The sequence below is a fragment of the Micrococcus sp. Alg238-R198 genome (assembly GCF_900537135.1).
GTDB lineage: Bacteria > Actinomycetota > Actinomycetes > Actinomycetales > Micrococcaceae > Micrococcus > Micrococcus luteus.
The window spans coordinates 341,756-397,620 of sequence record NZ_UNRH01000001.1; the positions used below are offsets into that span (position 1 = coordinate 341,756).

Consider the following 55,865-nt stretch of genomic DNA (forward strand, 5'->3'; position numbering starts at 1 on the left):
GTGCACGACGACGTCGATGCACGTGGCGACCGTCGGGACGACGAAGTCCCGGGAGATGTTCTCCCCGGCCAGCAGCGGCAGCGTGCAGAGCTTCGTGAGCGCGTCCGCGGCCGAGTTCGCGTGGATCGTGCACATGCCGGCCAGGCCGGAGTTCAGCGCGACGAGCATGTCCAGTGCCTCGGCCTCGCGCACCTCGCCGACGATCAGGCGGTCCGGGCGCATCCGCAGCGCCTCCTTGACGAGGCGGCGCAGCGGGATCTCGCCGTGGCCCTCCAGGTTCGGCTGGCGGCACTGCAGCCCGACGACGTCGCGCACCGGGATCTGCAGCTCGAAGATCTCCTCCACGGTGATCACCCGCTCCCGCGGGCCGATGGCCGAGGCCAGGCAGTTGAGCAGGGTGGTCTTGCCCGCCTGGGTGGCCCCGCTGACGAGGATGTTCATGCCCACGTCCACGGCCGCGTCCAGGAAGCGGGCCGCCGTCGGAGTGAGGGAACCGCCCCGGACGAGGTCGTCCAGCCGGCGCGCCCGGGCGATGAACTTCCGGATGTTCACGGCCCAGTGCCGCCGCGTGATGTCGGGGATGGCCACGTGCAGGCGCGAACCGTCCGGCAGGGCCGCGTCGACGAACGGCATCGACAGGTCCAGCCGCCGGCCCGAGGACTTCAACATGACTTCGACGAGGTCCTGCACCTCCTCCTCGGTCAGGACGATGCCCGTCAGCTCGGAGCGGCCGGACCGCGCGCAGTAGACGGCGTCCGGCGCGTTCAGCCAGATCTCCTCCACGGACGGATCGTCCATGAGCCGCTGGAGTGGCCCGAGGCCCGCGATGCGGTCGAACAGGTCCTGCCGCGCCGCCACGGGATCCTCCAGGTCCGGCAGCGAGCTGACCATCGCGCGGGACTCGTAGTCCGCCGCCGCGTCCTGGATGAGCGTCAGGACCCGGGCGTGCTCACGCTGCGGGTCAATGCCCTGCCGCCGGACGATCTCCCGGATCTCGTCCTCGAGAATGCGCACCGCATCCATGTGTCCCTCCTGTGCCCGATTCGGCGCCATCCCCAGCGCCGCACACGTCTCGATCAGGAAGATACCCCGTTCCGTCGACGCGTGTGGTCCAGGACACCATGACTGTGGACAACGTGGCGGCGGTCCCGTTCGACGGGGAGTTGTCCACAGGCCGCCCGAACCGCCATCAGGCCGTGGCAGGGTCGTCCCCAGGCGGCCGGACGGGCCGGTCGCCGGTCTCAGGAGGGAGGGGCGGGGATGGCCTGGAGCGTGCGGATCCTGGGCGGGGCCGCTCCCGAGACATGGCGGGTGGAGCACTTCCCCGCCGACGCGGACGAGCAGGACCGGGCGGTGCGGGAACGTTTTCCCGCCCGGTCGCTGCACCGGTGCGCTGCCGGGCCGCGCAGCGTGACGTACGCGGAACGGGTCGGGAGTGCACCGGCCCGGGGGCCGGAGCTCGCGGTGGTCACCGAGCACGGACCCGACGCCGGCCGCCTCGTCCCTCTGGGGGAGGGCGGGTTGAGCACGGGACGCGGTGGGGCGCGGTTGCTGCTGGACGACCCCTCTGCCCCGTCGCGGCCGATGCGTCTGCGGCTCGCGCCCACCGGGCTGCACGTCCACGACGGTCCTCGGGACACCGGACGCCTGTGGGACGGCCGCAGCCCGCTCCCTGTGGGCCGGACCGCCCTGGGCCTGGTCCGCGGGCCCGGGGCCGCCCTGCCGCGGCCGATCACGCCGGAGCCGCCCGCCGTCGACCTCGGATCCCCACCGGCCCGGCAGTCCGTCGTGATCCCGCTGGTGGCGGCCCTGGGCCCGCTGGTGCTCGGGGTCGCCCTGGTCCTGATGATGGGCAACCCGATGTTCCTGCTGTTCGGTGTGCTGTCCGTGACGGTGGCGCTGGTCATGCTGGCGATGCAGCGCCGTACCCGGCTGCGGCATGCGCGGCTGCTCGCCGCCCGCGCGGACGCGGTCGTGCGCCGGCGGGCTCAGGCGGCACTGAGCCCCGGTGCGGTGGCCCGCGCCGTCCGCTCCGGCGCGACGGACCGCTTCGGGCTGACGTCGGGGGCCGACGAGGCCGTGGCGGTCTCGTGGGGTTCCGGCGTCGGGGCGCTGTCCCTGTCGCGGGACGACCCGGACGAGGCATGGGTGGAGGCCGTCACGTCGCGGCGCACCGTGATGACGACGTCACCGCCGGAGTCGCGCGTCGTCGTGGTCGGGCCGCCGCGCGATGTGGCCGGGGCCTGCCGGTGGGCGGTGTTCCAGCTCCTGCGGCACGCGGTGGCCGCCGACGGCGCGTTCGTGGTGGAGGCCGGTGGAGTCCGCCGCACCTGGTGGTCGGGCGGGTCCGGCCCGCGGCTGCTGGTGTCGGCTCCTGAGGACGCGGCACTGGATCCGGCGTGGCGAGCGTGGCGGGCCGCCATCGGCGACGACGCGGGGACGACGCCCACGGCCCAGACGGATCTGCCCTGGACGCAGTACGACTTCACCGGGCCGCCGCCTGCGCCGGGGGACGCCGTCGTCGACCTGCGCGGGCGCACCGTCGTGGTCCCGGCCGAACAGCAGCGCTTCGAGGACGTGGCCGCCGACGGCCTCGCCGACGGCACCCTGACCGCCTGGCTGACCGAGCTGGCCGACGACGTCGTGGACCTCGGCCTGCTGCCCACCGACGACGGGGACGGCACGCTCACACCCCCGGGGCAGGTGGGCGCCCGCGATGCCGTCGACGGGCTCACCGTGACCCTCGCCCGGGGCGGCGACGAGACGGGCGTCGTCGAGATGGACCTGGCCGCCGACGGTCCGCACCTGCTCATCGCGGGCACCACGGGATCCGGGAAGTCGGATCTCCTGCTGTCCCTTCTGCTGGGAGCCGCGGCGCACCACCCGCCGGCCGAGGTCGCGTTCCTGCTGCTGGACTTCAAGGGCGGCGCGTCGTTCGGCCCGCTGGGCGCGCTCCCCCACACGATGAGCCTGGAGACCAACCACGTGGGAACGGCCTCGTTGCGGGCGCTGAGCGCCATCCGGGCGGAGCTGCATCGCCGCGAGGCCCTCTTCGCGGAGGCCGGGGTCAGCGACTATCCCGGTTTCCGTCGCCGCCATCCGGACGCGGCGCTGCCTCGGCTCGTCGTGGCGATCGACGAACTGCGCGTGCTCGTGGACGACCACCCGGACGCGGCCGCCGTCCTGCAGCGTCTGGCCGCCACGGGCCGCTCCCTCGGCTTCCACCTCATCCTGGCCACGCAGCGGGCCACGGGTGCGGTGGGCTCGGACCTGCGCTCGAACCTGGGCAGCACGATCGCCCTGCGCACCGCGACGGAGCAGGAGTCGTGGGACCTGGTGGGCACGGCCGCCGCGGCCCGGCTCGACCCGCGTCGCCCCGGCTCCGCGATCCTCTCGACGGCGGGGCGCCCGACGGTCTCGTTCCGCGCATCCCAGTGGACGGTCGACGGCGGCACGCCCGTGTGGCGACGGCTGGGCGAGGCCGCGGCCGCCCCGGGCGTCGCCCCCTGGGAGGCCGTCGTCTCGGTCCTGGTGGAGAAGTACGCGGCGGGTGACTGGCCCACACCCCCGCCCGTGGTCACCCCCGCCCTGCCGGAGCGCTGGGTGCCGGACCGCGGTCGCCGGGCCGAGGCCACGGCCCTGGCCCTGCTCGACGACGCGGCCCACGGCCGGCACCGTCCCTGGCGGTGGCCGACCGGCGCGGAGGGACGCACCGCATGGATCGTCGAGGCCGCGGGCGGTCGCGCGGAGACGCTGGCCGCCGTCGTCGAGGTGGCGATGCGCAGCGGCCGGCCGGTGGCCGTGCTGGACGGCACCGGGGAGGCCGCGGCGGCCGCACGGTCCGGGTGGCCGGTGCTGACCCCGGACTCCGAGGGTGCCGGGGAGGCCGTCCTGGCCCGCCTGCGCGAGCTCGCGGCCGCCGGCGGCACGGCAGTGATCACGGGCTGGAACGCGTGGTCCGGCCTGCGCGTCGGGGACACCTACCGCACGGTCGAGGAGGACGTGCACGACTGGCTCGGCCGTCCGGCGGCCGCCGGGCTGCGGTTGGCGGTGTTCGGCGGCCGCGAGCTGGCGACGGGCCGGCTGCTGCTGCACCTGCCCCATCGATTCTTCGTGCCGGCCGGGACGAACGCCGAGCACCGGCTCGTCTGGCCCCGGCTGACCGAGGTCGAGCCCCTGCCGGGGCGGGCCGTGCACATCAGTCCCGCCGTCCCCGAACCCGGCATGCCCTGCCAGCTCGCGTCTCCCGCCCCGGCGTGACCGCACTGACGGCGATGCCGCGTGGACGTCACGGGCGAGCGCACCGGGAGCAGCCAGACATGGCGCCCCTTCGTCGCCGTACGTCCTAAGGGGACGGCGACCTATCGGCCGCGGCGTCGTCCGGCGATGACGTCCTGGAGGTCGCAGGACGGATGGAGCGACGAGGCCGCTGCCCGCTCATGCCTCGAGCGGCCCCGTCCCCACCCAGCAGAGCACGCGCCGGGAGGCCTGCTCCAGCGAGAACCCAGGGCACCGAAGCCGGCGCCTGCGTCACGAGGGACCCCGCCAGGGCCGCCGCCGAGAAGACCAGGGCGACCATCCCAACCGGCACCGATCGGGCAAGAACTGCGCTCGCGATGCACGCGATGAGCGCCGCTGCGACCAGCAGAGTCGACACAGCACTCCCCCAGGGTCCACGCCCTGAAGGGTCCGGCCAGTTGATCCAACAGGCCAGCAGAGCAAAACCCACCAGGGCCAGCGGGACCCAGCGTCTCAGCTGCATGGCTCTCTCCGATCCGCCGCGATGAGCGCCACCCTACGTGTGGCGAGACACGCGAGCCACCTCTCTTCTTCGCCCCCGATCACCCACCCGCCCTCTGGGGCAGCCGCTCACCGCGGTCTACGCTCTGACCCATGGCGCAGATCATCCTCTTCCACCACGCCCTCGGTCTCACGGACGGCGTGCGCGCGCTCGCCGAACAGATCGCCAGCGGCGGTCACACCGTCCACACCCCTGACCTCTACGACGGCCGCACGTTCGCCACCGTGGACGAGGGTGTCGCCCACGCCCAGCACCTCGGCTTCGAGGAGATCGGCCGACGCGGCATGCGGGCGTGTGCCGAGCACCAGGAGGCCTCCGTCGTCGCGGGCATCAGCATGGGCGTGATGCCCGCCTGGCGTGCCGCCCAGGTGGTCCCCGGCTTCCGCGCGTGCATCGCCATGGCCGGCGTCCTGGCCCTCGACGCCTACGCCCCGCTCTGGCAGCCCCACACCGCCCTGCAGATCCACCTCGGCACCCGCGACCCCTGGGCCCTCGAGGGCGACCTCGAGACCGCCCGCTCCTATGCGGCCACCGCCGAGCACCCGGACCGCCCCGCCGACCTCTTCGAGTACGACACGGACCGGCACCTGTTCATGGACTCCTCCACCGCGGACTTCGACGCGGACCTCACCGCCATGCTGATCCGACGCATCCACGAGCTCCTGGCCTGAGCCGCGGAGCGGGCCCGACTCAGGCGGAGCGCCGCCCGCGCGCCACCGTCGCCAGGGCGGCCAGCAGCACGAGCACGAAGCCCGCGGCCGCCGCGAACACGTAGCCCGCGGACGGGGCGATGCTGTCGATGAACACGCCGGCCAGCGGGGCGCCCATCGCGGCGCCCGCGGTCATGGCCGAGCCGTAGAAGCCCATCGCCTCGCCACGCCGCTCCTCCTCCACGAGATGCGACAGCCGCGACGAGGCCGAGGCCAGGGTCGGCGCCGTCAGCAGGCCGGAGGGGATCGAGGCCAGCGCGAGCGCCCACACGCCGTCCACGAGCGCGAGCGGCACCGTCGCCACGGCGAACAGCGCCATCAGCAGGTACGGGTGCACCTGGCGGCCCCACGCCCCGTAGAACAGCCCGCCCACGGCGGAGGCGCCGCACCAGAACGCATACACCAGACCCACCGACGCCGCGGCGCCCTGCGACTCCAGCTCGGCCACCATCGAGACCTCGGTGCCGACCATGACGATCCCGGCCGCCATCGACACCACGAGCACGCCGAGCACCTCCGACCCGACCCAGGAGAAGTGGCTCCGCCGCCACTGCCGCAGCCGCTCGGCCCGGGCCCGGCGCGGCGCCGTCGTCGGCCCGGAGCCGTCCGCGGCGATCACCGGCAGCGCCCCGCTGACGATCGGGATGGCCTCCGTGATGGCCGGCAGTGCGCCAGTGGCCAGGCTGGGGGCGGCCATCTCCACGTGCATGGGCGCGGCGGTCACCGCCTGGGCGATCGCCTCCTGACGGTCCTGCTCCTCGGTGTACGGGTCCTCGGTCGCCGGTCCGACGACGGCCAGCTGACTCGACCGTGTCGGCGGGTTGAACCACATCAGCAGGATGCCGCCCAGCGCGCTGGACAGGCCCACGATGGTCAGGCCGAGGGCGCTCGACCACGTGGCCGCGACGACGGCGCCCAGCGCCGGGCCCATCATGAAGATCGTCTCCGTGACGATGGAGTCCAGGGCGAAGGCCGTCTGCCGGTCCTTGCCGCGGGTGAGCACGCCGAGTCCCTGACGGACGACGGAGAAGATCGGCAGCGAGAACACGCCGCCCAGGAACACGGCCAGGAGCATCGGCCAGAACGGCAGCCACGGGACGATCGGCCAGATCACCGCCTCCGCGATCACGGAGGGCAGCAGTGCGCGGCGCAGCCCCTTCGCGTCCACCACGCGGCCCCGCCACGGCGAACCCACCGCGATGCCCAGCGTCATCGCCGCCGCGGCCAGGCCGGCCTGGCCGTAGCCCAGCCCCAGCGTGAGCGCCACGTGGAGGGTGAGGATCACCCCGGCCGCGGTGTGCGGGAAGCGGGCGATGAACCCCACCGCCAGCAGATGGCGGATCCGAGGGTCCTGCAACAGCCGTCCGTACGCTCCGAAGTCCACCGTCGAATCCTATGGGAGGCGTCAAGGCACGCCCCGGAGGCGCCGCCGAGACGGCCGCACGTCCAGCGGACTCAGCTGGTGCTGCGCCGGTCCTTGGCCCGGATCAGGTCGAGGGCGATGGCCGTGCCGAGCACGGCGCAGCGCACCACGGGCGGCATGCCGGGCTCCAGGCGCATCTCGTACCGCGAGCGCCCGGCCAGGGCGTTCATGACACCTCCGAACCGCGCGGTCACGCGGGCGATCGGCTGCTGGCCCACGGTCATGGCGTAGTCGTGGTCCCACAGGTCGCCGATCACCGCGAAGCACGTGCCGTCCACGACCTCGACGCTCACGGACGTCCGCAGGAACGCGAACTGGCGGGCGAGGTGGGCCAGGGGCAGCCCGTCGGCGTCCAGGATCGCGAAGCGGTCGCGGCCGAACGTGGCCGGGTCGGCGAGGCGGAAGAGCACGCGGCCGTCGTCACCGTCGACCACGTCGAAGCTGCGGTTCCCCATCAGCATTCGGCCCAGGCCCCCGCCCGTAGTGACCACCGAGACGACGGTGCGCCCGTCCGGGTCCGTCACCTGGATGTCGTTGGACAGGAAGCTCGTCACCTGCTGCAGGATGAGGACGTCCGTGTGGGCGAGGCGACCGGCGTCGAAGGCGGGGCTCATGGGACCAGTCTGCCGTGTCGGGCCCTGCGGAATATTCAGGACGGGGCGGCTCGTTGTGCGGTATAGTTCATTTTTGAAGGACACGGCGACGGCGCGGCCGGCACCGTGAGACCCTCCCCCGGGCACACTGAGGAGCACACCATGCAGTTCGGCGTCTTCACGATCGGTGACATCACCGCCGATCCGACGAACGGGACCGCCCCCACCGAGCATCAGCGGATCAAGGACACCGTCAAGATCGCCCGCCACGCCGAGCAGGCGGGCTTCGAGGTGTTCGCGACCGGTCAGCACCACAACCCGCCCTTCGTGGCCCCGGGCAACCCGCCCACGCTGCTGGCCTACCTGGCCGCGCAGACCGAGACCCTCCAGCTCTCCACGGCGACGACCCTGATCACCACCATGGACCCGGTGCGTCTGGCCGAGGACTACGCGTACCTGCAGCACCTCGCCGACGGTCGCGTGGACCTGACGATGGGCCGCGGCAACACCGGCCCCGTGTACCCGTGGTTCGGCAAGGACATCCGCCAGGGCATCCAGCTCGCCGTGGAGAACTACAACCTCCTCTATCGCCTGTGGCACGAGGAGACCGTGGACTGGAGCGGCAATCACCGCACCCCGCTGCAGGACTTCACCCTCACCCCGCAGCCCCTGGACGGCGTCGCCCCCTTCGTGTGGCACGGCTCCATCCGCTCCTCCGAGATCGCCGAGCAGGCCGCCTACTACGGCGACGGCTACTTCCACAACAACATCTTCTGGAACAAGGAGCACGTCATCCAGATGGTGCGCCTGTACCGCCAGCGCTACGAGTACTACGGCCACGGCAAGGCCCATCAGGCGTACGTGGCCCTGGGCGGCCAGGCCTACATGGCGAAGAAGTCGCAGGACGCCGTGGCGGAGTTCCGCCCCTACTTCGACAACGCGCCGGTCTACGGCCACGGCCCCTCCCTCGAGGACTTCTCGAGGATGACGCCCCTGACGGTCGGCTCGCCGCAGCAGGTCATCGAGCGCACGCTCACGTTCCGCGACTGGGTGGGCGACTACCAGCGCCAGATGTTCCTCATCGACCACGCCGGCCTGCCCACGGACACCGTCCTCCGGCAGATCGACCTCTTCGGCGAGGAGGTCCTGCCCGTGCTCCGCAAGGAGTTCGACGCTCTGAAGCCGGACGACGTCCCGGCGGCCCCGACCCACGAGTTCCTCGTGGCGCGCGCCCGCCGCGGCGAGGCCCCCGTGCCCGGCGGCAAGGAGGGATCGCCGGCCCAGCTCGACCGCGCTGCGGCCGCCGAGCAGCGCGCCGCCGCCGATGCCGCGAAGGGCGGTGCCGCGAAGTGACCACCCCCGGCGCCGTCGATGCCTCCGCCCCGTTCACGCCGCAGGCCCGGCACCTCGCCGTGGTCTCCGGCGGGTCCGGGGACCCGTCCCAGACCCGCATGCTCGCCGAACGCATGGCGGAATCCGCCTCGGCCGCGCTCTCCGAGCACGGCGTGGTCCCGCAGATCCACCTGATCACGCTGCGGGAGCTCGCCGTGGACATCGCGCAGGCCCTGGTGACCTTCGCCATCTCCCCGGCCCTGCGCGCCGCCCTGGACGAGGTCGCCCAGGCCGACGCCGTCATCGCGGTCTCGCCCACGTACAAGGCCTCCTACTCGGGCCTGTTCAAGTCCTTCTGGGACCTCGCGGAGCCCACGTCCGTCGTCGGGGTGCCCGTGCTCCTCGGCGCCACCGGCGGCACCGCCCGCCACTCGCTCATGATCGACACCGCCATGCGGCCGCTGTTCGCCTACCTCAAGGCCCGCATCGTGCCGACCGCGGTCTTCGCGGCCTCGGACGACTGGGGCGAGGCGGCCGGCGTGCAGGCCTCGATGCGGACCGACCCGCTGCAGTCCCGCATCCGGGCCGCCGGACGCGACCTGGCCGAGATCACCCTGAACCGCCCCCCGCGGGCACGCGCCGCCGCGCCCGCGGACCTCGACCTGGAGGTGACCCCCTTTGAGCAGCTCCTCAACCCCGGCCCCTGAGCCCGCCACGCAGGACGCGGCGCCGGCGGAGCCCGACGGCGGCTGGTTCGGCTCCGCCTCGGAGGCGCACCGCCCGGTGGACCCGCCCAAGCGCGCCTGGCGCGCGTACTTCGAGGCCACCCAGATGCTCACGGAGGTCCTGGAGCGCCGCCTGAAACAGGACTGCGGCATGTCGCTGGCCGACTACAACCTGCTGCTGCTCCTCTACGAGTCCCCCGAGGGCCGGCTCCGGCTGGGAGAGCTGGCGTCCCGGATGGTCTTCTCCCCGTCGCGCATCACCTACCAGGTGAAGACGCTCGTGGCCCGCGGCCTGATCGACCGCCGCCCGGTGGCCTGTGACCGGCGGGGCTTCGAGGCCGTCCTCACCGACGAGGGCCGGTCCGCCTTCCGGCGCGCCGCGATCGAGCACGCCCGGCAGGTGGACGAGCTCTTCCTCGGCGACCTGGCGCCGGGCGAGGCGGAGTCCCTCACCCGGATCTTCTCCCGCCTGGGACGGCGGCTCGAGGGGCTGTGCTGACCGCGTCCCCACCTGGCCGGGGCCGCCCCGGGACGTGACGAGGCCCGGTGATCCGTGCGGGATCACCGGGCCTCGTCGTGTCGTTCGGGGCGGAATCGATCAGCCGACCAGCTGACCGCCCAGGGTCACGGTGGCGTCCGTGGCGGCGCCGGCGGCGTCGACCACGGTGACCACCACGGAGCCGCCCGCGGGCACCTCGGCCGGCACGGGCAGCCAGGCGCGGTACTCGCCGGTGAGGTCCAGGCCGTCCTGGCCGAGGACCGTGCCGTCGGCGTCGTAGGCCGTGACGGTGACGGAGGCGAAGCCGCCCTGATCCGTCTGCGCGACCACCTGGGTGCCGTAGGCGACACCCTCGGCGGGCGCGGCCACGACGTCGGTCACGCCCGGCGCAGCGGCCTCGGCGACCGGGGCCTCAGCAGCGGGGGCCGCCTCGGCGGCCTCCTCCTCCGCGGCGGCCTCGGCGCGGGCCTTGAGCTCGGCCGCGATGGCCTCCTCCTCAGCCGGCGTGAACTCGGTCAGCTCGGACTCGTCCACGGCGGGCTCGCCGCCGGTGGGCAGGTCCTCGTCGGCCACGGGGCCCGCGACGTCGGCGATCGCCGGGGCGGTCTCGGCGGCCGGAGCGGTCTCCGCGGCCGCGGCGGTCTCGGCGGCGGGCGCCGCGGAGGCGTCCAGCGCGTCGAGGGACTCGACCGGGACCATGATCGAGGACATCGCCTGGGCGTCGCAGCCCACCACGTTGCCCTCGGCGTCGAAGGTCACCGGGGCGATGCCCGAGATGACCCCGACCACCCGCTGCTGGGCGTCATAGACGGCCCCGCCCGAGTCGCCGGCGTAGGTCGAGGCGGTGTCGAGGGCAACCTGATCCGCGTACGCGTCGTCGCAGACCGTGGCGGCCTCGAAGGTCTGCGTGTGGGACACGGTGTTCGGCGCGCCCAGCGGCACGGACGAGCCGTGGGTGTAGACGGTCTCGCCCACACCGATGGACGAGGCCGGCCGCGTGGACCAGTCGCCCACGACGTCGACGTCGTCGGCCAGGGCCACGCGGACCGCGTCCACGCCCGAATCGCCGGGCAGTGCCGAGACGGTGCCGATCGCGGTGCCGTCGACGTCGCGGACGGTCGAGCCGATCTGCCACTGGCCCGCACCACAGTGGGCCGCGGTGTAGGCGGTGGCGTCGTCGACGATGGTCAGGCTGCACGCCCCGGCCGGCGCGGTGATCGCCGAGCCCTGGGTGAGCGTGGTCTGCGCGAGGGCGGGGCCGGCACCGGCCACCACCACCGCGCCCAGCGCCGCGGTGGCGACGCCGGTCAAGGTTCTGGTTCTCATGGGTACTCCTCGGAGGATGGGAGGCATGGGGCCGGCGCGCGGCGCACGGCCTCCAGGATGGGGTGGGGCCACCACGGGCCCTCCCCTCCCCCTCAACGGTACCGGACAGGCCGGGCGACCGATCAGGGTCGGCGGACCGTGATCTCCACGGAGTCGGCCCGCTCGGCCAGCAGCGGCAGGTCTGCCAGGAGGGTCTTGAGCGTGGCCGTCATCAGGCGCACCCCGGCCGCGTCGGCGTCCCGGGTGGGCATCGCGACGATCTGCAGCTCGGGCCCGGCCCCGCCTCCGTTCATCACCGCGCCGGAACCCGTGTGTGTGGCCACCCCCGACCCGGGTGCGAGGCCCAGGTTCAACAGGTTCGGGACCAGGTCGGCGATCTCGGCGATCTCGTCCGCGATCTCCTGGTCCCGATAGGCGGGGGTCCACTCCCTCTGCTGGGCGAGCGACCACACGGCCGGGCGTCGCACCACGTACGTGTGCTCGGCGCCGGCGTCGATGACGACGAGCTCACAGCCCTCGTCCACGGCGGACAGGCAGGCACGCGGCAGCCACACGGCCACGGGTCGGGCGACCGGGTTCCACGCCGTCAGCGCGGGCACGTTCGTGAACACCGGCAGCGCCTGCCGGCCGTCCGGCGCGCGCATGGTCACGAGGGCCACGTCCGCGGCCTTGTCCCCGTGCGCCGCGACGTCGTGCTCGTGGCCGGTGTGGTCGGCGTGGTCGTGGACGTCGTCCTCGTCCCCGGCGAGGGTGGGCACGACGGCGGCGAACACGCGGATGCGCGCGAGCACCTCCGTCACCTCCCGCTCACCGGCGGAGCCGTCCGTCAGGGCCGCCATGACGGCGGTCCACTCGGCCGGGCTGGTGCCGTCGTCCTCGTCGAACACGTGCAACGGGTTCGCGGAGCCGTCCACGCCGGGGCCGGAGAGGTCGCGGCCCTGCCACGGGATGCCCGCGGTGTCCGCGGTGTTCTCGCCCGCGGTCTTCTCCCGCATGCGGTCGAGTGCGGCCCGGATGTGCCCCGGCAGCTCCCGGGCCGCCGGATGCGGCACCGCGACCGTCTCGTCGATCGGACCGAGCCCGTCGCCGCGGGCCAGGCCGCCGTCGTCGTGCGAGCCCGTCACGGGGCGACCGGGCCGGGCTGCTCGGAGCGCGCCTGCTCCACCGTGGCGCCGCCGGCGACGGCCAGCGCCTGCTCCAGGCTGAAGCGGCCGGCGTACAGCGCCTTGCCCATGATCGCGCCCTCGACGCCCTGGCCGGTCATGGCCGCGAGCGCGGCAACGTCCTCGAGGGAGGAGATGCCGCCCGAGGCGACGACCGGCTTCGCGGTCTTCGCGCAGACCTGGGCGAGCAGCTCCGTGTTCGGCCCCTTGAGCGTGCCGTCCTTCGTGACGTCGGTGACCACGTAGCGGGCGCAGCCGGCATCCTCGAGGCGGGCGAGCACCTCCCAGAGGTCGCCGCCCTCCTTGGTCCAGCCGCGGGCGGCGAGCGTGGTGCCGCGCACGTCGAGGCCCACGGCCACCCGGTCGCCGAAGCGCTCGATGACGCGCGCGGTCCAGTCCGGGTCCTCGAGGGCGGCGGTGCCCAGGTTCACGCGCGCCGCACCCATTTCGAGGGCGTTCTCGAGCGAGGCGTCGTCGCGGATGCCGCCGGACAGCTCGATCTTCACGCCGATCTCCTCCACCACACGGCGCATGACCTCGCGGTTGTCACCGCGACCGAAGGCCGCGTCCAGGTCCACGAGGTGGATCCACTCCGCGCCGGCGCGCTGCCAGTCCAGGGCGGCGGTGACCGGGTCGCCGTACGAGGTGGCGCTGCCGGCCTCGCCCTGGACGAGGCGGACGGCCTGGCCGTCCTGGACGTCGACGGCGGGCAGCAGCTCGAGGGCGGGGGCGTTCGGGGTCATGGGGTTCCTCTCGGGTGGGGCGGCCGGCGCGGTCAGGCGCCGACGGTCAGGAAGGAGGCGGCGATGGCCATGCCGGCCAGCACGAGGACGATCACGATGGCCCACAGCGGCGCCTTCTGCGTGCGCATGGACCAGGCGGCGCCGAGCAGCAGCCCGCCGAGGGCGAGGTAGAGGACGGACCAGTAGGGCATCAGAGGGTCTCCAGCCAGTTGCGCAGCAGCTGCAGCCCGGCGTCCCCGGACTTCTCGGGGTGGAACTGCGTGGCCGACAGGGGGCCGTTCTCCACGGCGGCGATGAAGTCCGCGCCGTGGTGCGCCCAGGTGACCTGGGGCGGACGCATGGCGGAGATCGTCTGGTCGAACTCCCATTCGAGCACGCCGTAGGAGTGGACGAAGTAGAACCGCTCGTCCTCGATGCCCGCGAAGAGGGCGCTGCCCTCGGGCGGCCGGACGGTGTTCCAGCCCATGTGGGGCAGGACCTCGGCGGGCAGCTCGGCGACGACACCCGGCCACTCCCCCATGCCTGCGGTGCGCTCGCCGTGCTCGACGCCGGCGTCGAAGAGGATCTGGTGGCCCACGCAGATGCCGAGGACGGGTCGGCCCCCGGCCACGCGGCGGCCGATCCAGCGGGTGCCGCCGACCTCGGTCAGTGCCCGCATCACGGACGCGTACGCCCCGACGCCGGGCACGAGCAGCCCGTCGGCCTCCTGCACGGCCTGCGGATCGCGCGTGAGCTCGACCTCCGCGCCGGCCCGCTCCACGGCACGCAGCGCCGAGTGCACGTTGCCCGAGCCGTAGTCCAGGACGGCGACGCGCGGCCGCACGCCGGGGACGGTGGTGGGGCGGGCCATCAGAGGGCGCCCTTGGTGGAGGGCACGCCGGTCATGCGGGGGTCGTCCTCGACGGCGGCGCGCAGGGCGCGGGCGAAGGCCTTGAACTGCGCCTCGACGATGTGGTGCGGATCCCGGCCTCGCACGACGTCCATGTGGAGGCAGATCGCCGCGTGGTACGTGATCGACTCGAACACATGGCGGGTCATGGAACCGGTGAAGTGCCCGCCGATGAGGTGGTACTGCTGGCCCTCGGGCTCGCCCTCGTGCACGAGGTACGGCCGGCCGGAGACGTCGACGACGGCGCGCGCCAGCGCCTCGTCCAGCGGCACGGACGCCTCGCCGAAGCGGCGGATGCCGGACTTGTCCCCGAGCGCGGTCTTGAGCACCTCGCCCAGGGTGATGGCGACGTCCTCGACCGTGTGGTGCACGTCGATGTGCGTGTCCCCGGTGGCACGGACCGTCAGGTCGATCTGGGAGTGCCGGGACAGCGCGGTGAGCATGTGGTCGTAGAACGGCACGGTGGTGGAGATCTCAGCGCGGCCGGTGCCGTCCAGATCCATCTCGACGTACACGTCCGACTCGCTCGTGGTGCGCGTCATGCGCGCACGGCGTCCGGAGATCAACTCGGCTGCCACGGGTCCTCCTCGGGCTGGGTCCGCACCGGTCCGGGACGGGTGCGGGGGGATGCGGGTGCGCGCGGCCGGTGCCGGCGGGCCGGGGCGCCGCGCGCGCTGTCCCTATCCTAGGGAGCCGGGCGGACGCCGAGACTCCGGTGACGCCTCAGGACCGGTCCCCGGTCTCGCCGAGGACCTCCGCGAGAGCGGTGAGGAACGCCGTCGTCTCCGCCTCGGTGCCGGCGGTGACGCGCAGGTGGTGCGGGATGCCGACGTCCCGCACGAGGACGCCGCGGTCGAGCAGGCGGCGCCACACGTCGGACGCGTCCTCGAGGTGACCGAAGAAGACGAAGTTCGAGTCGGACACCGAGGGCCTCAGTCCCAGGCCGCGCAGGGTGGAGACGATGCGGTCGCGCTGGGCCTTGATGTCCTCCACGGTGCGCAGCAGCGCGTCCACGTGATCGAGGGCGGCCTCCGCCGTGGCCTGCGTGACCGCGGAGAGGTGGTACGGCAGGCGCACCAGGCGCAGGGCGTCGGCGACGGCGGGGTCCGCGGCCAGGTAGCCCAGGCGCGCGCCGGCCAGGGCGAACGCCTTGGACATGGTGCGCGTGACGATCAGCCGCTCACGGCCGGGCAGGAGGGTGAGGGCGGAGCGGGTGCCGGCGAGGGCGAACTCCGCGTAGGCCTCGTCCACGACGACCATGGCGCCGGGCCCGCCGGCGGCCTCGTTCTGCGCCTGCGCGGCGTACACGGCCTCGATGGTCGCCAGGTCCAGGGCGGTGCCCGTCGGGTTGTTGGGCGAGGCCAGGAAGACGACGTGCGGACGGTGCTCCCGCACCATGGCCGCCGCGTGCTCGGCGCTGAGGGTGTGGTCTTCGGCACGGCCGCCGTCCACGAACACGGTGTCCGTGCCGCCGGCCAGCAGCGGGTACATGGAGTACGAGGGCAGGAAGCTCAGCAGTGTCCGCCCGGGGCCGCCGAAGGCCTGGAGGATCTGCTGCAGGATCTCGTTGGAGCCGTTGCCGGCCCACACGTGGTCCGCCGTGAGGCCGTGGCCGAGGTAGCCGGCGAGCGCACGTCGCAGCCCCGTGAACTCGCGGTCCGGGTAGCGGTTCAGCCCCCCGGCGACGGCCGCGACCCGCTCGGCGATGGCGGCGGCGACCTCCTCCGGCACCGGATGCGTGTTCTCGTTGGTGTTGAGCATGTACGGCACGTCCAGCTGGGGGGCGCCGTAGGGGCTCAGGCCGCGGAGGTTCTCACGCAGGGGCAGAGAGCTGAGGTCGGTCATGGCCGCCAGTCTAGGAAGCGTGGAGGGCGAGGCCCGCCGTGCGTCACCGCGTGGCCGGGACGAACAGCTCCTCGCCCGGCGCGGGGGCCCGGCCCTCGAGCCCGTTGAGCTCGTCGATCGTGGCGATCACCTCGTAGACGTCCGCCTCCGGAGCCACCGTGGTGGCGATGGTCCACAGGCTGTCCCCGGGCATGACCGTGACGGACTGGGTGGCGGGCCCCGCGGTGTCCGCGGACACCGCGGCGGGCGACAGCAGCACACCCAGGAAGAAGGCGGCCGCCAGCGTGGCGGCCACGGCCGCGGCGATCACGGGGATCCCCCGCAGCACGAGGCGGCCGCGGCGGGTCAGACGGATGGTGGCCGGACGCGGCCGCGCCGTCGCGGGCGAGCCGGCGAACTGGGCGGTGGTGAGCGTCATGGTGTCCTCCTCCGGGGCGGATGCCCTCCAGGTGATCGAACATGTGTTCGAATCCGTTCGAATGCCTTTCTAGCACAGGTGTTCGAGACATGCCACGACGAGATCGAACATATCTTTGAAGGAGAGGCGGCTCTCCTCTAGGCTCGAGGCCATGCACGGACGCCCCGGAACGCCCCGGGACCGCCAAGACACAGGCAACCAGCGGGGGCGGACACGGTAAGCGTCCGGACGGCAGCCGGACGCCGGAACACGAGTCCGGCCACCATCACCCCGGGAGAACGGACGGCAGCCATGAGCACCACCGACGATCAGCCGGCGGCGCGCGCGCCGCTCACCGACCGCCAGCGGCGGATCGTGCAGACCATCCGGGACGCGATCGCCGACCACGGCTACCCGCCCTCCATGCGCGAGATCGGCGACGCCGCGGGCCTGGCCTCGCTCTCCTCCGTCACGCACCAGCTGGGCCGTCTCGAGCGGCACGGCTACATCCGGCGCGACCCCGGACGCCCGCGTGCCCTCGAGGTGCTGCTCGACGTGGACGGCACCCCGCTGGGCGAGGCCGCCTCCCCCACCGCTGCGCCGTCGTCGCGGGTCTCCGCGATCCCCGCGTGGCACACCGGCGCAGACGAGGCGGACAGCGTGCCGGTCCCCTGGGTCGGCCGCATCGCGGCGGGCGGCCCGGTCCTGGCTGAGCAGCAGGTCGAGGACGTCATGGCGATCCCGCGACGCCTCACGGGCGAGGGCGAGCTGTTCATGCTGCGCGTCACGGGCGACTCGATGGTGGACGCCGCGATCTGCGACGGCGACTGGGTGGTGGTGCGCCGGCAGGACACGGCGGAGAATGGCGACATCGTCGCGGCCCTCCTCGACGACGAGGCCACCGTGAAGACCTTCCGCCGCCGCGACGGGCACACCTGGCTCCTCCCCCAGAACACGGCCTACGAGCCCATCCTCGGCGATCACGCCACCGTGATGGGGCGGGTCGTCACGGTCCTGCGTTCGCTCTGACCCGCTCCCTCCGGCCGGGCCGACGGCCCGAGGCCGAGCGAGGTCAATCGCCCGAGGCGAGCCGTGCCAGCACCCCGCGGACGACGTCGCGGTCCGTGGTGCGCCAGAAGTCCGGCAGGGCGCTCGTGATGTAGCCGCCGTACCGCTCGGTGGCCAGGCGGGGGTCCAGCACGGCCACCACGCCGCGGTCCGTCACGGAGCGCACGAGGCGCCCGGCGCCCTGGGCCATGCGCACGGCCGCATGCGTGGCGGAGATCCGCATGAACCCGTTGCCGCCGTGCCGGGCGACGTCCCGGGTGCGGGCCTGGGAGAGCGGGTCGTCCGGCCGCGGGAACGGGATGCGGTCGATCACCACGAGCCGCAGCGAGTTCCCCGGCACGTCCACGCCCTGCCACAGGCTCATGGTCCCGAACAGGGACGTGTCCGGCTCCTCGGAGAACTGGCGCACGAGGGCGGAGAGGGTCGCGTCCCCCTGGCACAGGATCGTGGTCTTCGGCCCGAGCCGACGGCGCATCTCGGCGGCGGCGTCCTCGGCCGCCCGGCGCGAGGAGAACAGGCCGAGGGCCCCGCCCCGCGACGCCCTCAGGAGCGCCTCGAGCTCATCCAGGGACTCGGGCGAGGCCGTCCGGCCGGGCCGGGGCAGGTGCCGGGCCACGTAGAGCACCCCCTGACGCGGGTAGTCGAAGGGGCTGCCGACGTCGAGGGCCTCGAACTTCGGGGCGTCCGGGCCGGCCAGGCCCACGTCGCCGGCCACCGAGTCGAACCGGCGCTCCCCCGAGCCCACGGTGAGCGTGGCGGAGGTGAGCACCGTCGTCGCCTTGCCGAACAGGCCCTCCCGCAGCTTGCCGGCCACCGAGAGCGGGGCCACGTAGAGCTGGGGCGGGTCGGTCTCGTCCCCCGGCTGCCAGCCCACGCCGGGCTCGAAGTGGCCGGGGCGGGTGGCCCACAGCACCTCGGGGAAGTCGGCCTCGGGCCGGGCCGCGAGCATGCGCTCCACCACCTCGAGGACCTCGAGGATCCGCGAGCGCGCCATCTGCCGTCCGCCGTCGGCGTCGGCCTCCTTGTCCTTGTCCTGGCCGAGGTCGGACAGGCACTGACGCGCGGCGGTGAGGACGCCGGTGAGGGCCTGCTCCTGCACCTCGTCCGGGCCCGCGGCGATCAGGCCGGACGGGGTGTCCGTGAACGCGCGGTCCAGGGCCGCCCCGGCCTCGATCAGGTCCTCCACGGCCACCGTGGTGTGGCGGCGCAGCGAGGTGGCCGCGCCGTGCACGATCGACCCGGACAGCTGCCCGGTGACCGCACCGGTCACCCGGTCCTGCAGCTCGTGGGCCTCGTCCACGACGACGGCCGAGTACGCCGGCAGCACCGCGAGCCCCTCGAAGGCGCTGATGGCGAGCATCGCGTGGTTGGTGACCACGACGTCCGCGTCCGCCGCGTCCGCGCGGGCACGCTCGGAGAAGCACTCCTCGGCCTGGGGGCAGCGGGACGCGCCGAGGCAGTCGACCGCGGTGACGGAGACCTGCCGCCACGCGCGGTCGGTGACGGGGACCTCGAGGTCGTCGCGGTCCCCGGTCTCGGTCTGGTCCGCCCACGCCCGCAGGTACATGACCTCCTTGCCCAACAGGGAGGAGGGCCCGGCGGCGCCGTCCGTGGCGGAGCCGATCACCCCGCCGTCGTCGGCGACCGTGAAGAGGGCCTCCTCGCCCTCATCCCCGGGGTAGCCGCCGTCCACCTTGTGGCGACAGAGGTAGTTGGAGCGGCCCTTGACCAGGGCGACGACGGGCTCGCGAGGCAGCTCGTCCTTGAGCGCCTCGACCAGCCGGGGGGCGTCCCGCTTCATGATCTGGGCCTGCAGGGCGAGCGTGGCCGTGGCGACGACGACGGGGTCCTCCTGCGTCATCGCGTGCTGGAGCGCGGGGATGAGGTAGGCGAGGGACTTGCCGGTGCCGGTGCCGGCCTGCACGAGCAGGTGGCGGCGCGACTCGAGGGCGCGCGCCACCTGCAGCACCATCTCCCGCTGGCCCGCGCGGTGCTGGCCGCCGGTGGCCTGCACCGCGGCGTCCAGCAGGCGCAGTGCCTCGCGCTCGTGCTCCGTGCGGGGCTGCGCGCCGCCTGCCCCGACTTCCTCCGCCCCGCCGCTCACAACGCGTCCGCCTCCACGACGAACTCGGCGAAGTCCGGCGCGATGTCCTCACGGACCAGCACGGACAGGCGGGTGCCGCCCTCCTCGTACCCCTCGGCCAGGATCTCCGCGTCCGCCGAGTGGAGGCGGGAGACCAGCTCACCCCGGGTGAACGGGATCAGCAGTTCGAGCCGCACGTCCGGCCGCGGGATGGTGGCCGCGATGGCGCGCTCGAGCTCGTCGATGCCCTCGCCGGTGCGCGCCGAGACCACCACGGCGTGGGGCTCCTTGGCCCGGATCCGGGCGATGACGGCCGGGTCCGCGGCGTCCGCCTTGTTCAGCACGATGATCTCGGGGATCCGGTGCGCGTGCACCTCCGCGAACACGGAGCGCACCGCGGCGATCTGGCCCTCGGGGTCCGGGTGCGAGCCGTCCACGACGTGCAGGATGACGTCCGCGTCCGCGACCTCCTCGAGGGTGGAGCGGAACGCCTCGACCAGCTGCGTGGGCAGGTTCCGCACGAAGCCGACCGTGTCCGAGAGGGTGTAGCCGATGCCGTCCGGCGTCATGGCCTTGCGCACGGTGGGGTCCAGCGTGGCGAACAGGGCGTTCTCCACGAGCACCCCGGCGTGGGTGAGGCGGTTGAGCAGGGAGGACTTCCCGGCGTTGGTGTACCCGGCGATCGCCACGGACGGCACCCGGTTGCGACGACGGTTGGCGCGCTTGGCCTCGCGGGCCGGCTTCATCCCGGCGATGTCCCGACGCAGCTTCGCCATGCGGGTGCGGATGCGGCGGCGGTCCAGCTCGATCTTGGTCTCACCGGGGCCACGGGAGCCGATGCCCTCGCCGGCGGCGGCACGGCCGCCGGCCTGCCGGGACATGGACTCGCCCCAGCCGCGCAGGCGCGGCAGCAGGTACTCGAGCTGCGCGAGCTCGACCTGGGCGCGGCCCTCACGCGAACTCGCGTGCTGGGCGAAGATGTCCAGGATCAGCGCGGTCCGGTCGATCACCTTCACCCGCACCACATCCTCCAGCGCGCGACGCTGGGACGGGGTGAGCTCGGAGTCCACCACCACGGTGTCCGCACCGGAGAGCGCCACGATCTCGGCGAGCTCCTGCGCCTTGCCCTTGCCGAGGAACGTGGCCGGGTCCGGGGTGGCGCGGCGCTGGATGACGCCGTCGAGCACCTCCGAGCCCGCGGTCTCGGCGAGCGCGGCCAGCTCCCGCAGGGAGTTCTCCGCGTCCTCCGCGGACCCCTCGGTCCAGACGCCCGCCAGCACCACGCGCTCCAGGCGCAGCTGACGGTACTCGACCTCGGTCATGTCTTCGAGCTCGGTGGACAGGCCCTGCACGCGCTTGAGGGAGTGGCGCGCGGCGAGCTCGTCCTGGTCACCGTCGGCGTCCGTGTGCCCGTCCTCGCCCTCGTCCAGGGCGAGTGCACGGCCCGCGAGCGCGCCGGAGCGGTCCGGGGTGCCGGCGTCGGGGGCGTCCTCGTGGTCCGCGACCACACTGTCCGCGGAGCCGCGCCCGGTCGCCTCGCGCTCGGAGGCGCGGCGAGCGTCATCGGCGCCCAGGATGCGGTCGATCACGGCCTGGATCTCGTCCTCGGAGCCGTGGGCGCCCTGGGGGCCGGGGGTGTGCTGGTTCTTCTCAGTCATGGTCTCCTCTGGGCCGCCGCGGTCGGGCGACCCGATCGTCTCAGGGTAGAGGGGTCGGCGGACGCGTTAGGCGGCTGTCCGCAGGGGGCGGACGTGGCGGGTGACGCGCACGGCCGGTTAGGCGGAGGTCGGCGCCGCGCTGCGACGATCTCGCGGCGGCTCCGTTCGCGGGAGGAAGGTGAGCACGCGGCACCGCAGCCACGAGGTCTCGTCGGCGGGCGTGCAGGGGCGGACCACATCGTCCATGGTGGGATCTCCATCAGGTGCCGGGGCGCGCTCGACGGCCTCATCCGAGGCGGGCGCGCGAGGGGCGGGGGCGGGCAGTGACGCGGGGGCGTCAGCGCAGGAACATCCACATGAGCGTCGAGTATACCGGGCGGCGCGCGTGGGCGACAGGGGCCCCGACGCCCGGTCCGCCGACGACGCCCACGTATCCTGCGGGCATGACCGCGTCCCCCTCCCCCGCCCCGCCGCAGCCCGGCCGGACGGGCCGGGCGACCGTCGTCGTGATCGGCGCGGGCCAGGCGGGGCTGTCCGCCGCCTACCACCTGCGCCGCCGCGGCTTCGTGGGGCTGGGTCCGAACGACGACGGCGCCGCCGGCGTCCCCGAGGACGCCCCCGGCACGTTCGTGGTGCTCGACGCGGAGACCGCCCCGGGCGGGGCGTGGCAGCACCGCTGGGACTCGCTCACGATGGCCACCGTCAACCACATCCACGAGCTGCCCGGCGACCCGGTGCCGCCGGCCGACCCGGCCGCGCGCGCCAACGCCCTGCTGCCGGCCTACTTCGCGGACTACGAGGCACGGTTCGCCCTCCCGATCCGGCGGCCCGTGCGTGTGAGGCGCGTCGAGCGGATCGGCGAGCCGGGACGTGCGCGCGGGTTCTTCGTCCGTACGGACGGGGCGCCGGGCACGTGGCGGGCGGACTTCGTGGTCAACGCGACCGGCACCTGGACGTCCCCGCGGTGGCCCTCGGTGCCCGGGATGCGCTCGTTCCGCGGCCGGCAGCTGCACACCCATGACTACGTGTCCAAGGACGAGTTCGCCGGGCAGCGGGTGGTGATCGTGGGCATGGGCGTCTCGGCGACGCAGCTGCTGGCCGAGATCTCCACGGTCGCGGACACCCTGTGGGTGACCCGCCGCGAGCCGCAGTGGCAGGACTCGGCCGCGCCCGGCGCCCTGGCCGAGTCGGTGCGCGGGGTGGACGAACGGACCCGTGCGGGCCTGCCGCCGGGCTCCGTGGTCGAGGCGACCGGGATGCACCGCTCGTCCTGGGTGCGCGAGGCCGAGACACGAGGCGCGCTGGTGCGCCACCCCATGTTCACGGCCGTCGAGCCGGACGGGGTGCGGATGCCCGACGGCTCGTTCGAACCGTCGAACGTGATCCTCTGGGCCACCGGCTTCCGGCCGGCGATCCGGCACCTCGCTCCGCTGCGGCTGCGCACGCCCGCCGGCGGCATCCGCGTGGCGGGCGGGCGCGCCCTGGACGAGCCGGGCCTGTTCCTCCTCGGCTACGGGCCCTCCCAGTCCACGGTCGGGGCCAACCGCGCCGGGCGCGACGCCGTGCGCGCGATCCTCGCGGACCTGGCCGGGCCGGCGTCGGGCTGAGGGCCGCGACGACCCGCTGGCTACCATGGTCGCCGTGAGCTCCGCATCCCACTACTTCGACGCCGACCCCTCCGCGCCCGAGCGGCGCCGCACCCTGCGGACCCGCCTGGCCGGCCGCGACGTCGAGGTCCAGACGGCCAACGGGATCTTCTCCCCGGACGGTCTCGACAAGGGCACCGCGGCCCTGTTCTCGGCCGTGCCCGCGCCGCCGGCGACGGGCCGGTTCCTCGACGTCGGCGCGGGCTGGGGACCGATCGCCCTCACGCTGGCAATGCGGTCGCCCGAGGCGGAGGTGACCGCCGTCGAGGTCAACGACCGCTCCCTGCAGCTGACCCGCGACAACGCCGCGGCGCTGGGCCTCGGCAATGTCGTGGCACTGCGGCCGGAGGACGTCCCCGAGGGCGCGGAGTTCGACCTCATCTGGTCCAACCCGCCCATCCGGATCGGCAAGCCGGCGCTGCACGCCCTGCTGGAGCGGTGGCTGCCACGCCTGGCCCCCGGCGGCGAGGCCTGGCTGGTGGTGCAGAAGAACCTGGGCGCGGACTCGCTGCTGCCGTGGATCGGCCGGATGCTCGAGGAGCGCGCGCCCGGCCGGTTCACCGCCGAGCGGGCGGACAGCGTCAAGGGCTTCCGGATCCTGCGGGTGGCGCGGGCGCGCTGAGGCGCCGTTTCCCGAACGACAGCGGTTCGTGGCCCGCCGTTTCCCGAACGAAAGCGGTCAGGCGGTGAGTTCGCCGTCGAAGACGAGCTCGGCCGGGCCCGAGAGGACCACGTGCTCGGCCCCCTCCGGGCCCGGCACGACGTCCACGGCCAGCACGCCACCGGGCACCTCGACGAGCCACGAGTCCGAGCCCTGGTCGCCCGACCACGCGCGCATCGCCACCGCCGCCGCGCACGCGCCCGTCCCGCAGGACTGGGTCTCGCCCACCCCGCGCTCGTGCACGCGCATCCGCACGCGGCCGACGCCCTCGCGCACGAGCGGCTCGTGCGCGGCCACGAACTCGACGTTCGTGCCGTGCGGCGGGGCGGGGTCCACCTCGGGGGCGCGGCCCAGGTCCAGGCCCTGCAGGTCGGCGAAGGAGGCCAGCGGGACCACGGTGTGGGGGTTGCCCATCGAGACGCTCAGCGCCGGACGCGGATCGGTGAGGCCGTGGGCGAGGACCATCGAGTCCGACGCCGCCTCCTCCGCCAGCTCGGGGTTGAGGTACGACCAGGGGCCCATGTCGATCGCGTAGCCGTGCTCGAGCCGGGTCACGGCCTTCACGCCGGCGCGCGTGCCGATGGTGATCGCCCGGCCGGGGGCCAGGTCCACGAGGCCCTTCTCGACCAGGAAGTGCACGAAGACGCGCACCCCGTTGCCGCACATCTCGGCGATCGAGCCGTCGCCGTTGCGGTAGTCCATGAACCACTCGGCCTCGGGGTGCTCGGCGAGCAGCGCCTCACCCTCCGGCAGGCGTGCCGAGCGCACGGCGCGGATGACGCCGTCGGCGCCGATCCCCCGGTGCCGGTCAGCCAGCCGTGCGACGCGCTGGGCGTCGAGCTGCGTGTTGCCGTCCGGGTCGGCGATCAGCACGAAGTCGTTGCCCGTGCCATGGCCCTTCGTGAACGGCACGCGCGGCGCGCTCGCGTGGAGGGGGTCCTGGGCGGCGGGCGCCGCGGGCTGCTCGGTCATGGGCCCAGTCTAGGTGGCGCCCCCGGCGACGACGGCGAGCGCCTCCGCCACGACGTCCTCGCCCTGCGCGTCGAGCCAGACGACGCGCGGGTCGGCCCGGAACCAGGTCTCCTGGCGTCGGGCGAACCGGCGCGTGGCCACGACGGTCTGCTCGGCCGCCTCCGCCTCGGTGAGCTCGCCGTCGAGGACGGCGAGCATCTGGGCGTAGCCGATCGCGCGGGACGCGGTCGGTCCCTGCCGCAGCCCGTCCGGCCCGGGGACGTCAAGGCGGCGGACCTCGTCCAGCAGGCCCTCGGCCAGCATGCGCTCCACCCGGGCCGCGATCCGCCGGTGCAGCTCGGCCCGGTCCAGGCGCAGGCCGAGCTGCACCACGGGGGCGACCTCCGGGGCGTACGTGCGCTCCGGCATGAACGCGGAGAACGGGCGGCCCGTCAGCCGGCACACCTCCAGCGCGCGCACGATGCGGCGGGCGTCCTGCAGCCGCTCCGCCGAGACCGGGTCCAGGGCGGCCAGCTCGGCCCTCAGCCCGGCCAGGCCCTCCCGCTGCGCGCGCGCCTCCAGCTCGGCCCGCAGCGCCGGGTCCGTGGGCGGGAACTCGAGCACGTCCAGCGCCGCCCGCACGTACAGCCCGGAGCCACCCACGAGGATCGGGGTCCGACCCCGCGCGCGGATCTGGTCGAACAGGTCGCGGGCCGCGGACTGGAAGGCCGCCACCGAGGCCTCCTGGCCGACGTCGAGCACGTCCAGCTGATGGTGCGGGACGCCCTCGCGTTCAGCCTGGGTGACCTTCGCCGTGCCCACGTCCATCCCCCGGTAGAACTGCAGGGCGTCGCCGTTGACCACCTCGCCGTCCAGCGCGTGCGCCAGGGCGACGGCGAGGGCGGACTTGCCCGTCGCCGTCGCCCCGACGACGGCGACGACGGGCGGCCGGGCCGCGGCGGCGGACATCAGGACCGCGGGCGCAGGGTCGGCATGCCGAGGCTCGTGGCCCCGGAGCCGCCCGCCGTGCCGGGGGCGGGCGCGCCGCACGACTCGGCCTGGGCGCGGTCCCACGCGTCGCCGGCCCGGGAGCGGCGCAGGACGTAGTCCTGTGCGGTCGGGTCGGCGACGGCGAAGAACGGGTGGGCCTCGGTGACCGTCACGGTGACGAAGTCGCCGGGGCGGGGGGTCTCGGCGCCGGCGGGCACGGAGAAGTGCACGAGCCGGTTGTCGGGTGCGCGCCCGGGCAGGCGGCCGCGCTCCGCGGCCTTGGAGCCGGAGTCGGCGGTGACGAGCAGCTCCTGGCGGGTGCCGACGAGCGTGGCCATCTCCTCGGCCGAGATCCGGTCCTGCAGGGCCACGAGGCGCTCGAAGCGCTCCTGGACGACGGCCTTGGGCACCTGGTGGTCCATCTCCCCGGCCGGGGTCCCCGGGCGGATGGAGTACTGGAAGGTGAACGCGGAAGAGAAGCGGGAGGCCTCGACCACCCGCATCGTCTCGGCGAAGTCCTCCTCGGTCTCCCCGGGGAAGCCGACGATGATGTCCGTGGTGATGGCGGCGTGCGGGATGCGCTCGCGCACCTTCTCCAGGATCCGCAGGAACTTCGCGGACCGGTAGGAGCGGCGCATGTCCTTGAGCACCTTGTCCGAGCCCGACTGCAGGGGCATGTGCAGCTGCGGCATGACGTTGGGGGTCTCGGCCATCGCGTCGATGACGTCGTCCGTGAACGCGGCCGGGTGGGGGCTGGTGAAGCGGACGCGTTCGAGGCCCTCGATCTCCCCGCACGCGCGCAGCAGGTTGGCGAACGCGCCGCGGTCGCCGAACTCGACGCCGTAGGTGTTCACGTTCTGGCCCAGCAGCGTGACCTCGACGGCGCCGGCGTCGACGAGCGCCTGCACCTCGGCGAGGATCTCCCCGGGGCGGCGGTCCTTCTCCTTGCCGCGCAGCGACGGGACGATGCAGAACGTGCACGTGTTGTTGCAGCCCACAGAGATGGACACCCAGCCGGAGTGCGTGGAGTCCCGCTTGGTGGGCAGGGTGGAGGGGAACACCTCGAGCGACTCGAGGATCTCGATCTCGGCCTCGGCGTTGTGGCGCGAGCGCTCCAGCAGCACGGGCAGGGAGCCGATGTTGTGGGTGCCGAAGACGACGTCCACCCACGGGGCCCTGCGCTGGATGGCGGCCTGGTCCTTCTGGGCGAGGCACCCGCCGACGGCGATCTGCATGCCCGGGTGCGCGTCCTTCACCGCGCGCAGGTTGCCGAGGTTGCCGTACAGGCGGTTGTCCGCGTTCTCGCGGACCGCGCACGTGTTGAAGACCACGAGGTCGGCCTGGGCGTCCTCGGCGACCGGGGCGTAGCCGGTGGACTCGAGCAGGCCGGAGATGCGCTCGGAGTCGTGCACGTTCATCTGGCAGCCGAAGGTGCGGACCTCATAGGTCAGACCCTCGTGCGGGCGCGCGGCGGCGCCGTCCTGCGCGAGCGGGGTGGTGCGGGGGGTGGGGTCCGTCAGAGTCACCGCACCATTCTAGGAACTCCGGGCGCGGCCCGGATCCGCTCACTCCTCGTGCTCGGCGAGGACCTCCTTCACGACGGCGAACGCGAGGCCGCCGCCGTAGCCCTTGCGTCCCAGCATGCCGACGAGGCGGCGGGTCACCTTGTCCCGCTCAGCCCGGGCCTCCGGCGAGGCACCGCCGGGGACGGTGCGGCCCCGCAGCCGTCGGCGCACGAGGTCGAGGGCGGCGGCCCGTTCGTCCTCGCCGTCGATGGCCTCCAGCGCCTCGGCGGCGATCTCCCGGTCCACGCCCTTCTGCTGGAGCTCGTGCCCGAGGGCACGGCGCGCCAGGCCCTTGCTTCGGTGACGGCTGCGGACCCAGACCTCGGCGAAGGCGGCGTCATCCACGAGGCGCACCTCCTCGAAGCGGTCGAGGACGCGCTCGATCAGCTCGGGCTCGGCCTGGCGCTCGGCGAGCTTGCGTTCGAGCTGGCCGCGGGAGCGGGGGCCCAGGGCGAGCTGGCGCAGGACGACCTCGCGTGCGGCCTCCTCGCGCTCACGCGGTGCGGTGGGCAGGGGCGCCGGGCCGGGGCGACGTCGGGGGCGGTCGGTCTCGACGGCGGGGCGGGGATCCACGGCCGGGCGGCCCTCGTCGCGCGGGCGGCCACGCCGCGAGGGCGTGGTGGTGGCCCGCTTCCGGCCCCGGCGCTCGGTGTCCTCCCGGGTGTCCTCGCGCCCGGACCAGGGCAGCGTCCGGGGCCCGGCGCCGGGCGCGGGGCTGGGCAGGTCGCTCGCGCGAGTCAGCAGGGCCCCGAGATCCGGTGCCACGCCGGGGGCGGGATCCGGGACGTCCCCCGCGGGGGTCCCGGCATCGTGCGCGGGCACGGCGTTCCGCGCGGCCTCCGTGGCGTCCGCGTCGGACGACGTCGGCTCCGGTGCGCCGGCCAGATCGAGCCACATCCGGCCCACGTCCGAGTCCCGGGCGTCGTCGAACGCGGACGCACCGGGAGCGGAGCCGCTCCGGCCGGTCGTCTCCGACCGGTGGGCGGCCCCGCCTCCGACGTTCCGGCGCGATCGGGTCATCCGGCCGCGGTGTCCCCCGGAACCGCGGTCAGGGCCGGGGCCTCGTCGTCCTCGGCCTCCGGGGCCACGCCGATGCCGAGCTTCGTGAGGATGCGCTCCTCGATCTCGTTGGCGAGGTCCGGGTTGTCCTTGAGGAAGCGACGGGCGTTCTCCTTGCCCTGCCCGAGCTGGTCCCCGTCATAGGTGAACCACGCGCCGGACTTCTTGACGATGCCCTCCTCGACACCCATGTCGATCAGGCCGCCCTCGCGGGAGATGCCGACCCCGTAGAGGATGTCGAACTCGGCCTGCTTGAAGGGCGGGGCCATCTTGTTCTTGACGATCTTCACGCGGGTGCGGTTGCCGACGGGGTTGCCGGCCTCCTTGAGGGTCTCGATGCGGCGGACGTCGATGCGCACGGACGCATAGAACTTGAGCGCCTTGCCGCCCGTGGTGGTCTCCGGGGAGCCGAAGAACACGCCGATCTTCTCGCGCAGCTGGTTGATGAAGATGGCCGTGGTCTTGGTCTGGTGCAGGCGGCCGGTCACCTTGCGCAGCGCCTGGGACATGAGGCGGGCCTGCAGGCCGACGTGGGAGTCGCCCATCTCGCCCTCGATCTCGGCGCGCGGGGTCAGCGCGGCCACGGAGTCGATGACGACGATGTCCAGGGTGCCCGAGGAGACGAGCATGTCCATGATCTCCAGGGCCTGCTCGCCGGTGTCCGGCTGGCTGACCAGCAGGGCGTCCGTGTCCACCCCGAGCTGGCGGGCGTAGACCGGGTCCAGGGCGTGCTCCGCGTCGATGAAGGCCGCGATGCCGCCGTTGCGCTGCGCGTTGGCCACCGCGTGCAGGGCCAGGGTGGTCTTGCCCGAGGACTCCGGGCCGTAGATCTCCACCACGCGGCCGCGCGGCAGGCCGCCGATGCCCAGGGCCACGTCCATGGCCACCGAGCCCGTGGGGATGACCTCGACGGGTGCCTGGGTCTGGTCCCCCAGCCGCATGACGGAACCCTTGCCGAACTGCTTGTCGATCTGGGCGAGAGCGGCCTCGAGGGCCTTCTCGCGATCCGTCACCTTGCTCATCCTTCACCCCTAGCTCTGGTGGTGCTGCCGCGGACGCTGGAGCGCCCGCCTCGGTCATGTCCGTGAATCTACGGGGGGCGGCGGACACGATAAGCGTGGCCGGCCCCGCCTGTGCACGAGATCACCCCGTCGCACTGCTGTGCAGGACTCTACCGCATTCTTCGAACACGTGTTCGAACAGGGGCAGTGCCCCGCCAGCGCGTCGCGGCGTCAGCGTTTCGGCGGCACGTCCCGACCGAGACGCCGCTCCTGCGGGATCTCATGCAGGTCGCAGACCGCCAGCCAGACCCGCCGCGGGTCCACGCCGGCGGCGAGCGCCGCCGTCGCGGTGGTGTCCAGGCCGGGCAGGTGCAGGGAGTCGGCCACGAGGCCGGCCCGGGCGGGGCCGAACTCCTCGTCCATCAGCCAGCGGAACTCGCTCTCGCGCACGGGCGGTCCTCTCTGTGGTCGGTCGCGGGGTCAGGGACGGGGACGCAGACGGCGCGGGCGCCCCGAGACGGGGCGCCCGCGCCGTGGGTGTGGCGGGGTCAGCGGCCGGCCAGCGAGCCCAGGCTGGGGTCCGTGAGGTCGTCCGGCAGGGTGTCCGGGACGACCATGCCCTCCTGCTCCACGAGCCGGTCCGAGACCTCCCGCAGCAGGTAGGACAGCGGGATGTCCAGCGCCTGGCAGATCGAGGCCAGCAGCTCGGAGGAGGCCTCCTTCTGGCCGCGCTCCACCTCCGACAGGTAGCCGAGCGAGACACGGGCATCGTGCGAGACCTCGCGCAGGGTGCGGCCCTGGAGCTGCCGGACGTCGCGCAGGACGTCGCCGATCTCGTGGCGGAGGAGGGGCATGCTGCGCTCCTTGATGTCGGGGGCGGCCGCGCGGGGACGGGGCTGGTCATCGACCCAGCGCGTGATTCCGTGGGAATGGACGGGATGTCGCATCATGTCTATCGCCTGCTCCTGGACTTTTCCTGAAGGCACCGGGCCGCGGGCCTGATCCCGCGAGGCACTCTTCTTGACTCATTACATTCAACGTCGGGCGGGGTCGCGTTCATTCCCGAGGCACGGCCTCCCCCTCCCTCGGGCGTTCCGCGGCCCCGTCGCCCCCGTGCCGCTCCGAGCGCCGATGCCGTTCCCGCAGGGAGTACGTGGCGTTCCGGATGCGGTCGGAGTCGTCCAGGCTCGAGCCGACGGCCCCGGCCATCGTGCCCATCGACGCCGCGAGCCACACGAGCCGGACGTAGTCGCCCACGCCGCTGGGCTGGTCGAGCTCCTCCCCCAGATACTCCACGGGGATGATCATGAGCGCGACCAGCAGCAGCGTCACGAAGAGCAGCACGTAGACGACGGTGCAGGCCAGGCCCACGGTGAGCACGGTGGAGAGGTTGTCCAGCCGCGAGCTGTGCCGGTGGGCCGCACCATGCGTCCACAGACCGTTCGTGGTGACCAGCCACGCCACCAGCAGCACGACGGACAGCACGCTGACCGCCGCGAGCCGCCCCGGGGACATCACGCTGGAGAGCACCCAGATGGAGCCGAAGAACACGCCGTAGGCACCGGCCGCGCTGGCCGAGGCGATCGTGAACGTCATGTCCCGCGGCATGAGCAGCGGCCGGTTGGCCATCACCATCCCGGCCAGCAGACGCAGCGTGCCCGTCCAGCCCTTCACGTACACCGTGGACGTGCGCCGGGACCCGCCGCCCATCCGGGTGGTCGTGGTCACGTCCGCGTCGACGTCGACCAGGGGGGCGATGCCCCGCAGTGCGTCCGTGTCGGGCTCAGGGGGCTCGTCCGTCGGGGACCGGTCGTCGTCCTCCTCCACCTCGCCGGACTCGTCGGAGGACTGCACGTCCAGCTCCCCGTCCGGCGGGTCCACGTGGGGGGCGGTGTCGATGTGCTCGACGATCCGCAGCACCGTCTCCCGCAGCCGGCGGGCCGGGGTGATGACCCCCAGCGCCGGGACGCACACGACGCCGACCCGCAGCTGCGGCACGACGTCCGCCACCACGCCGCGCCGGTCGTCGAACCGGGGCAGGTCGACGACGGCGACCACCGTGTCCCATCCCTGCCCGTCCGCGAGTGAGCGGACCGGCTCCTCCAGGACCATGCCCCCGGTCGCACCGACCGGCAGCGACTCCTGCCGTGTCTCGACCCGCCAGCCGCCGGGCTGCGGCAGGCGTTCGTCGAGCCGGTCCTCGACGTCCCCGGCGATGCGGCGCACGAGGGCCCACGGGGTGCCCGGGTCGGCCACGAGGCCGATGACGCGGGGGCCCGGGGCGTCGTCGCCGTCCTGCGGTGCATGCTCGGGCGGGGTGGGAGGCGATGCGGTCTCCATCGCGCCGAACCTACGCGCCGGGTCGGGCCGGCACCAGGGACGGGGCGCCGAGTCGGGTCGGTCGGCGCCCCCATGCAGCCTCAGTGGCCGGGGCCGGCGAGCAGGTGCGTCAGGGCCTGCAGCGCCGCGGCGACGGTGGCCTCCCGGATCGCGGCCCGGTCGCCGTCGAGCCGGAGGAGGATCGCGGTGGCCGCGCCGTCGCGCTCGCCGCCGAGCACGTCCAACGCGTTCGCGTCCGCGTCGGGCACGGCCAGGCCGAGCCACACGGTGCCCACCGGCCGGCCCTGGTGGGGCTCGGGCCCGGCGACGCCCGTGGTGGCCACGCCGACGTCGGCGCCCAGGGCCGCGCGGGCGCCGAGGGCCATCCGTCGGGCCACGTCCGCGTCCACCGCCCCGACCCGCGTGAGCAGGTCCTCGGGCACACCCAGCAGGCCGGTCTTCACGGCGTTCTGGTAGGCCACCACGCCACCGTGCAGCACGGCCGACGCCCCGGGGACGTCGGCCAGGCGCGCGGCCAGCAGGCCGGCGGTGAGGGACTCCCCCGTCGCCACCGTGCGGCCCGCGTGCGCGAGCGCGTGCACCACGTCCTGGGCGCCTGCCATGGTCATCGCCTCAGGCCCCCCGCTGGGCGGCGAGGGCGTCCCGCCGCAGGACCCACGCGTCCTTGACGTACTCCAGACCGGTCAGCACCGTCAGCACGGTGGCGGCCCCGATGACCACCCAGCCGGCCCACGGCCACCAGCCGCCCACGACCGGGGCCAAGGGCAGGAGCAGCAGGCCGATGCCCACGGTCTGCAGCACGGTCTTGAGCTTGCCGCCGCGGCCGGCCGGCATCACGCCGTAGCGGATCACCACGAAGCGCATCAGGGTGATGCCCCATTCGCGCACCAGGATCACGATGGTCACCCACCACCACAGCTCCCCCAGCAGGGAGAACAGCACGAGGGCCGTGCCCGTGAGCAGCTTGTCCGCGATGGGGTCCGCGATCTTGCCGAAGTCGGTGATCAACCCGCGGGCGCGGGCGATGTCCCCGTCGAGCTTGTCGGTGTACATGGCCGCCGCGAACAGCGCCAGCGCGAGCCACCGGGCGACGAGCGAGTCGCCGCCCCACGGCCCGCCGACCCACAGCGCCCAGGCGAAGAAGGGCACCATCAGGATGCGCACCGAGGTCAGGATGTTCGGCAGGTTCCAGGCGGACACGCGCTGCGCCCCGCCAGCCGCGCTCATCTGCCCGTCAGCTGCCACGCGTCCTCCGATCCCTCATCATCGTCCTCGTCGTTCCAGTCCACGGCGGCCGGGCGCGAGTCCAGGTCCTCCTGCACCAGGTCGCGCGGAGCGGCCGACGCCGAGGCGTCGCCGTCGCCGGTTCCGGCCGAGGCGTCGCCGTCGCCGGAGGTGGCCGAGGGCGGGGTGTCTCCGGAGATGGTGGCGAGCACGTCCGCGAGGTCGTCGGGCTTGACCAGCACGTCGCGGGCCTTGGAGCCCTCGGAGGGGCCCACGACGCCGCGGGACTCCATGAGGTCCATGAGGCGGCCGGCCTTCGCGAAGCCCACCCGCAGCTTACGCTGCAGCATGGACGTGGAGCCGAACTGCGTGGTGACCACGAGTTCGACGGCCTGCAGGAGCAGGTCCAGGTCGTCGCCGATGTCCTCGTCGATGACCTTCTCGGTCTTCTCGGGGATCACGTCCGCGCGGTACTGGACCTGCATCTGCGACTTCACGTGCTCCACGACGGCGTGGATCTCGGACTCGTTGACCCACGCCCCCTGCACGCGCATGGGCTTGGACTTGCCCATCGGCAGGAACAGGGCGTCGCCCTGGCCGAGCAGCTTCTCCGCGCCGGGCTGGTCCAGGACCACGCGGGAGTCCGTGACCGACGACGTCGCGAACGCCATGCGGGAGGGCACGTTGGCCTTGATCAGGCCCGTGACCACGTCCACGGACGGCCGCTGCGTGGCGAGAACAAGGTGGATGCCGGCCGCACGGGCCAGCTGGGTGATGCGCACGATCGCGTCCTCGACGTCGCGCGGGGCGACCATCATCAGGTCCGCGAGCTCATCCACGATGACCAACAGGTACGGGTATGGGCGCAGCACGCGCTTGGAGTCCGGCGGCAGCTTCACCTGGCCGGCCCGGACGGCCTTGTTGAAGTCGTCCACGTGCTTGTAGCCGAACGCCGCGAGGTCGTCGTAGCGGGTGTCCATCTCCTTGACGACCCACTGCAGCGCCTCGGCCGCCTTCTTCGGGCTCGTGATGATCGGGGTGACCAGGTGGGGCACTCCCTCGTACGCGGTGAGCTCGACGCGCTTGGGGTCCACCATCACCATGCGCACCTCGTCCGGGGTGGAGCGCATGAGGATCGAGGTGATCATCGAGTTCACGAACGAGGACTTGCCGGCGCCGGTGGCGCCCGCCACGAGCATGTGGGGCATCTTCGCCAGGTTGGCCACCACGTAGCCGCCCTCCACGTCCTTGCCGACGCCCATCACCATCGGGTGGTCGGTGCGCTGGGCGGCCTGCGAGCGCAGGACGTCGCCGAGGGCCACGACCTCCTTGTCCGTGTTGGGGATCTCGATGCCGATCGCGCGCTTGCCCGGGATGGGGCTGAGGATCCGGACGTCCGAGGAGGCCACCGCGTACGCGATGTTCTTCTCCAGCGCCGTCACCTTCTCCACCTTGGTGCCGGGGGCGACCTCGACCTCGTAGCGCGTCACCGTCGGCCCGCGGGAGAACCCGGTGACCTGGGCGTCCACCTTGAACTCGGTGAACGTGGTGGTCAGGGCGGCGACGACCCGGTCGTTGGCCTCGGAGCGCTCCTTCGGCTGGGGGCCGGCAGGGAGCAGGGCCGACTGCGGCAGCGTGTAGGATACGTCCCCGCCCAGCGGGGACTGGGTGCCGCGGGCCGGCTCGGCGGTCACCGGCGGCACCGGCGCGGGGGTGCTGGCGGGCACGGCGGAGGACGACGCGGCGGTCCCGGAGCCCTGACCTGGGGCGTCGTCCAGGGCGAACGGGGTGTCCTCCCCCGCGTCCTCCTCCAGGGATGCGGCGGCCGGGGCGGCGGCCTCACGCTGGGCGCGGGCGTGTTCGCGCACCTGCTCGAGGGCACGGTCCGCGGCCGTGGGCCGGCGCACTCCGGCGGGTGGCTGCGGCTCGGCGTCCGCGTCCTCGGGCGCGTCGTCCTCGTCCACCCACGGGTCGAAGTCGTCCGAGGCGTCCTGGTCCGCGTCCCGCGGGTCACGCGCGTCTGCGGCGGCCTGCTCGGCGTCGAACACGCCCTGCTCTCCGCGAGCGGCCCGCCGCGGGGCGGGTCGGGGCAGGACCTGGGTGGTCTCGGCCTCGGGGGCGGCGTGGGAGCCGGCCTCGGCCTCGTGGATCACCGGGGAGTCGTAGGCGGTGCCGGCGGTGTGCTCCGGGGCGGCGTCGGCGGCCTGATCCTCGCGTGCCCGGCGCCCGCCGAACAGGCGCGCGAGCAGGCCGGGGCGGGAGGCCCCGGCGGCGTGGGCGCCGGCGGCCGGTCCGTCCAGGTAGGACTGGTCGTGGTCCGGGTGGGTGCGCCCGGTCTCCGCGTCCACGGAGAGCGGGGTGGCGAGGTCCTCGGCCTCGCGGCGCACCTCACGGGCCCGGCGCCGCTCGTCGCGGCGGGCGGCCCGCCGCTCGGAGGCGCCCTCGGGGTCCTGGCCCGTGAGCCAGTCGTAGCCGCCCGCGAGCCGCTGCGGGATCGAGCCGACGGGCGTCGCGGTGAGCACGAGCACCGAGAAGAAGGCCAACAGGATCATGAGGACCCAGACGGGCACGGGTGTCAGCAGGGAGGCCAGCGGCGCCGTCGCCAGGTAGCCGACCATGCCCCCGGCGCCGAGCATGTCCTCGAAGGCCTCGGCGGCCGAGGGCACACCGCCCACGAGGTGGGCGATGCCGGAGCCGGCGACGGTCGCCATGAGCAGGCCGATGATGATGCGCCCGTTGGCGCGATGGTCCGTGGCGTGGCGGAAGCAGCGCACGGCCACGACGAGCAGGGCGATCGGCACCAGGAGGGCGAACCACCCGACGGTGCCGCCCACCACCCCGTGCACCACGCGGCCGATGGCGGTGCCGCGCAGGCCCCACCACTCCACGGCCGCGATCAGCGCGGCGAGCAGCAGCAGGAGCAGGCCGGTGCCGTCACGGCGTTCCTCGCGGTCGATGCGCACGTCCGGGCCGAGCTTGCGGAAGCCGGCACCGACCGGCGTGGCCAGCCCCATCCACAGGGTATGCAGGGCGCGCAGGGGCGCGGCGGGCAGGTCGGCCTCGGGGACGGTCGCGGTCGACCCCTTCCGTCCGGAGCCTCGGCGTCCGGCGGAGCCGGAGCGGGACGTGGCGGAGGAGGAGGACGAACGCGTGGGGGAAGTACGGGTCGCCATGCCCACCAAACTACCGCGAACCGCGGACACGGCAGGCATGGCGACCCGGAGGGGTCAGGCCTCCAGGACCACCGGGATGATCATCGGGCGGCGGCGCAGCTTGCGGTTGACCCACGTGCCGACGGTCCGGCGGACCACCTGCTGGAGCTGGTGGGCGGTGTGGTCCTTGCTGGACTGCACGGCCTCCTCGAGCGCCCGGACGATCTTCGGCTTGATTTCCTCGAACACCTTCTCGTCCTCGGCGACGCCGCGGGCGTGGACGTCCGGGCCGGACACGATCGCGCCGGTCTGCCGGTTGACCACGGTGATGATCGAGATGAAGCCCTCCTCGCCCAGGACACGGCGATCCTTGAGGTCCGAGTCGGAGATCTCGCCCACGGAGGAGCCGTCCACGTACACGTAGCCGCACTCCACCTCGCCGACGACCTTCACGAGGCCGTCGGTCATGTCCACCACGGTGCCGTTGCCGGCCAGGATGACGTTCTCGGCCGGCACGCCGGTCTTCTCCGCGATCCGGCCGTTGGCGATCAGGTGGCGGGTCTCGCCGTGCACCGGCATCACGAACTCGGGCTCGACGATGTTGTAGCAGTACAGCAGCTCGCCCTCGGAGGCGTGGCCGGAGACGTGCACCTTGGCCATGCCCTTGTGCACCACGGTCGCGCCGAGCTTCATGAGCCCGTTGATCACGCGGAACACGGAGTTCTCGTTGCCCGGGATCAGCGAGGAGGCCAGCACGACGAGGTCGCCCTCCGCCAGCTGCACCTGGTGGTCGCCGTTGGCCATCCGGGACAGGGCCGCCATCGGCTCGCCCTGGGAGCCGGTGACCATGAGCACGATCTCGTCGTCGCGGTACTTGTCCACCTTGCGGATGTCCACGAGGATCCCGTTCGGCACGTTGAGGTAGCCGAGCTTCGCCGCGATGGTCATGTTGCGGATCATGGAGCGCCCGCCGAAGGCCACCTTGCGACCGTGCTTGTGGGCGGCGTCGAGGACCTGCTGCACGCGGTGCACGTGGGAGGAGAACGAGGCCACCACGATGCGGCGCTTCGCCGTGGCGAAGTAGCGCTCGAGGGTGGGGCCGATCTCCGCCTCCGTGGTGGTGAACCCCGGCACCTCGGCGTTCGTGGAGTCGGTCATGAACAGGTCCACGCCCTCCTCGCCGAGACGGGCGAAGGCGCGCAGGTCCGTGATGCGGCCGTCGAGGGGCAGCTGGTCCATCTTGAAGTCGCCGGTGTGCAGGATGGTGCCGGCGTCCGTGTGGATGGCGACGGCGAGCGCGTCCGGGATCGAGTGGTTCACGGCCACGAACTCGCACTCGAACGGGCCGAACTCGACGATGTCGTCTTCCTTGACCACGCGGGTGCGCGGCTTGATCCGGTGCTCCTCGAGCTTGGCCTCGATCAGGGCGAGGGTCAGCTTGGAGCCGATCACGGGGATGTCGTCGCGCAGGCGCAGCAGGTACGGCACGGCGCCGATGTGGTCCTCGTGGCCGTGGGTCAGGACGATGCCGACGACGTCGTCCACGCGGTCCCGGATGTAGTCGAAGTCCGGCAGGATCAGGTCGACGCCGGGCTGGTGCTCCTCGGGGAAGAGGACGCCGCAGTCGACGATGAGGATCTTGCCGTCGATCTCGAAGGTGACCATGTTGCGGCCGACCTCCTCGAGGCCGCCCAGCTGGACGATGCGGCAGGTGCCCCGCTTGAGCTTGGGCGGGGTGGACAGGCGGGTGCCTGCGGTCATGGAACGGGTCCCTTCTAGAAGGTGATGCCGGCCTCCGCGAGGTCGGCTCGGATGACGGAGAGCTCGTCCGGCGTGGCCTGGACGAGGGGCAGCCGCACGGCTGCGGACGGGATGACGCCCTGGGCGGCGAGGACGGCCTTCGCGGCCACCGCGCCCTGGACATGGGTCATGATGCCGCGCTGGACGGGGTCCAGCGCGAAGTGGTGATCACGGGCACCGGCCAGGTCGCCGGCGTGGACGGCGTCCACGAGCTGGCGGTACAGCTCGGGGGCCGCGTGCGCGGCCACCGAGACGACCCCCACGGCGCCGAGCGCCATGAGCGGCAGGGTCGCGCCGTCGTCGCCGGAGTAGAGGTCGAGGTCCGTGTGCGCCAGGACGGTGGTGGTGGACTGCAGGTCCCCCTTCGCGTCCTTGAGCGCACGGATGTTGGGATGCTGCGCGAGCGCGATGACCGTCTCGGGCTCGATCGGCATCACGGAGCGGCCCGGGATGTCGTAGAGCATGATCGGCAGGTCCACCCCGTCGGCCACGGTCTCGAAGTGCGCGCGGATGCCGGCCTGGTTGGGCTTGTTGTAGTACGGGGTGACGAGCAGCAGCCCGTCCACGCCCGTCTCGGCCGCGCGGCGCGACAGCTCGAGGGTGTGCGCCGTGTCGTTGGTGCCGGTGCCGGCCACGACCCTGGCGCGGTCCCCCACGGCCTCGACGACGGTACGGAACATCGCCACGTTCTCGTCGTCCGTGAGCGTGGAGGTCTCGCCGGTGGTGCCGGTGACCACGAGGCCGTCGGCCCCGCGGTCCACCAGGTGCTCGGCCAGCGCGGCGGCCGCCTCGAGGTCCACGGCGCCCTCGTCCGTCATGGGGGTGACCATGGCGGGCACGACCGTGCCGAAGAGCAGCTCGGAGGGGATGACGGCGGAACGGACGGCACTCATGGGCCCCACCCTACCTGCGAGACTGGGGGCCCGCGCCGTCCGTGGCCCCTCCGCGACGCGCGGCGACCCGAGAGGAGCCCGCCCTGCGTCCCGCCCCGCCCCCCGCCGCCGTCCGCCCGGACCGGCCCGCGCGTCGCCGACTGCCCGGCGTCGACGCGGCCCGCGGGATCGCCCTGCTCGGCATGATCACCGTCCACGTCGTCGACCCGGTGACGGCGGACGGAGCACCCCACCCGGCGTTCCTGTGGTTCGCCGGCCGCGCCTCGGTGCTGTTCGTCCTGTTGGCCGGGGTCGGGCTGGCCCTGTCCACGGGGGGCGCGACGCCGGCCACGGGGATCCGGCGCGCGGCGCTGCGCCGCCGGATCGCCCGCCGCGCGGGTCTGCTGTTCGTGCTCGGGCTCGCGTGCGGGACGCTCGGGGTCCCCGTGGCCGTGATCCTGTGCCACTACGCCCTGCTCTTCCTGCTCGCGCTGCCCCTGCTGGGCCTGCGCGCCCGCACCCTGGGGGTGATCGCGGGGACGTGGCTCGTGCTCGGGCCTGTGCTGGTGTTCGCGGTGGTCGCGGCCGCACAGGCCGCCCTGGGCCGTCAGGAGTTCTTCGTGGGCGGGCGGCTCTGGCTCTCCCCCGGCCCCGCGGACCTGCTGCGTCCCGGGCTGCTGCTGGCCGATCTGACGGTCACGGGCTACTACCCCGTCCTGTCCTGGGGCGCGTTCCTCGTGCTGGGGCTGGCCCTGGGGCGGCTGCCGCTGGACCGGCCCCACGTGGCCGCCGGGATCCTCGGCGGCGGGGCCACGGCGTGGGCGGCGGCCGGCGTCGTCGGTGCGGCGGTGCTGCGGGCCCCGGGCACGCTCGGGCGGGTCGCCGCGGCGATCGGCACGGACCCGGTCGAGACGGCGCTCACGCTGCGCACGGGCGAGCCGCGGCTCGCGCTGCTGATCCCGGATCCGCTGTGGCTCGCCCTGCCGACCCCGCACTCCGGGTCCGTGGTGGCCGCCGTGCTTGCGGCGGGCTGGGCCTGCGCCGTGCTGGGCGCCTGCCTGCTGGCCCGGCCGCTGGTCGGGCACGCCGCGCTGCGCCCGCTCGTGGGTGCGGGGCGCATCCCGCTCACGCTCTACGTGGGGCACCTCGTGGTGCTCGCGCTCGTGGACGCGACCGGACTCGACCCGGCCGACGGGGCGCTGCTCGCCGCCCTCGTCGTGCTGAGCCTCGCGGCCGGGCTGGCCGCCGAGCTCAGCGGCCGACGGGGTCCGCTCGAGGCCGTGATGGCCCGGCTCTCCCGGGCGGGTGAGGAACGGGAACGGGCCGTCGGGGGGCGCTGAGCGACGCGTGGGTAGCGTCAGCCGGCGCGGTGCAGGCGGACGGCCTCCCGGGCCGCCTCGCGGGCGCGGCGGCGGTCGCCCGAGGCGTCGTAGGCCAGGGCGAGGCGGTAGCGGGCGCGCCAGTCGCGTGGTGCGGCCTCGGCCTCCACGCGGTACAGCTCGAACTGGGCGTCGGCGGCCTCCCGGTCGATCCGGCCGCCCGGCGAGCGCGGCAGGTCGTCCTCCGGCAGTCCGCCCTCGGCCTCGAGCTGGTCGGCCAGGCGTTCGGTCTGGCGGCCGAACCACACCTCGCGGGCCAGGACGGCCACGGTCACCAGCACCACGAGGATGACGCCCACGCCGATCGCCTTGGCCAGCGGCTGCGGGGCGCGCACCAGCGCGACGGACGCGTTGAGGGCGAACCCGGCGAACAGCAGCACGAGCAGGCAGACGAAGCCGACCCACACCTTGCTCATCACGGTCGAGCGGCGGGCACGGGCGGCGGGCTCGGTCGGGCCCACGGCGCCGTCGTCGGGAGTGCGGGAGGGCTCAGCCAAGGTCCAGGTATCCGTCCAGTCCGTAGGTCAGACCCGGGCGGGAGGCCACGGTCCGCAGGCCGAGGACGACGCCGGGCATGTAGGCGCCGCGGTCGAACGCGTCGTGCCGGACCACGAGCTGCTCGCCCGGCCCGCCCAGCAGCACCTCCTGGTGCGCCTCCAGGCCACGCAGGCGCACCGCGTGCACATGCACGCCGTGGACGACGGCACCGCGCGCGCCGTCCGGGTCGTGCTCGGTGGCGTCCGGGGAGACGGGCACGCCGGCCGCCTCCCGGGCCGCGCCGATGAGCTCGGCGGTCCGCACGGCCGTGCCCGACGGGGCGTCCACCTTGTCCGGGTGGTGCAGCTCGACGAGCTCGACGGACTCGAAGTACCGCGCCGCCTGCGCGGCGAACGCCGAGGCCAGCACCGAGCCGACCGAGAAGTTCGGGGCGATCAGCACGCCCACCCCCGGGTGCTCCGCCAACTGCGCCTCGAGGCGCGCGCGGCGCTCGGGCACCCAGCCCGACGTGCCCACGACCGTGTGCAGCCCGTGCTCCACGGCGAAGGCCACGTTCTCGGGCGAGGCGTCCGGCACCGTGAGGTCCAGGACGTGCGTGGCGCCGGCGTCGAGCACCGCGTCCAGGCGGTCCTGCGAGCCGAGCTCGGCCACGAGCTCCAGCCCCTCGGCCGCTCGCACCGCGGGCACCGCGTGGCGGCCCATGCGGCCATGGGCGCCCAGGATCGCGACGCGCGGGACGTCGTCGGGAGCGGACACGGCGGAGGGGGTGCGGGTCTCGGTCATGGCCTCCAGCCTACGCGGCCCGCCCCGGCGGCCGTGGCCGAGGTCAGGCCGGGGCGACGACGACGCGCGCCCGGTCCCCCGCGGCCAGGCGCGCGGCCACGGCCCGGACCTGGCCGGCGTCGACCTCGCGGACCCGGGCGAGGGAGGCCGCCAGGTCCACGTACTCCCCCGTGACCAGCTCGGCCCGTCCCAGCCGGGACATGCGGGCGCCCGTGGACTCCATGCCCAGCACGGTGCCGCCGCAGATCTGCCCGTGGGCGCGCGCGAGCTCCTCCCCGGTGACGTCGGCCTCGGCCATCCGGTCCAGCTCGGCCTCCATCAGCGCGGCCACCTCGTCCACCCGGTCCGGCTGGCAGCCCGCGTACAGGCCCCAGTAGCCGGCGTCGGAGTACCCGGCGGAGAACGAGTAGGTGTTGTAGGCCAGGCCGCGGCGCTCGCGGATCTCCTGGAACAGCCGCGAGGACATGCCCCCGCCCAGGACGGACTGCATGACGCCCAGGGCGAAGCGGTCCGGGTCCGTGGTGGACAGCGAGCGGCCGCCGACGAGGACGTTGGCCTGCTCGACCGCCTTGGTGACGGTGTGCGTGCCGGTCCGCACCCGCGAGGCCGCGGCCCCGGCGGTGTCCACGGCACGACGCGGGGCGGGCAGGGCCCCCTGGGTGAGCTCCCAGCCCGAGGCGCGCAGGGCGGCGAGGACGAGGCGGCAGACCTCGTCGTGGTCGAGGTGGCCGGCGGCGGTGACGACGAGCTCGTCCGGGCGGTACCAGTGCGTGTAGTGCCCCACCACATGGTCGCGGGTGACGGCCCGGATCGTCTCGGGCGTGCCGCCGATCGGCCGGCCGAGGGGGTGGCCGTCCAGCATGACCTCGGCGAGCTTCTCGTGGGCCACGTCCACGGGGTCGTCCGCGTCCATGGCGAGCTCCTCGAGGATCACGCCGCGCTCGGTCTCGAGCTCGTCCGGGTCGATCAGGGAGGAGGTGAGCATGTCCGTGAGGACCTCCACGGCCATCGGCAGGTCCTCGTCCAGCACGCGGGCGTGGTAGACGGTGGACTCCTTGGCCGTGCCGGCGTTGGACTCCCCGCCCACGCGGTCGAAGGCGGCCGCGATGTCCATCGCGGTGCGCGTGGGAGTGCCCTTGAAGAGCAGGTGCTCGAGGAAGTGCGTGGCGCCGTAGCCCTCGGGCGACTCGTCACGGGACCCGACGGCCACCCAGTAGCCGATGGTCACCGAGCGCTGGTCCGGCATGGCCTCGGTGAGCACGCGGACGCCGCCGGGCAGCACGGAGCGGCGCACCACGGAACCGTTGCCCTCGTCCGCCAGCACGCCGTCGAAGTCCAGGGGGATCTCACGGTGAACACTCATGACGGCCATTCTCGCCCATGCGCGACGACGGCGCCGCACCACTCGCGGGGAGGGTGCGGCGCCGTCGTGGTCACCGGGCCGGGCGGGGCGGATCAGGCCTCGATCTGCGAGGACTCGATCGCGTCCGCGGTCTCGGCCAGGGCGTCGGACTCCGCCACCACCGGGGAGAGGGACAGCTTGCCGCGGTCGTCGATCTTGGTGATCTCGACCTGGACCTTCTGGCCCACGCCGAGCACGTCCTCGACGTCGTCCACGCGCTTGCCCTCGTTGAGCTTGCGCAGCTCGGAGATGTGCAACAGGCCGTCCTTGCCCGGGGTGAGCGAGACGAACCCGCCGAACGTGGTCAGCTTCACCACGGTGCCGAGGTAGCGCTCGCCGATCTCGGGGACCTGCGGGTTGGCGATCGCGTTCACCGCGGAGCGCGCGGCCTCGGCCGAGGCGCCGTCGGTGGCGCCGATCAGCACGGTGCCGTCGTCCTCGATGGTGATGTCCGCGCCCGTGTCGTCCTGGATCTGGTTGATCATGGCGCCCTTGGGGCCGATGACCGCGCCGATCTTGTCCACCGGGATGCGCACGGAGATGATCCGCGGGGCGGTGGGGGCCATCTCGTCCGGGGCGTCGATGGCGGCGTTCAGCACGGACAGGATGTGCAGGCGCGCCTCGCGGGCCTGCGTCAGGGCGGCGGCCAGCACGGAGGCCGGGATGCCGTCCAGCTTGGTGTCCAGCTGGATCGCGGTGACGAACTCCGCGGTGCCGGCCACCTTGAAGTCCATGTCGCCGAACGCGTCCTCGGCGCCGAGGATGTCGGTCAGGGCCGCGTACTGGGTCTGGCCGTCCACCTCGGCGGAGACCAGGCCCATGGCGATGCCGGCCACGGGCGCACGCAGCGGCACGCCCGCGTTCAGCAGGGACAGGGTGGAGGCGCAGACGGAGCCCATCGACGTCGAGCCGTTGGAGCCGAGGGCCTCGGAGACCTGGCGGATCGCGTAGGGGAACTCCTCGCGGGCCGGCAGCACGGGCACGAGGGCGCGCTCGGCGAGGGCGCCGTGGCCGATCTCGCGGCGCTTCGGGGAGCCCACGCGGCCGGTCTCGCCGGTGGAGTACGGCGGGAAGTTGTAGTGGTGCATGTACCGCTTGGCCGTCTCCGGCGCCAACGAGTCGATCTGCTGCTCCATCTTGAGCATGTTCAGCGTGGTGACGCCCATGATCTGGGTCTCGCCGCGCTCGAAGATGGCGGAGCCGTGCACGCGGGGCAGGACCTCCACCTCCGCGGTCAGCTTGCGGATGTCCGTCAGGCCGCGGCCGTCGATGCGCACCTGGTCGGTGAGGATGCGGCGGCGCACGATCTGCTTGGTGAGGGAGCCGTAGGCCTTGGCGATCTCGCCCTTGCGCTCGGCGAAGTCCTTGCCCTCGCCGGCGAGCTCCTCGAGCACCTCGAGCAGGTAGGCGTCCGAGGCCGACTCGCGCTCCTGCTTGTCGCCGATGGAGAAGATCTCGGTCAGGCGGTCCGTGGCGAGCTTCTCGACGGCGGCGTAGGCGTCGTCCTGGTAGTCCTGGAACACGGGGACGTCCACCGGGTCCTTGCCGGCGCGCTTGACCAGGTCGGCCTGGGCCTCGCACAGGGCGCGGATGAAGGGCTTGGCGGCCTCGAGGCCCTCGGCCACGATCTCCTCGGTGGGCGCCTGCGCGCCGCGCTCCTTGACCAGGGTCCAGGAGTCCGGGGTCGCCTCGGCCTCGACCATCATGATGGCGACGTCGTCGCCCACCACACGGCCGGCCACGGCCATGTTGAACACGGCGCCCTCGAGCTGGGAGTGCTTCGGGAACGCGACCCACTGGCGCGTGCCGGAGCCGTCGTCCATGAGGGCCATGCGCACGCCGCCGATGGGACCGGAGAACGGCAGGCCGGACAGCTGCGTGGACAGGGAGGCGGCGTTGATGGCCACCGTGTCGTAGATCTCGTCCGGGGCGATCGAGGTGACGGTCACGACGACCTGGACCTCGTTGCGGATGCCCTTGACGAACGCCGGGCGCAACGGGCGGTCGATCAGGCGGCAGGTGAGGATCGCGTCCGTGGACGGGCGGCCCTCGCGGCGGAAGAACGAGCCGGGGATGCGGCCCGCGGCGTACATGCGCTCCTCGACGTCCACGGTCAGCGGGAAGAAGTCGAAGCCCTCGCGGGGCGACTTGCCGACGGTGGTGGCGGACAGCATCGACGTCTCCTCGTCGATGTAGACCATGGCGGCGCCGGCGGCCTGCTGGGCGAGGCGCCCGGTCTCGAAGCGGACGGTGCGCTTGCCGTACGAGCCGTTGTCGATGACGGCCTCGGCGAAGGTGATCTCAGGACCCTCCATGAGGGCCTCCTTTCAGGTGGACGGCGCCGCAGGCGTCCCTGTCCCCCTGGTCTTCGATCGAGGCCCTCGGCATCCCGCCGTGCGGCGGGGTCCGGGAGCCACTGTCGAGGACCGCGAGCGATGGGCGCGGAGCCGTCGGGTGTGTCGATGATGCGGGGATGCGCGCCATGGCGCGCCGGAGTGCCGCAGGCTGCGGCGATCTCTCCCCCGGGACACACTACGTGCGTCCGGGGGCAGACGAAAGGCGGCGCCGGCGCTCGCGGGTCTCCCGCGGGCTCCGGCGCCGCCTCCTCAGGTCACTTGCGCAGGCCGAGGCGCTCGATCAGCGCGCGGTAGCGCTCGATGTCGACCTTCTGCAGGTAGCCGAGCATGCGACGACGGCGACCGACCAGGGCCATCAGGCCGCGACGGGTGTGGTGGTCGTGCTTGTGCTCCTTGAGGTGCTCGGTCAGGTCCTTGATGCGGCGGGACAGGACCGCGATCTGCACCTCGGGGGAACCGGTGTCGCCCTCGTGGGTGGCGTACTCCTTGATGATCTGCTGCTTGACAGCGGGATCCAGGGCCATGGTGGGCCTCCTTCACTTCGGTACCGCGAACACGGGCCGCGCCCCGCCGGGGCGGACGACGCGGGGCCCACCCCACCGCGGACTGCAGGGAGGCCGAGGGTCGAGTCTACCGCATCGCCTACCCTGGCCCGGTGAGCACCCCACCGGTCCCCCACTCCCCGGCCCCGTCGTCGTTCCCCCTCCGGCCGCCCGCGCCGCCCCTGGATCTGCCGCTGATCGGCCACGGCTACCCCGCGCTGCTGCGCACGCCGCGGGCCCGATGGTGGAACCCGCTCGCGTCCTTCGGCCTCGTGCTGGCCGGCCTGGTGGGTCTCCTCGTGCTCGGGGGCGTGCTGGGCGCTCTCGCCCTGATCGCCACGTCCGGGCCCGCGCTGCTCGGCGCGGCCGACCCGACGGACGTGACCGACCTCGACCTGTACTCCGCGCCCATGGTGCTGCTGAACAACCTCCTGCTCGCCGCGCTGATCGGGGTCGCGCTGCTGGCCGTGGCGCTGGGCCACCCCGTCGCCGCCCGCTTCGTCCACTCGGTCGAGGGCCGCGTGCGCTGGCGCTGGCTGGCGCGCTGCGTCGTCGTGCTGACGCCGCTGTTCCTCGCCTACGTGCTGGGCGCGTGGGCCCTCGACGGCGCCCCCACGGCCCCGCGCGCGCAGGACTGGGTCTGGCTGCTCGTCATGGCGTTCGTGCTCACCCCGTTCCAGGCCGCGGGCGAGGAGTACCTGTTCCGCGGGTGGCTGCTGCTGGCCGTCGGCACGTGGATCCGCCGGCCGGTCGTGGCCGCCGCGGTCACCGCGGTGCTCTCGGCGGCGACCTTCTCGCTCGCCCACGGCTCGCTCGACCCGTGGATCCTGCTGGACCTCGCCGCGTTCGCCGTCGCCGCCGTCCTGCTCACGTGGCGCACGGGCGGGCTCGAGGCCGCCGTCGCCCTCCACGTGGTCAACAACGTGGTTATCATCGCCGTCGGCACGCTCGTGGGCACCGTCGAGGACAGCTACGTGGGCGCGGAGACCGCCGGCTCCCCGGCGGCCACGCTGCTCTCGGTGGCGGTGGTCGCGGTGGCCACGGCGCTGCTGCTCTGGCAGGCGCGGCGGGCCGGGATCGCCCGGACGGTCCCGGTCACCGTGGGCGCCCGCCCCTGACCGGCGCCGCCCACCAGGCCACCGTCACGTAGGGCACCTGCAGGACCGCGTCCGCCGCATGGCCCAGGTGCTCGTGCAGGTACCAGTCGAGGTTGGCCGTCATCCGGGACCGGATCCGCTCGTCCGCGCGCAGCCAGTACGAGCGCGAGGCCATGAGTCCGTGCAGCCCCGCCGCGGTCATGGGCTGCGTCCACGCCCAGCGCGCGTGCTCCTCCGCCCCGAACGGGGCGGCGAACCGGCGCTGCTCCGGCCGGGCGGCGTGCACGTCCCCGGCGTGCATGATCCGGGTGAGACGGTGCACCCACGGCACCGCCGTGTCGAGCTGGTTCCACACCGCGGCCAGGCGCCCACCCGGGCGCAGCACCCGTGCGGCCTCCGCGCTCGCCGCGGCCGGGTCCATCCAGTGCCATGCCTGGGCCGCCACCACGGCGTCGGCGCTCGCCGCCGGCAGGCCCGTGGCCTCGCCCGTGCCCGGCACGGCGCGCACCCGCCCGCCCGTGCCGGCCGCGACCTCGCGTTCCAGGACGGCGCGCATCGACGCCGACGGCTCGAGGGCCGTCACCGTCCGCACCCGGTCCGCCGGGCGGGCCGCGAGCAGCCGGGTGAACAGTCCCGTCCCGGCCCCGAGCTCCACCACCTCCGCGCCGTCGGCGATGCCCGCCAGGACGCGGTCCACCACGGCGGCCGGGTAGGAGGGGCGGACGGCGTCGTAATGCTCCCCGCCGGTCTCGAAGGGGTTGGGCCCGGCCCGACGGGCCCGGGCCGGGCGCCCCGGCAGGTTCGGCACAGCGGGGGAAGCGCCCGGCTCCGGGGCGCTCACCGGTCGGAGGGGGTCGTGGCCAGGATCGCCCGGGCCTCGTCCACGTCCTGCGTGATCTGCGCCACGAGCTTCTCGACGCCCTCGTAGGCGACCATCCCGCGCAGCCGGGCCACGAACTCGACCTCGATGTGCTGGCCGTACAGGTCGAAGTCCTCCACCCGCTCGTCATGGCGGTCGATCACGTGCGCCTCCACCACGCGGGAGACGTCCTCGAACGTGGGGTTCGAGCCGATGGAGATCGCGGCCGGCCACACGCCGCCGTGCGCGTCGTGCACCCAACCGGCGTAGACGCCGTCGGCCGGGATCATGCCCTGCACATCCGTCTCGAGGTTCGCCGTGGGGAAGCCGAGCTCGCGGCCGCGCGCGAACCCGTGCACCACCTCGCCGGCGAGCACGTGGTGCCGGCCGAGCACGGCCGCGGCCTGAGCGACGTCGCCCGCGGCCAGGGCCTCGCGCACCCACGTCGAGGAGCAACGGCGCTCCGGCTCGGCCCCGTGCTCGGCGGGGAACTCCTCGACGGCCTCGACCTCGAAGCCGTAGCGGGCCCCCAGGCGCACCATCTCCGCGACGTCGCCGGTGTTGCCCCGGCCGAAGCGCACGTCGTGCCCCACGACCACGACGGCGGCATGCAGCCCGTGCACGAGCATGCCGCGGACGAACTCCTCCGGGGACTGGTCCGCGAACTCGAGGGTGTACCGCTGCAGGAGCACCGCGTCCAGACCCGCCTCCTCCAGGAGGACGACCCGCTGCTCGGGGCTGATGATGTCCACGTGGGGCACCTCGGGCTGGTGCACGGCGCGCGGGTGCGGGGTGAAGGTCACGGCCACGGCCAGGGCGTCGCGGGCCCGCGCCAGCTCGACGACCCGGCGCAGCACCTCCCGGTGGCCGCGGTGCACGCCGTCGAAGTTGCCCAGGGTGACCACGGTGCGCGGCAGGTCCGTGGGGACCTCGTCCAGGCTGTTCCAGACCCGCATCAGAGCGCCCCCGCCTCGGCCGGGCGGGCGGGGCGGTGCGTCAGCAGCCAGATCAGGCCGACCACCGGCAGCACGAGCGGCACATAGCCGTAGCCCGCGCCGAACCGGGACCACACGGTGTCGTGGGCGAACATCCCCGGATCCAGGACGGTCCACAGGCCCACGCCCACCACGCCGGCCAGCTCCACGAGCACGGCGCCCAGCGCCACGGCCCAGGCGCGCGCGCCGGAGCGGGCGAGCGCGAACGTCGCCACGATGTACACGACCGCCGCGACCGCGGAGAGCGTGTACGCCACGGGGGCGGCGTCGAACTGCGTGAGGATCTGGAAGAGGCTGCGCGCGCTCGCGGAGAGGGCGAACACCGCGTAGACCATGACGATGATCCGGCCGAGACCCTGGTTGCGCGCGGGGGCGCCGTCGCTGGGTGCCATGTCCATCCTCCTCACCACTGCCCGAACCAGATGACCTGCATGCGATGCAGCATCACGGCGATCGTGGGCCCGACCACGGCCAGCACGAGGTTGGACCACCGGGTCTTGTCCGTGACGGCCCAGCCCACGGCGATCACCGGCACGATCAGGGCGGTGAGGATGTAGCCCCAGAACTCCCAGCCGGGGCCGTTCAGGGTGTCCCCGCCGAGCTGGCGGACGGCGGCGGCCGCCGCATAGACGAGCGTGAACAGCTCGACGGCGGCCACCGAGAGGATCGAGGCGTCCGCGGGGTGGCGGCGGATCGCCGTCATCACCACGCAGACGACGAACGAGACGGCACCGATCACCAGTCCCGTCCAGAACCAGGCGTCGAGGATCATGCGGTCCTTCCCTGTCCCGGCCCCTCGGCCGGGGCGAACACGAGCTGGGGCTTGGCGACGTCGGCGCCGCGGCGGCGCACGTCGGAGACGAGGGCGATGACGCGGCCGTCCGGCGCGCGCCCGGCGACGAGCGTCTCACCCGTGCCGGTGGGCGCCACGACCCGCCCGAAGGCGAGCTCGTGGGCCTCGTGCTCCGTCAGCTCGCGCACCGGGAAGAGCCCGGCGGCGGCCTCGGAGAGCTCGGTCATCGCGAACCGCTCCGCGAGGGCCTCGAGCGAGAGCGCGTCGGCCACGTCGAACGGGCCGACGGCGGTGCGGCGCAGCGCCGTCAGGTGACCGCCGGTCTCGAGGGCCTCGCCCAGGTCGCGGGCGAGCGCCCGGATGTAGGTCCCGGAGGAGCAGCGCACGGTGACGTCGAGGTCGACCAGCCGGCCGCCGTCGAGCCGGCGCAGCTCGTGCACCGTGAACTCGTGCACGGTGACGGGGCGGGCGTCGAGGGTGACGTCCTCTCCCGCGCGGACGCGATCGTAGGCGCGCCGGCCCGCCACCTTGACGGCGGAGACGGCCGAGGGCGCCTGCAGGATCTCGCCCGTGAGGGCGGCGACCTGCTCGGCCGCGCGCTCGGGCGTGACGGCGTTGGCCAGCCGGGTCTGCACGACCTCGCCCTCCGCGTCGTCCGTGACGGTCGACTGCCCGAGCCGGATCGTGGCCGTGTACGTCTTGTCCGTGCCCGTGATGGCGGTCAGCAGGCGCGTGGCCTTGTTGACGCCGACCACGAGCAGGCCCGTGGCCATGGGGTCCAGGGTGCCGGCGTGGCCCACCTTGCGGGTGCCCGCCAGCCGGCGGACCCGCCCGACGACGTCGTGCGAGGTCCACCCCTGCGGCTTGTCCACGAGGACGACCCCCGACGCCTCCGTTCCCGGCGCGTCGGGGGCCTGTCCCCCGGTGCTGCGTGCGCTCACCGTGCCGCGGGCCTCAGGCGCGCGGGGCGTCGTCGGCGTCGGCGTCCGGCTCCGCGGTGCGGTACGGGTCCGCGTCACCGGCGTACGACGCGCCCTCGCGCGCCTTCGCCAGCTCGGCGTCCCGCTCCTTGGCCGCGCGGAGGACGTCCTCCAGGTGTGCGGCCGCCTCGGGGACGGTGTCCGCCACGAACTCGAGGGTGGGCACCAGGCGGATGGTGAGCCCGCGGCCCACCTCGCGGCGCAGGATGCCGCGGTTGTCCTGGATGCCCTCGTGGGCGGCGGCCACCGTGGCCTCGTCGCCCAGGACGGTGTAGTAGACGGTGGCGTGCTGCAGGTCGTTGGTCACGCGGACCTCCGTCACGGTGACGGGCTCCACGCGATCGTCCTTGACGCCGCGGCGCAGCGCCTCGGCCACGAGGACCTTGATGCGCTGGGCCAGGCGGCCGGCGCGTGCCGGATCGGCCATGGTGCGGTTCCTTCCGGTGGTGATGGTTCAGAGGGTGGGACGCGGAAGGCGGGGGCCCGTGCGGGCCCCCGCCCCGGCCGTCAGACGCGCGGCTTCTCCTGCATCTCGAAGGTCTCGATCACGTCGCCCTCCTTGATGTCGTTGAAGCTGCCCAGGCCGATGCCGCACTCGTAGCCCTCGCGGACCTCCGTGGCGTCGTCCTTGAAGCGGCGCAGCGACTCGATCTTGAGGTGCTCGGAGACCACCACGCCGTCGCGCACCAGGCGGGCCTGGGCGTTGCGGCGGATGAGGCCCGAGCGCACGAGCGAACCGGCGATGTTGCCCCACTTGGAGGAGCGGAACACCTCGCGGACCTCGGCCGAGCCGAGCTCGACCTCCTCGTACTCCGGCTTCAGCATGCCCTTGAGCGCGTTCTCGATGTCGTCGATCGCGTCGTAGATCACGCTGTAGAAGCGCATGTCCACACCCTCGCGGTCGGCCAGGTCGGCGACCCGCTCGGCGGGGCGCACGTTGAAGCCGATGATGATGGCGTTGTCCACGGTCGCCAGGTTCACGTCGTTCTGCGTGATGGCGCCGACGCCGCGGTGGATGACGCGCAGCTGCACCTCGTCCTCGCCGACCTCGATCTTGAGCAGCGAGTCCTCGAGCGCCTCGACGGCACCGGACGCGTCGCCCTTGATGATGAGGTTGAGCGTGTCCAGCTTGCCCTCGGCCACGGCCTGGTCGAAGTCCTCCAGGGTGATGCGCTTGCGGCGCTTGGCCAGCTGGGCGTTGCGGTCCGCGGCCTCGCGCTTCTCCGCGATCTGGCGGGCGGTGCGCTCGTCGTCGGTGACGAGGAACGAGTCGCCGGCACGCGGCACCGCGGACAGGCCGAGCACCTGGACGGGACGCGACGGATCGGCCGCCTCCACGGCGTTGCCGTTCTCGTCGAACATGGCGCGCACACGGCCGTGGGCGGAGCCCACCACCATGGTGTCGCCCACGCGCAGCGTGCCGGTCTGCACCAGCACGGTGACGACGGCGCCGCGGCCCTTGTCGAGGTTGGCCTCGATGGCCACGCCTCGGGCGGCCTTGTGCGGGTTCGCCGTGAGCTCGAGGGCGGCGTCCGCGGTGAGCAGGATCGCCTCGAGCAGCTGGTCGATGTTGATGTTGTTGCGCGCGGAGACGTCCACGAACATCGTGTCGCCGCCGTACTCCTCGGGCACGAGGCCGTACTCGGTGAGCTGACCGCGGATCTTGTCCGGGGCGGCGGTGTCCTTGTCGATCTTGTTGACCGCCACCACGATCGGCACGCCGGCCGACTGGGCGTGGTTGAGCGCCTCGACGGTCTGCGGCATGACGCCATCGTCGGCCGCCACCACCAGCACGGCGATGTCGGTGACCTTCGCACCGCGGGCACGCATGGCGGTGAACGCCTCGTGACCCGGGGTGTCGATGAAGGTGAGGCGACGCTGCTCGCCCTCGTGCTCCACGGGCACCTGGTAGGCGCCGATGTGCTGGGTGATGCCGCCGGCCTCACCCTCGATGACGTTCGAGGAGCGGATGGCGTCCAGCAGACGCGTCTTGCCGTGGTCCACGTGGCCCATGACGGTGACGACCGCGGGGCGCGGCTCGAGGTCGGCCTCGTCCTCGTTGGCCTCCTCGGCCTCGAGGTCGATGTCGAAGGCCTCCAGCAGCTCCTTGTCCTCGTCCTCCGGGGACACGATCTGGACCTTGTAGCCCAGCTCGTCGCCGAGCAGCTGGAAGGTCTCCTCGTCGAGGGACTGGTTGGCCGAGGCCATCTCGCCGAGGGTGAAGAGCACCTTCACCAGGTCGGCGACGTCGGCGCGGATCTTCTCGGCGAAGTCGGCCAGGGACGCGCCGCGGCGCAGACGCAGGACGGTGGTGCCGTCGCCCTTGGGGACCTTGACACCGCCGATCTCACGCGTGTGCTGCTGCTCGAACTCCTGGCGCTTCGCGCGCTTCGACTTGCGTCCCCTGCGCGGGCCGCCGCCGCGCCCGAAGGCGCCCTGGGCGTTGCCGCGACCGCCACGGCCGCCCGGGCCGCCGGGACGACCCGGGCCGCCGCCGGGGCCGCCGCCCGGACGGCCACGGCCGCGGGCCGGCTGCGGGGCCGGGGTGATCTGCTTGGGCATCATGCCCGGGTTCGGACGCGGCCCACCGGGGCGGGGGCCGCCGGCGCCCGCGGCCGGGCGCGGACCGCCCGGACGGGGCCCGCCGGCACCGGCCGGCGGACGGGGGCCGCCCGGACGAGGCGCTCGATCCTCACGACCGGAGCGCATGCCCTGCGAGGGGGCGAACGGGTTGTTGCCCGGGCGCGGAGCACCGCCACGGCCGCCCGGGCGGGCGCCCGGACGAGACCCGGCGGAACCGCCCTTGGGGCTGAACGGGTTGTTGCCGGGACGCGGGGCGCCCGGCTTGGGCGCGGAGGCACCCGGCTTGGGCGCAGCGGCGCCCGGCTTCGGCGCGGGGACCTGGGCGGCCGGCGTCGGCGCGGCGGGGCCGGGGGTCGGGGCGACGCCCGGCTTGGGCGCGGCGGTGCGGCCCGCGGCGGGACCGGGCGCCGGGGCGCCGGCATTCGACGTGGGGGCCGCGGCGCGCGGCGACGGGGCGGCCGCCGGCTTCGGCGCGGCGGGACGGCCCGCGGCCGGGGCGGCGGGGGTGGAACCCGGCTTGGCGGCGGACTTGCCGGCACCCGGGTAGGCGTTGCGCAGCTTCTTGACCACCGGGGGCTCGATGGTGGACGAAGCCGAGCTGACGAACTCGCCGAGGTCCTTGAGCGTGCTCAAGGCCTCCTTCGAGGTGATGCCGAGCTCCTTGGCGAGCTCATGGACGCGGACCTTGGCCACGGTTCTCCTGTTCTGGCCCCACGGGCCGGAACGGAGCCGCTCGGGCTGTCCGTCTCAGCGCGTCCTGGGACCGTTGACGTTGCTCCAGGCCGTCGCGCGCGCCACCAGGGCACGCGCACCACGGCCTGCCTGATAGCAGGGGGTGAAGTTCATCGCTGGGCACTCATGCTTCAGTGCTCATCGGGTACGCATCAGATCTCTGACCCGCCTTCATCTGTCGGTCTGTCAGCCGGTGCCTCCGCGGTGCGGACCAGCGCGTCGGCGTCGACGGCGGACCGGAAGGCCCGCCCGAACGCGCGGCGGCGCAGGGCGAGGTGGAGGCAGTCCTCGCCGGGGTGCAGCCATGCACCCCGGCCGGGACGGCGTCGTTCCGGGTCCCAGACGACGGATGGGGGTTCCGTCGAGGAGTCCAGGGCGACGCGCACCAGCTCTTGCCGGTCCGCCCTCGATCGGCATCCGATGCAGGTGCGCACGACCGTCCGAGACGTCATGCGTTCACCCCTCACGGGCGTCGGATCGAGAAAGGACCTCATCCATCCTAGCGCGTCCGGGCCCGGATCTGTTCCCGGGGACGGTCAGCGTCCCGGGGCGGAGGTGGTGACCCCGTCGCCGACGATGTCGATCCGCCAGCCCGTGAGCTTGGCCGCGAGGCGGGCGTTCTGGCCCTCCTTGCCGATGGCCAGGGACAGCTGGTACTCCGGCACCACGGCTCGGGCCGAGTGCTGGTCCGCGTCGAGGATCTCCACCGAGACGGTCGTGGCGGGCGAGAGGGCGTTGGCGATCATCGCGGCGGGGTCGTCCACGTGGTCGACGATGTCGATCTTCTCGTCGTTGAGCTCCGTCATGACGGCGCGCACGCGGCTGCCCATCTCCCCGATGGAGGCGCCCTTGGCGTTCACCCCGGGGCGGGTGGCGCGCACGGCCATCTTGGTGCGGTGGCCGGCCTCGCGGGCCAGCGCCGTGATCTCGACCGAGCCGTCCGCGATCTCCGGGACCTCGAGCTCGAAGAGCTTGCGCACGAGGCCGGGGTGCGAGCGGGACACCGTGACGGACGGGCCCTTGGCGCCGCGCGTCGCGGAGACCACGTAGGCGCGGATCCGGCGGCCGTGGGCATAGTCCTCGCCGGGCACCTGCTCGGGCGGCGGGAGGACGGCCTCGAGGGTGCCGAGGTTCACCTGGACCATGTGGCGGTTCAGGCCCTGCTGGATGACGCCGGAGACGAGCTCGCCCTCCTTGTCCTTGAACTCGCCGAGGACCTTGTCGTCGTCCTCCTCGCGCATGCGCTGGATCATCACCTGGCGCGCCGTGGAGGCGGCCACCCGGCCGAAGCCGTTCGGGGTGTCGTCGAACTCACCGATGGGCGTGTCGTCCTCGTCCAGCTCCGTGGCCCACACGGTGACGTGACCGGTCGCGCGGTCGATCTCCACGCGGGCGCGCTTCAGGGCCCCCGGGGTGCGGTGGTACGCCATGAGCAGGGCCTGCTCGATGGTGGGGAGGAGGCGGTCCATCGGGATCTCCCGCTCCGCCTCCAGCATGCGCAGCGCGCTCATGTCGATGTCCAACTCATGCCTCCGTGTGCTCGGCCGTGTCCTCGCCCGCGGCGGCGTCGGCGTCGCCGGCCTGCTGAGCGGGGCTCCACTCTACCTGCACGATCGCCGGACCGAGGCGGTCGAGGGCGACCCGCTCGGCGGGCAGCTCCTTGGCCCTCATGCCCTTCTTCGCGGGCGGGCGCACCACGGCCAGCTCGACGTCGTCGTCCGTCACGCCCTTCAGGCGGGCGGTCACAGGCGCGGCGTCGTCGACCGAGACCTCGACGAGACGGCCGACGTTGCGGGCGAAGTGGCGGGGCTCGGTGAGCGGGCGGTCCACGCCCGCGGTGGTGACCTCCAGCAGGTACTCCCCCGCGCCGACGCCGGGCACGTGGTCGCCCAGGGCGTCGAGGGCGGCGGAGACCCGGCCGGAGAGGCGGGCGACGTCGTCCAGGCTCAGGCCCTGGGTGCCCGAGGCGCGATCGAGGACCACCTCGACGGTGCGGTGCTCGGCGGTGCCCGTGGCACGCACCTGCTCCACCACCACGTCGTCGGCCGCCAGGGCCTCCTCGACGCGGGTGCGCAGCTCGGCGAGGTCGTCGCGGCGGTCGGTGCTGTCCATGGGGTGCCTCACTCGTCGGGTCGGGGCCGCCGCGTCACGCGGGCGGGGGCCGGGGTCGGGATCCGGGGCCGAGCCTACCGGCGGCCCACGGCGGGGCCGAGTGCTCCCGACCGGGTCGGACGGGGCGGGCTCAGCGCAGCAGCGGGGCGAGGGTGTCCGCGCCGACCTTGACGATGAGCGCGGCCACCACCATGAGGTAGACCACGCGGATGAAGCCGGTGCCGCGGGCGATCGCCA

52 protein-coding genes (2 of these 52 running past the window's edge) are annotated in these 55,865 nt (G+C 73.8%); 10 read left to right on the forward strand and 42 right to left on the reverse strand.

Features of this window, described 5'->3' with window-relative positions:
- Nucleotides 1-1,023, reverse strand: the 5' portion of a protein-coding gene (locus tag G6R13_RS01555) for an ATPase, T2SS/T4P/T4SS family (protein WP_041104284.1). 204 nt of this gene lie to the left of the window's left edge; 1,023 of the gene's 1,227 nt are visible here — the first part of the coding sequence; it begins with the start codon at nt 1,021-1,023; its stop codon lies off the left edge, out of view.
- A gap of 237 nt (nt 1,024-1,260) precedes the next feature.
- On the opposite strand from G6R13_RS01555, the gene G6R13_RS01560 reads away from it, so the two are divergent.
- Entirely contained in the window at nt 1,261-4,260 is a 3,000-nt protein-coding gene (locus tag G6R13_RS01560) for an FtsK/SpoIIIE domain-containing protein (RefSeq protein WP_163720921.1), read from the forward strand.
- A 633-nt stretch (nt 4,261-4,893) separates the two neighbouring features.
- The gene (locus G6R13_RS01565; RefSeq protein WP_163720923.1) at nt 4,894-5,472 is read left to right on the forward strand and encodes a dienelactone hydrolase family protein; all 579 of its coding nucleotides are present in this window, start codon (nt 4,894-4,896) and stop codon (nt 5,470-5,472) included.
- 19 nt (nt 5,473-5,491) lie between these two features.
- On the opposite strand, the gene G6R13_RS01570 is transcribed toward G6R13_RS01565, so the two are convergent.
- Together G6R13_RS01570 and G6R13_RS01575 are read right to left on the reverse strand one after the other, a co-directional pair.
- Complete coding sequence (locus G6R13_RS01570; protein ID WP_123244099.1) at nt 5,492-6,895, reverse strand: MFS transporter; 1,404 nt, start codon at nt 6,893-6,895, stop codon at nt 5,492-5,494.
- Nucleotides 6,896-6,966: 71 nt separating this feature from the next.
- A complete protein-coding gene (locus G6R13_RS01575; RefSeq protein WP_123244098.1) occupies nt 6,967-7,548 on the reverse strand; it encodes a hypothetical protein in 582 nt (193 codons plus the stop codon).
- Nucleotides 7,549-7,689: 141 nt separating this feature from the next.
- Between G6R13_RS01575 and G6R13_RS01580 the strand changes: the two genes are divergently transcribed.
- From G6R13_RS01580 to G6R13_RS01590, 3 genes are read left to right on the forward strand one after another with little or no spacing between them, the layout of a single operon-like run.
- A complete protein-coding gene (locus G6R13_RS01580; RefSeq protein ID WP_123244097.1) occupies nt 7,690-8,880 on the forward strand; it encodes an LLM class flavin-dependent oxidoreductase in 1,191 nt (396 codons plus the stop codon).
- Nucleotides 8,877-9,566, forward strand: a complete 690-nt coding sequence (locus tag G6R13_RS01585; RefSeq protein ID WP_123244096.1) for an FMN reductase — start codon at nt 8,877-8,879, stop codon at nt 9,564-9,566. The genes G6R13_RS01580 and G6R13_RS01585 overlap by 4 nt, the downstream gene beginning before the upstream one ends.
- Nucleotides 9,538-10,083: a MarR family transcriptional regulator gene (locus G6R13_RS01590; protein WP_227717910.1), complete on the forward strand. Its 546-nt coding sequence runs from the start codon at nt 9,538-9,540 to the stop codon at nt 10,081-10,083. Before G6R13_RS01585 ends, G6R13_RS01590 begins: the two co-directional genes overlap by 29 nt.
- 99 nt (nt 10,084-10,182) lie before the next feature.
- Here G6R13_RS01590 and G6R13_RS01595 read toward each other — a convergent pair whose 3' ends face one another.
- The 8 genes from G6R13_RS01595 to G6R13_RS01625 all read right to left on the reverse strand — a co-directional run bounded on the left by G6R13_RS01595 (nt 10,183) and on the right by G6R13_RS01625 (nt 16,467).
- Nucleotides 10,183-11,409, reverse strand: coding sequence for a trypsin-like serine protease (locus G6R13_RS01595; RefSeq protein ID WP_223247523.1), 1,227 nt, complete (start codon nt 11,407-11,409; stop codon nt 10,183-10,185).
- Between the two features lie 122 nt (nt 11,410-11,531).
- A complete protein-coding gene (locus tag G6R13_RS01600) occupies nt 11,532-12,533 on the reverse strand; it encodes an SseB family protein (RefSeq protein WP_060973580.1) in 1,002 nt (333 codons plus the stop codon).
- The gene (gene priA / locus G6R13_RS01605; protein ID WP_020628149.1) at nt 12,530-13,315 is read right to left on the reverse strand and encodes a bifunctional 1-(5-phosphoribosyl)-5-((5-phosphoribosylamino)methylideneamino)imidazole-4-carboxamide isomerase/phosphoribosylanthranilate isomerase PriA; all 786 of its coding nucleotides are present in this window, start codon (nt 13,313-13,315) and stop codon (nt 12,530-12,532) included. The genes G6R13_RS01600 and priA overlap by 4 nt, the downstream gene beginning before the upstream one ends.
- A gap of 32 nt (nt 13,316-13,347) precedes the next feature.
- Complete coding sequence (locus G6R13_RS12195; RefSeq protein WP_004167696.1) at nt 13,348-13,506, reverse strand: hypothetical protein; 159 nt, start codon at nt 13,504-13,506, stop codon at nt 13,348-13,350.
- Nucleotides 13,506-14,165 carry an imidazole glycerol phosphate synthase subunit HisH gene (gene hisH, locus G6R13_RS01610; RefSeq protein ID WP_004167703.1) on the reverse strand — a complete coding sequence of 220 codons (660 nt, stop codon included), beginning with the start codon at nt 14,163-14,165 and terminating at the stop codon, nt 13,506-13,508. The genes G6R13_RS12195 and hisH overlap by 1 nt, the downstream gene beginning before the upstream one ends.
- Nucleotides 14,165-14,746, reverse strand: a complete 582-nt coding sequence (gene hisB / locus G6R13_RS01615) for an imidazoleglycerol-phosphate dehydratase HisB (protein ID WP_152743305.1) — start codon at nt 14,744-14,746, stop codon at nt 14,165-14,167. Before hisB ends, hisH begins: the two co-directional genes overlap by 1 nt.
- Nucleotides 14,747-14,927: 181 nt before the next feature.
- The gene (locus G6R13_RS01620; protein ID WP_060973582.1) at nt 14,928-16,049 is read right to left on the reverse strand and encodes a histidinol-phosphate transaminase; all 1,122 of its coding nucleotides are present in this window, start codon (nt 16,047-16,049) and stop codon (nt 14,928-14,930) included.
- 43 nt (nt 16,050-16,092) lie between these two features.
- Complete coding sequence (locus tag G6R13_RS01625) at nt 16,093-16,467, reverse strand: LysM peptidoglycan-binding domain-containing protein (RefSeq protein WP_020628151.1); 375 nt, start codon at nt 16,465-16,467, stop codon at nt 16,093-16,095.
- Between the two features lie 291 nt (nt 16,468-16,758).
- On the opposite strand from G6R13_RS01625, the gene lexA reads away from it, so the two are divergent.
- Entirely contained in the window at nt 16,759-17,475 is a 717-nt protein-coding gene (gene lexA / locus G6R13_RS01630) for a transcriptional repressor LexA (RefSeq protein WP_020628152.1), read from the forward strand.
- 43 nt (nt 17,476-17,518) lie between these two features.
- On the opposite strand, the gene G6R13_RS01635 is transcribed toward lexA, so the two are convergent.
- On the reverse strand, nt 17,519-19,618 hold the full coding sequence (locus G6R13_RS01635) for an ATP-dependent DNA helicase (RefSeq protein WP_060973583.1): 2,100 nt from the start codon (nt 19,616-19,618) through the stop codon (nt 17,519-17,521).
- Entirely contained in the window at nt 19,615-21,255 is a 1,641-nt protein-coding gene (gene hflX / locus G6R13_RS01640; protein WP_060973584.1) for a GTPase HflX, read from the reverse strand. The genes G6R13_RS01635 and hflX overlap by 4 nt, the downstream gene beginning before the upstream one ends.
- A gap of 443 nt (nt 21,256-21,698) precedes the next feature.
- Here hflX and G6R13_RS01645 point away from each other — a divergent pair, with 443 nt between their 5' ends.
- The gene (locus G6R13_RS01645) at nt 21,699-22,862 is read left to right on the forward strand and encodes an NAD(P)-binding domain-containing protein (RefSeq protein WP_163720925.1); all 1,164 of its coding nucleotides are present in this window, start codon (nt 21,699-21,701) and stop codon (nt 22,860-22,862) included.
- 25 nt (nt 22,863-22,887) lie between these two features.
- The gene (locus tag G6R13_RS01650; protein ID WP_163720927.1) at nt 22,888-23,523 is read left to right on the forward strand and encodes a methyltransferase; all 636 of its coding nucleotides are present in this window, start codon (nt 22,888-22,890) and stop codon (nt 23,521-23,523) included.
- Nucleotides 23,524-23,580: 57 nt separating this feature from the next.
- On the opposite strand, the gene dapF is transcribed toward G6R13_RS01650, so the two are convergent.
- From dapF to dapA, 13 genes are all read right to left on the reverse strand, one after another.
- Nucleotides 23,581-24,534: a diaminopimelate epimerase gene (gene dapF / locus G6R13_RS01655; protein WP_163720929.1), complete on the reverse strand. Its 954-nt coding sequence runs from the start codon at nt 24,532-24,534 to the stop codon at nt 23,581-23,583.
- Nucleotides 24,535-24,543: 9 nt separating this feature from the next.
- Complete coding sequence (miaA, locus tag G6R13_RS01660) at nt 24,544-25,482, reverse strand: tRNA (adenosine(37)-N6)-dimethylallyltransferase MiaA (protein ID WP_036336805.1); 939 nt, start codon at nt 25,480-25,482, stop codon at nt 24,544-24,546.
- On the reverse strand, nt 25,482-27,029 hold the full coding sequence (gene miaB / locus G6R13_RS01665) for a tRNA (N6-isopentenyl adenosine(37)-C2)-methylthiotransferase MiaB (protein WP_123244241.1): 1,548 nt from the start codon (nt 27,027-27,029) through the stop codon (nt 25,482-25,484). Before miaB ends, miaA begins: the two co-directional genes overlap by 1 nt.
- Before the next feature lie 39 nt (nt 27,030-27,068).
- On the reverse strand, nt 27,069-28,088 hold the full coding sequence (locus G6R13_RS01670; protein WP_041104261.1) for a regulatory protein RecX: 1,020 nt from the start codon (nt 28,086-28,088) through the stop codon (nt 27,069-27,071).
- Nucleotides 28,085-29,149 (reverse strand): recombinase RecA, encoded by a 1,065-nt coding sequence (gene recA, locus G6R13_RS01675; protein WP_041104259.1) that lies wholly within the window; start codon nt 29,147-29,149, stop codon nt 28,085-28,087. Before recA ends, G6R13_RS01670 begins: the two co-directional genes overlap by 4 nt.
- Nucleotides 29,150-29,359: 210 nt before the next feature.
- Nucleotides 29,360-29,578, reverse strand: coding sequence for a DUF3046 domain-containing protein (locus G6R13_RS01680; protein ID WP_123244240.1), 219 nt, complete (start codon nt 29,576-29,578; stop codon nt 29,360-29,362).
- Between the two features lie 98 nt (nt 29,579-29,676).
- Nucleotides 29,677-30,078: a helix-turn-helix transcriptional regulator gene (locus tag G6R13_RS01685; RefSeq protein ID WP_036315027.1), complete on the reverse strand. Its 402-nt coding sequence runs from the start codon at nt 30,076-30,078 to the stop codon at nt 29,677-29,679.
- Between the two features lie 106 nt (nt 30,079-30,184).
- Complete coding sequence (locus G6R13_RS01690) at nt 30,185-31,468, reverse strand: hypothetical protein (RefSeq protein WP_123244239.1); 1,284 nt, start codon at nt 31,466-31,468, stop codon at nt 30,185-30,187.
- An 80-nt stretch (nt 31,469-31,548) separates the two neighbouring features.
- Complete coding sequence (locus tag G6R13_RS01695; RefSeq protein ID WP_169577768.1) at nt 31,549-32,070, reverse strand: nicotinamide-nucleotide amidohydrolase family protein; 522 nt, start codon at nt 32,068-32,070, stop codon at nt 31,549-31,551.
- A 10-nt stretch (nt 32,071-32,080) separates the two neighbouring features.
- Nucleotides 32,081-32,695: a CDP-alcohol phosphatidyltransferase family protein gene (locus G6R13_RS01700; RefSeq protein WP_044658592.1), complete on the reverse strand. Its 615-nt coding sequence runs from the start codon at nt 32,693-32,695 to the stop codon at nt 32,081-32,083.
- Complete coding sequence (locus tag G6R13_RS01705) at nt 32,692-35,865, reverse strand: DNA translocase FtsK (RefSeq protein WP_123244238.1); 3,174 nt, start codon at nt 35,863-35,865, stop codon at nt 32,692-32,694. The genes G6R13_RS01700 and G6R13_RS01705 overlap by 4 nt, the downstream gene beginning before the upstream one ends.
- 54 nt (nt 35,866-35,919) lie before the next feature.
- A complete protein-coding gene (locus G6R13_RS01710; RefSeq protein ID WP_036315017.1) occupies nt 35,920-37,605 on the reverse strand; it encodes a ribonuclease J in 1,686 nt (561 codons plus the stop codon).
- Between the two features lie 14 nt (nt 37,606-37,619).
- A complete protein-coding gene (gene dapA, locus G6R13_RS01715; protein WP_036315014.1) occupies nt 37,620-38,537 on the reverse strand; it encodes a 4-hydroxy-tetrahydrodipicolinate synthase in 918 nt (305 codons plus the stop codon).
- A 41-nt stretch (nt 38,538-38,578) separates the two neighbouring features.
- Between dapA and G6R13_RS01720 the strand changes: the two genes are divergently transcribed.
- On the forward strand, nt 38,579-39,856 hold the full coding sequence (locus tag G6R13_RS01720) for a heparan-alpha-glucosaminide N-acetyltransferase domain-containing protein (RefSeq protein ID WP_036315011.1): 1,278 nt from the start codon (nt 38,579-38,581) through the stop codon (nt 39,854-39,856).
- A gap of 17 nt (nt 39,857-39,873) precedes the next feature.
- Here G6R13_RS01720 and G6R13_RS01725 read toward each other — a convergent pair whose 3' ends face one another.
- The 5 genes from G6R13_RS01725 to rpsO form a co-directional block, all read right to left on the reverse strand.
- Complete coding sequence (locus G6R13_RS01725) at nt 39,874-40,392, reverse strand: hypothetical protein (protein ID WP_036315008.1); 519 nt, start codon at nt 40,390-40,392, stop codon at nt 39,874-39,876.
- Nucleotides 40,385-41,176: a 4-hydroxy-tetrahydrodipicolinate reductase gene (dapB, locus tag G6R13_RS01730; protein WP_036315005.1), complete on the reverse strand. Its 792-nt coding sequence runs from the start codon at nt 41,174-41,176 to the stop codon at nt 40,385-40,387. Before dapB ends, G6R13_RS01725 begins: the two co-directional genes overlap by 8 nt.
- A gap of 43 nt (nt 41,177-41,219) precedes the next feature.
- Nucleotides 41,220-42,539 carry a pitrilysin family protein gene (locus G6R13_RS01735; RefSeq protein WP_078026113.1) on the reverse strand — a complete coding sequence of 440 codons (1,320 nt, stop codon included), beginning with the start codon at nt 42,537-42,539 and terminating at the stop codon, nt 41,220-41,222.
- Nucleotides 42,540-42,631: 92 nt separating this feature from the next.
- The gene (locus G6R13_RS01740) at nt 42,632-44,893 is read right to left on the reverse strand and encodes a polyribonucleotide nucleotidyltransferase (protein ID WP_101965593.1); all 2,262 of its coding nucleotides are present in this window, start codon (nt 44,891-44,893) and stop codon (nt 42,632-42,634) included.
- A gap of 296 nt (nt 44,894-45,189) precedes the next feature.
- Entirely contained in the window at nt 45,190-45,459 is a 270-nt protein-coding gene (rpsO, locus tag G6R13_RS01745; RefSeq protein WP_017488396.1) for a 30S ribosomal protein S15, read from the reverse strand.
- A 131-nt stretch (nt 45,460-45,590) separates the two neighbouring features.
- Here rpsO and G6R13_RS01750 point away from each other — a divergent pair, with 131 nt between their 5' ends.
- Nucleotides 45,591-46,595 (forward strand): CPBP family intramembrane glutamic endopeptidase, encoded by a 1,005-nt coding sequence (locus G6R13_RS01750; RefSeq protein ID WP_044658601.1) that lies wholly within the window; start codon nt 45,591-45,593, stop codon nt 46,593-46,595.
- On the opposite strand, the gene G6R13_RS01755 is transcribed toward G6R13_RS01750, so the two are convergent.
- The 11 genes from G6R13_RS01755 to G6R13_RS01805 form a co-directional block, all read right to left on the reverse strand.
- Nucleotides 46,573-47,415, reverse strand: a complete 843-nt coding sequence (locus G6R13_RS01755; protein ID WP_036314991.1) for a class I SAM-dependent methyltransferase — start codon at nt 47,413-47,415, stop codon at nt 46,573-46,575. The two genes, G6R13_RS01750 and G6R13_RS01755, sit on opposite strands and share 23 nt — an antisense overlap.
- On the reverse strand, nt 47,412-48,389 hold the full coding sequence (locus G6R13_RS01760) for a bifunctional riboflavin kinase/FAD synthetase (protein ID WP_036314988.1): 978 nt from the start codon (nt 48,387-48,389) through the stop codon (nt 47,412-47,414). The genes G6R13_RS01755 and G6R13_RS01760 overlap by 4 nt, the downstream gene beginning before the upstream one ends.
- A complete protein-coding gene (locus G6R13_RS01765; RefSeq protein WP_036314984.1) occupies nt 48,389-48,820 on the reverse strand; it encodes a hypothetical protein in 432 nt (143 codons plus the stop codon). Before G6R13_RS01765 ends, G6R13_RS01760 begins: the two co-directional genes overlap by 1 nt.
- A gap of 11 nt (nt 48,821-48,831) precedes the next feature.
- The gene (locus G6R13_RS01770; RefSeq protein ID WP_002855305.1) at nt 48,832-49,200 is read right to left on the reverse strand and encodes a hypothetical protein; all 369 of its coding nucleotides are present in this window, start codon (nt 49,198-49,200) and stop codon (nt 48,832-48,834) included.
- Nucleotides 49,197-50,162 (reverse strand): tRNA pseudouridine(55) synthase TruB, encoded by a 966-nt coding sequence (truB, locus tag G6R13_RS01775; RefSeq protein ID WP_101965594.1) that lies wholly within the window; start codon nt 50,160-50,162, stop codon nt 49,197-49,199. The genes G6R13_RS01770 and truB overlap by 4 nt, the downstream gene beginning before the upstream one ends.
- A 13-nt stretch (nt 50,163-50,175) precedes the next feature.
- A complete protein-coding gene (rbfA, locus tag G6R13_RS01780; protein ID WP_036314977.1) occupies nt 50,176-50,628 on the reverse strand; it encodes a 30S ribosome-binding factor RbfA in 453 nt (150 codons plus the stop codon).
- An 80-nt stretch (nt 50,629-50,708) separates the two neighbouring features.
- Nucleotides 50,709-53,477 carry a translation initiation factor IF-2 gene (gene infB, locus G6R13_RS01785; protein ID WP_063190293.1) on the reverse strand — a complete coding sequence of 923 codons (2,769 nt, stop codon included), beginning with the start codon at nt 53,475-53,477 and terminating at the stop codon, nt 50,709-50,711.
- 191 nt (nt 53,478-53,668) lie between these two features.
- Entirely contained in the window at nt 53,669-54,010 is a 342-nt protein-coding gene (locus G6R13_RS01790) for a YlxR family protein (protein WP_049147995.1), read from the reverse strand.
- 42 nt (nt 54,011-54,052) lie between these two features.
- On the reverse strand, nt 54,053-55,039 hold the full coding sequence (nusA, locus tag G6R13_RS01795; protein ID WP_123243989.1) for a transcription termination factor NusA: 987 nt from the start codon (nt 55,037-55,039) through the stop codon (nt 54,053-54,055).
- 1 nt (nt 55,040) lies between these two features.
- Entirely contained in the window at nt 55,041-55,628 is a 588-nt protein-coding gene (locus G6R13_RS01800; protein ID WP_049147994.1) for a hypothetical protein, read from the reverse strand.
- Between the two features lie 130 nt (nt 55,629-55,758).
- On the reverse strand, nt 55,759-55,865 hold the final stretch of the coding sequence (locus tag G6R13_RS01805; protein ID WP_179288550.1) for a TSUP family transporter. The gene runs 643 nt beyond the window's last position; 107 of the gene's 750 nt are visible here — the last part of the coding sequence; its start codon lies off the right edge, out of view; its stop codon occupies nt 55,759-55,761.

What these genes read in the sequence shown, in the direction of transcription:
- G6R13_RS01560 (WP_163720921.1), top strand. Translation starts at nt 1,261, where the DNA reads ATGGCCTGGAGCGTGCGGATCCTGGGCGGGGCCGCTCCCGAGACATGG.
- G6R13_RS01565 (WP_163720923.1), top strand. Translation starts at nt 4,894, where the DNA reads ATGGCGCAGATCATCCTCTTCCACCACGCCCTCGGTCTCACGGACGGC.
- G6R13_RS01575 (WP_123244098.1), bottom strand. Translation starts at nt 7,548, where the DNA reads ATGAGCCCCGCCTTCGACGCCGGTCGCCTCGCCCACACGGACGTCCTC.
- G6R13_RS01580 (WP_123244097.1), top strand. Translation starts at nt 7,690, where the DNA reads ATGCAGTTCGGCGTCTTCACGATCGGTGACATCACCGCCGATCCGACG.
- G6R13_RS01595 (WP_223247523.1), bottom strand. Translation starts at nt 11,409, where the DNA reads ATGAGAACCAGAACCTTGACCGGCGTCGCCACCGCGGCGCTGGGCGCG.
- priA (WP_020628149.1), bottom strand. Translation starts at nt 13,315, where the DNA reads ATGACCCCGAACGCCCCCGCCCTCGAGCTGCTGCCCGCCGTCGACGTC.
- G6R13_RS12195 (WP_004167696.1), bottom strand. Translation starts at nt 13,506, where the DNA reads ATGCCCTACTGGTCCGTCCTCTACCTCGCCCTCGGCGGGCTGCTGCTC.
- hisH (WP_004167703.1), bottom strand. Translation starts at nt 14,165, where the DNA reads ATGGCCCGCCCCACCACCGTCCCCGGCGTGCGGCCGCGCGTCGCCGTC.
- hisB (WP_152743305.1), bottom strand. Translation starts at nt 14,746, where the DNA reads ATGACGCGCACCACGAGCGAGTCGGACGTGTACGTCGAGATGGATCTG.
- G6R13_RS01620 (WP_060973582.1), bottom strand. Translation starts at nt 16,049, where the DNA reads ATGACCGACCTCAGCTCTCTGCCCCTGCGTGAGAACCTCCGCGGCCTG.
- G6R13_RS01625 (WP_020628151.1), bottom strand. Translation starts at nt 16,467, where the DNA reads ATGACGCTCACCACCGCCCAGTTCGCCGGCTCGCCCGCGACGGCGCGG.
- lexA (WP_020628152.1), top strand. Translation starts at nt 16,759, where the DNA reads ATGAGCACCACCGACGATCAGCCGGCGGCGCGCGCGCCGCTCACCGAC.
- hflX (WP_060973584.1), bottom strand. Translation starts at nt 21,255, where the DNA reads ATGACTGAGAAGAACCAGCACACCCCCGGCCCCCAGGGCGCCCACGGC.
- G6R13_RS01645 (WP_163720925.1), top strand. Translation starts at nt 21,699, where the DNA reads ATGACCGCGTCCCCCTCCCCCGCCCCGCCGCAGCCCGGCCGGACGGGC.
- G6R13_RS01650 (WP_163720927.1), top strand. Translation starts at nt 22,888, where the DNA reads ATGGTCGCCGTGAGCTCCGCATCCCACTACTTCGACGCCGACCCCTCC.
- dapF (WP_163720929.1), bottom strand. Translation starts at nt 24,534, where the DNA reads ATGACCGAGCAGCCCGCGGCGCCCGCCGCCCAGGACCCCCTCCACGCG.
- miaA (WP_036336805.1), bottom strand. Translation starts at nt 25,482, where the DNA reads ATGTCCGCCGCCGCGGCCCGGCCGCCCGTCGTCGCCGTCGTCGGGGCG.
- G6R13_RS01670 (WP_041104261.1), bottom strand. Translation starts at nt 28,088, where the DNA reads ATGACCCGATCGCGCCGGAACGTCGGAGGCGGGGCCGCCCACCGGTCG.
- recA (WP_041104259.1), bottom strand. Translation starts at nt 29,149, where the DNA reads ATGAGCAAGGTGACGGATCGCGAGAAGGCCCTCGAGGCCGCTCTCGCC.
- G6R13_RS01685 (WP_036315027.1), bottom strand. Translation starts at nt 30,078, where the DNA reads ATGATGCGACATCCCGTCCATTCCCACGGAATCACGCGCTGGGTCGAT.
- G6R13_RS01690 (WP_123244239.1), bottom strand. Translation starts at nt 31,468, where the DNA reads ATGGAGACCGCATCGCCTCCCACCCCGCCCGAGCATGCACCGCAGGAC.
- G6R13_RS01695 (WP_169577768.1), bottom strand. Translation starts at nt 32,070, where the DNA reads ATGGCAGGCGCCCAGGACGTGGTGCACGCGCTCGCGCACGCGGGCCGC.
- G6R13_RS01700 (WP_044658592.1), bottom strand. Translation starts at nt 32,695, where the DNA reads ATGAGCGCGGCTGGCGGGGCGCAGCGCGTGTCCGCCTGGAACCTGCCG.
- G6R13_RS01705 (WP_123244238.1), bottom strand. Translation starts at nt 35,865, where the DNA reads ATGGCGACCCGTACTTCCCCCACGCGTTCGTCCTCCTCCTCCGCCACG.
- G6R13_RS01710 (WP_036315017.1), bottom strand. Translation starts at nt 37,605, where the DNA reads ATGACCGCAGGCACCCGCCTGTCCACCCCGCCCAAGCTCAAGCGGGGC.
- dapA (WP_036315014.1), bottom strand. Translation starts at nt 38,537, where the DNA reads ATGAGTGCCGTCCGTTCCGCCGTCATCCCCTCCGAGCTGCTCTTCGGC.
- dapB (WP_036315005.1), bottom strand. Translation starts at nt 41,176, where the DNA reads ATGACCGAGACCCGCACCCCCTCCGCCGTGTCCGCTCCCGACGACGTC.
- G6R13_RS01735 (WP_078026113.1), bottom strand. Translation starts at nt 42,539, where the DNA reads ATGAGTGTTCACCGTGAGATCCCCCTGGACTTCGACGGCGTGCTGGCG.
- G6R13_RS01740 (WP_101965593.1), bottom strand. Translation starts at nt 44,893, where the DNA reads ATGGAGGGTCCTGAGATCACCTTCGCCGAGGCCGTCATCGACAACGGC.
- rpsO (WP_017488396.1), bottom strand. Translation starts at nt 45,459, where the DNA reads ATGGCCCTGGATCCCGCTGTCAAGCAGCAGATCATCAAGGAGTACGCC.
- G6R13_RS01760 (WP_036314988.1), bottom strand. Translation starts at nt 48,389, where the DNA reads ATGCGGGTCTGGAACAGCCTGGACGAGGTCCCCACGGACCTGCCGCGC.
- G6R13_RS01765 (WP_036314984.1), bottom strand. Translation starts at nt 48,820, where the DNA reads ATGGCACCCAGCGACGGCGCCCCCGCGCGCAACCAGGGTCTCGGCCGG.
- G6R13_RS01770 (WP_002855305.1), bottom strand. Translation starts at nt 49,200, where the DNA reads ATGATCCTCGACGCCTGGTTCTGGACGGGACTGGTGATCGGTGCCGTC.
- rbfA (WP_036314977.1), bottom strand. Translation starts at nt 50,628, where the DNA reads ATGGCCGATCCGGCACGCGCCGGCCGCCTGGCCCAGCGCATCAAGGTC.
- G6R13_RS01790 (WP_049147995.1), bottom strand. Translation starts at nt 54,010, where the DNA reads ATGAGGTCCTTTCTCGATCCGACGCCCGTGAGGGGTGAACGCATGACG.
- G6R13_RS01800 (WP_049147994.1), bottom strand. Translation starts at nt 55,628, where the DNA reads ATGGACAGCACCGACCGCCGCGACGACCTCGCCGAGCTGCGCACCCGC.